Source organism: Psychrobacter sp. S4(2024) (genome assembly GCF_036861305.1).
GTDB lineage: Bacteria > Pseudomonadota > Gammaproteobacteria > Pseudomonadales > Moraxellaceae > Psychrobacter > Psychrobacter cryohalolentis.
In genome coordinates this window covers 1-57671 of the sequence record NZ_JAZAQR010000004.1, presented here as the reverse complement: position 1 = coordinate 57671, position 57671 = coordinate 1, and the positions used below count along the sequence as shown (strand labels likewise).

At 43.1% G+C, this 57671-nt stretch carries 46 protein-coding genes, 2 tRNA genes and 1 rRNA gene (1 of these 49 running past the window's edge); 20 read left to right on the top strand and 29 right to left on the bottom strand.

Annotated features, from left to right (window positions below):
- A protein-coding gene (locus VLA57_RS10960; protein WP_011512952.1) for an NUDIX hydrolase crosses the window boundary here: on the bottom strand, positions 1 to 611 show its 5' portion. 481 nt of this gene lie to the left of the window's left edge; 611 of the gene's 1092 nt are visible here — the first part of the coding sequence; it begins with the start codon at positions 609 to 611; the stop codon falls past the left edge of the window.
- A gap of 272 nt (positions 612 to 883) precedes the next feature.
- Between VLA57_RS10960 and nadA the strand changes: the two genes are divergently transcribed.
- From nadA to VLA57_RS10945, 3 genes are all read left to right on the top strand, one after another.
- Positions 884 to 2023, top strand: a complete 1140-nt coding sequence (gene nadA / locus VLA57_RS10955; protein WP_333954928.1) for a quinolinate synthase NadA — start codon at positions 884 to 886, stop codon at positions 2021 to 2023.
- A 1-nt stretch (position 2024) separates the two neighbouring features.
- Entirely contained in the window at positions 2025 to 3920 is a 1896-nt protein-coding gene (gene nadB, locus VLA57_RS10950) for an L-aspartate oxidase (RefSeq protein WP_333954927.1), read from the top strand.
- Positions 3921 to 4127: 207 nt separating this feature from the next.
- Positions 4128 to 5039: a lysine exporter LysO family protein gene (locus VLA57_RS10945; RefSeq protein ID WP_333954926.1), complete on the top strand. Its 912-nt coding sequence runs from the start codon at positions 4128 to 4130 to the stop codon at positions 5037 to 5039.
- A gap of 123 nt (positions 5040 to 5162) precedes the next feature.
- Here the strand turns inward: VLA57_RS10945 and VLA57_RS10940 are convergent, their stop codons facing one another.
- The 3 genes from VLA57_RS10940 to VLA57_RS10930 form a co-directional block, all read right to left on the bottom strand.
- The gene (locus VLA57_RS10940) at positions 5163 to 6101 is read right to left on the bottom strand and encodes an Abi family protein (RefSeq protein WP_133105287.1); all 939 of its coding nucleotides are present in this window, start codon (positions 6099 to 6101) and stop codon (positions 5163 to 5165) included.
- Positions 6102 to 6147: 46 nt separating this feature from the next.
- A complete protein-coding gene (locus VLA57_RS10935; protein WP_201532134.1) occupies positions 6148 to 7425 on the bottom strand; it encodes an FAD-dependent monooxygenase in 1278 nt (425 codons plus the stop codon).
- 95 nt (positions 7426 to 7520) lie between these two features.
- The gene (locus tag VLA57_RS10930) at positions 7521 to 8822 is read right to left on the bottom strand and encodes an FAD-dependent monooxygenase (protein ID WP_265089563.1); all 1302 of its coding nucleotides are present in this window, start codon (positions 8820 to 8822) and stop codon (positions 7521 to 7523) included.
- Positions 8823 to 9502: 680 nt separating this feature from the next.
- On the opposite strand from VLA57_RS10930, the gene VLA57_RS10925 reads away from it, so the two are divergent.
- Entirely contained in the window at positions 9503 to 10585 is a 1083-nt protein-coding gene (locus VLA57_RS10925; protein WP_333955002.1) for a PhoH family protein, read from the top strand.
- Between the two features lie 96 nt (positions 10586 to 10681).
- Entirely contained in the window at positions 10682 to 11290 is a 609-nt protein-coding gene (gene ybeY / locus VLA57_RS10920) for an rRNA maturation RNase YbeY (protein ID WP_333954924.1), read from the top strand.
- On the opposite strand, the gene VLA57_RS10915 is transcribed toward ybeY, so the two are convergent.
- The gene (locus VLA57_RS10915) at positions 11287 to 12162 is read right to left on the bottom strand and encodes a mechanosensitive ion channel family protein (RefSeq protein ID WP_181210707.1); all 876 of its coding nucleotides are present in this window, start codon (positions 12160 to 12162) and stop codon (positions 11287 to 11289) included. The genes ybeY and VLA57_RS10915 overlap by 4 nt on opposite strands.
- An 84-nt stretch (positions 12163 to 12246) precedes the next feature.
- Positions 12247 to 13191, bottom strand: a complete 945-nt coding sequence (locus VLA57_RS10910) for an energy transducer TonB (protein ID WP_333954923.1) — start codon at positions 13189 to 13191, stop codon at positions 12247 to 12249.
- Positions 13192 to 13445: 254 nt separating this feature from the next.
- Here VLA57_RS10910 and VLA57_RS10905 point away from each other — a divergent pair, with 254 nt between their 5' ends.
- Positions 13446 to 14264, top strand: coding sequence for a hypothetical protein (locus VLA57_RS10905; RefSeq protein WP_333954922.1), 819 nt, complete (start codon positions 13446 to 13448; stop codon positions 14262 to 14264).
- 161 nt (positions 14265 to 14425) lie between these two features.
- Here VLA57_RS10905 and VLA57_RS10900 read toward each other — a convergent pair whose 3' ends face one another.
- The 14 genes from VLA57_RS10900 to ndhC all read right to left on the bottom strand — a co-directional run bounded on the left by VLA57_RS10900 (position 14426) and on the right by ndhC (position 31753).
- Positions 14426 to 15268, bottom strand: a complete 843-nt coding sequence (locus VLA57_RS10900; protein ID WP_333954920.1) for a ferredoxin--NADP reductase — start codon at positions 15266 to 15268, stop codon at positions 14426 to 14428.
- Between the two features lie 167 nt (positions 15269 to 15435).
- Positions 15436 to 16914: an NADH-quinone oxidoreductase subunit N gene (locus tag VLA57_RS10895; protein ID WP_333954919.1), complete on the bottom strand. Its 1479-nt coding sequence runs from the start codon at positions 16912 to 16914 to the stop codon at positions 15436 to 15438.
- 3 nt (positions 16915 to 16917) lie between these two features.
- Positions 16918 to 18543, bottom strand: a complete 1626-nt coding sequence (gene nuoM, locus VLA57_RS10890; protein WP_333954918.1) for an NADH-quinone oxidoreductase subunit M — start codon at positions 18541 to 18543, stop codon at positions 16918 to 16920.
- Between the two features lies 1 nt (position 18544).
- Entirely contained in the window at positions 18545 to 20419 is a 1875-nt protein-coding gene (nuoL, locus tag VLA57_RS10885; protein ID WP_263240624.1) for an NADH-quinone oxidoreductase subunit L, read from the bottom strand.
- Positions 20420 to 20423: 4 nt separating this feature from the next.
- Positions 20424 to 20732 (bottom strand): NADH-quinone oxidoreductase subunit NuoK, encoded by a 309-nt coding sequence (gene nuoK, locus VLA57_RS10880; protein WP_041753378.1) that lies wholly within the window; start codon positions 20730 to 20732, stop codon positions 20424 to 20426.
- 98 nt (positions 20733 to 20830) lie between these two features.
- Positions 20831 to 21574 (bottom strand): NADH-quinone oxidoreductase subunit J, encoded by a 744-nt coding sequence (gene nuoJ, locus VLA57_RS10875; RefSeq protein ID WP_263240627.1) that lies wholly within the window; start codon positions 21572 to 21574, stop codon positions 20831 to 20833.
- Positions 21571 to 22119 carry an NADH-quinone oxidoreductase subunit NuoI gene (nuoI, locus tag VLA57_RS10870; protein WP_011512931.1) on the bottom strand — a complete coding sequence of 183 codons (549 nt, stop codon included), beginning with the start codon at positions 22117 to 22119 and terminating at the stop codon, positions 21571 to 21573. The genes nuoJ and nuoI overlap by 4 nt, the downstream gene beginning before the upstream one ends.
- 55 nt (positions 22120 to 22174) lie before the next feature.
- Positions 22175 to 23170, bottom strand: a complete 996-nt coding sequence (nuoH, locus tag VLA57_RS10865) for an NADH-quinone oxidoreductase subunit NuoH (RefSeq protein WP_041753375.1) — start codon at positions 23168 to 23170, stop codon at positions 22175 to 22177.
- A gap of 58 nt (positions 23171 to 23228) precedes the next feature.
- A complete protein-coding gene (gene nuoG / locus VLA57_RS10860; RefSeq protein ID WP_333954917.1) occupies positions 23229 to 26348 on the bottom strand; it encodes an NADH-quinone oxidoreductase subunit NuoG in 3120 nt (1039 codons plus the stop codon).
- Between the two features lie 10 nt (positions 26349 to 26358).
- Entirely contained in the window at positions 26359 to 27783 is a 1425-nt protein-coding gene (nuoF, locus tag VLA57_RS10855; RefSeq protein WP_263240631.1) for an NADH-quinone oxidoreductase subunit NuoF, read from the bottom strand.
- A complete protein-coding gene (gene nuoE / locus VLA57_RS10850) occupies positions 27780 to 28289 on the bottom strand; it encodes an NADH-quinone oxidoreductase subunit NuoE (protein ID WP_333954916.1) in 510 nt (169 codons plus the stop codon). The genes nuoF and nuoE overlap by 4 nt, the downstream gene beginning before the upstream one ends.
- 153 nt (positions 28290 to 28442) lie before the next feature.
- Positions 28443 to 30218: an NADH-quinone oxidoreductase subunit C/D gene (gene nuoC / locus VLA57_RS10845; RefSeq protein WP_333954915.1), complete on the bottom strand. Its 1776-nt coding sequence runs from the start codon at positions 30216 to 30218 to the stop codon at positions 28443 to 28445.
- Between the two features lie 130 nt (positions 30219 to 30348).
- Positions 30349 to 31017, bottom strand: a complete 669-nt coding sequence (locus tag VLA57_RS10840) for a NuoB/complex I 20 kDa subunit family protein (protein WP_011512925.1) — start codon at positions 31015 to 31017, stop codon at positions 30349 to 30351.
- A gap of 112 nt (positions 31018 to 31129) precedes the next feature.
- Positions 31130 to 31753, bottom strand: a complete 624-nt coding sequence (gene ndhC, locus VLA57_RS10835; RefSeq protein ID WP_020442866.1) for an NADH-quinone oxidoreductase subunit A — start codon at positions 31751 to 31753, stop codon at positions 31130 to 31132.
- A gap of 1015 nt (positions 31754 to 32768) precedes the next feature.
- Between ndhC and VLA57_RS10830 the strand changes: the two genes are divergently transcribed.
- The 6 genes from VLA57_RS10830 to VLA57_RS10805 all read left to right on the top strand — a co-directional run bounded on the left by VLA57_RS10830 (position 32769) and on the right by VLA57_RS10805 (position 40170).
- A complete protein-coding gene (locus VLA57_RS10830) occupies positions 32769 to 34802 on the top strand; it encodes a UvrD-helicase domain-containing protein (RefSeq protein ID WP_011512923.1) in 2034 nt (677 codons plus the stop codon).
- 101 nt (positions 34803 to 34903) lie between these two features.
- On the top strand, positions 34904 to 36307 hold the full coding sequence (gene mgtE / locus VLA57_RS10825; RefSeq protein ID WP_020442864.1) for a magnesium transporter: 1404 nt from the start codon (positions 34904 to 34906) through the stop codon (positions 36305 to 36307).
- A gap of 150 nt (positions 36308 to 36457) precedes the next feature.
- Positions 36458 to 36922 carry a dUTP diphosphatase gene (gene dut / locus VLA57_RS10820; RefSeq protein WP_020442863.1) on the top strand — a complete coding sequence of 155 codons (465 nt, stop codon included), beginning with the start codon at positions 36458 to 36460 and terminating at the stop codon, positions 36920 to 36922.
- A 114-nt stretch (positions 36923 to 37036) separates the two neighbouring features.
- Positions 37037 to 38908, top strand: coding sequence for a phosphomannomutase (locus VLA57_RS10815; protein ID WP_333954913.1), 1872 nt, complete (start codon positions 37037 to 37039; stop codon positions 38906 to 38908).
- A gap of 101 nt (positions 38909 to 39009) precedes the next feature.
- Positions 39010 to 39909: an acetylglutamate kinase gene (gene argB / locus VLA57_RS10810; RefSeq protein WP_333954912.1), complete on the top strand. Its 900-nt coding sequence runs from the start codon at positions 39010 to 39012 to the stop codon at positions 39907 to 39909.
- Between the two features lie 27 nt (positions 39910 to 39936).
- A complete protein-coding gene (locus VLA57_RS10805) occupies positions 39937 to 40170 on the top strand; it encodes a hypothetical protein (RefSeq protein WP_133105509.1) in 234 nt (77 codons plus the stop codon).
- Positions 40171 to 40201: 31 nt separating this feature from the next.
- Here the strand turns inward: VLA57_RS10805 and VLA57_RS10800 are convergent, their stop codons facing one another.
- A complete protein-coding gene (locus VLA57_RS10800; RefSeq protein ID WP_333954910.1) occupies positions 40202 to 40573 on the bottom strand; it encodes a Spx/MgsR family RNA polymerase-binding regulatory protein in 372 nt (123 codons plus the stop codon).
- A 166-nt stretch (positions 40574 to 40739) separates the two neighbouring features.
- On the opposite strand from VLA57_RS10800, the gene leuS reads away from it, so the two are divergent.
- The 7 genes from leuS to VLA57_RS10765 all read left to right on the top strand — a co-directional run bounded on the left by leuS (position 40740) and on the right by VLA57_RS10765 (position 49785).
- Positions 40740 to 43514: a leucine--tRNA ligase gene (gene leuS / locus VLA57_RS10795; protein WP_333955000.1), complete on the top strand. Its 2775-nt coding sequence runs from the start codon at positions 40740 to 40742 to the stop codon at positions 43512 to 43514.
- A gap of 113 nt (positions 43515 to 43627) precedes the next feature.
- On the top strand, positions 43628 to 44287 hold the full coding sequence (locus VLA57_RS10790) for an LPS-assembly lipoprotein LptE (protein ID WP_263240644.1): 660 nt from the start codon (positions 43628 to 43630) through the stop codon (positions 44285 to 44287).
- A 73-nt stretch (positions 44288 to 44360) separates the two neighbouring features.
- Positions 44361 to 45437, top strand: coding sequence for a DNA polymerase III subunit delta (holA, locus tag VLA57_RS10785; RefSeq protein ID WP_333954909.1), 1077 nt, complete (start codon positions 44361 to 44363; stop codon positions 45435 to 45437).
- A 235-nt stretch (positions 45438 to 45672) separates the two neighbouring features.
- Positions 45673 to 47049, top strand: coding sequence for an efflux RND transporter periplasmic adaptor subunit (locus tag VLA57_RS10780; RefSeq protein ID WP_333954908.1), 1377 nt, complete (start codon positions 45673 to 45675; stop codon positions 47047 to 47049).
- Between the two features lie 93 nt (positions 47050 to 47142).
- On the top strand, positions 47143 to 49140 hold the full coding sequence (locus tag VLA57_RS10775; RefSeq protein WP_333954906.1) for a MacB family efflux pump subunit: 1998 nt from the start codon (positions 47143 to 47145) through the stop codon (positions 49138 to 49140).
- A gap of 337 nt (positions 49141 to 49477) precedes the next feature.
- Positions 49478 to 49553, top strand: a tRNA-Lys gene (locus VLA57_RS10770).
- A 156-nt stretch (positions 49554 to 49709) separates the two neighbouring features.
- Positions 49710 to 49785: transfer RNA gene (locus VLA57_RS10765), tRNA-Lys, on the top strand.
- A 56-nt stretch (positions 49786 to 49841) separates the two neighbouring features.
- On the opposite strand, the gene VLA57_RS10760 is transcribed toward VLA57_RS10765, so the two are convergent.
- The gene (locus VLA57_RS10760; RefSeq protein WP_333954905.1) at positions 49842 to 50624 is read right to left on the bottom strand and encodes an MBL fold metallo-hydrolase; all 783 of its coding nucleotides are present in this window, start codon (positions 50622 to 50624) and stop codon (positions 49842 to 49844) included.
- A 280-nt stretch (positions 50625 to 50904) separates the two neighbouring features.
- Positions 50905 to 52992, bottom strand: coding sequence for a catalase (locus VLA57_RS10755; protein ID WP_333954904.1), 2088 nt, complete (start codon positions 52990 to 52992; stop codon positions 50905 to 50907).
- Between the two features lie 445 nt (positions 52993 to 53437).
- Here VLA57_RS10755 and VLA57_RS10750 point away from each other — a divergent pair, with 445 nt between their 5' ends.
- Positions 53438 to 54235 (top strand): dienelactone hydrolase family protein, encoded by a 798-nt coding sequence (locus VLA57_RS10750; protein ID WP_201532458.1) that lies wholly within the window; start codon positions 53438 to 53440, stop codon positions 54233 to 54235.
- A gap of 239 nt (positions 54236 to 54474) precedes the next feature.
- On the opposite strand, the gene VLA57_RS10745 is transcribed toward VLA57_RS10750, so the two are convergent.
- The 6 genes from VLA57_RS10745 to rrf all read right to left on the bottom strand — a co-directional run.
- A complete protein-coding gene (locus VLA57_RS10745; RefSeq protein WP_333954999.1) occupies positions 54475 to 55080 on the bottom strand; it encodes a DUF938 domain-containing protein in 606 nt (201 codons plus the stop codon).
- Between the two features lie 121 nt (positions 55081 to 55201).
- Complete coding sequence (locus VLA57_RS10740) at positions 55202 to 55666, bottom strand: flavodoxin family protein (RefSeq protein ID WP_333954903.1); 465 nt, start codon at positions 55664 to 55666, stop codon at positions 55202 to 55204.
- A gap of 52 nt (positions 55667 to 55718) precedes the next feature.
- Positions 55719 to 56129, bottom strand: coding sequence for an OsmC family protein (locus VLA57_RS10735; protein WP_333954902.1), 411 nt, complete (start codon positions 56127 to 56129; stop codon positions 55719 to 55721).
- Between the two features lie 123 nt (positions 56130 to 56252).
- A complete protein-coding gene (locus tag VLA57_RS10730) occupies positions 56253 to 56789 on the bottom strand; it encodes a hypothetical protein (RefSeq protein WP_333954901.1) in 537 nt (178 codons plus the stop codon).
- 91 nt (positions 56790 to 56880) lie between these two features.
- Entirely contained in the window at positions 56881 to 57420 is a 540-nt protein-coding gene (locus VLA57_RS10725) for a hypothetical protein (RefSeq protein WP_333954899.1), read from the bottom strand.
- Positions 57421 to 57561: 141 nt separating this feature from the next.
- Positions 57562 to 57671, bottom strand: a 5S ribosomal RNA gene (gene rrf, locus VLA57_RS10720); the annotation flags it as partial.

Below are 57671 nucleotides of genomic sequence, written 5' to 3'. Positions count from 1 at the left end.
GCAATCCATTCCCTATTCTCGTATTCTTTATCATTTATCAGCTGATCGTTGCTCTCTGCATTTGAATGCGCGCTTTTATTTTTAGAGCAATTATTTAGAATCGTCTCATTGACGCCCCAACACAGACTAATACGCTGACGCCGGCGCTGCTGAATATCAGGCTCTTTTGCAGCATCTGCCCAACGTAATAATGCCGGTACGATATAGTCCATAATGATAGCTGGCATACCATCTAAGTGATTTTCCCATGGGAAGTAATCGTACCAATCACGCCATAATGCTTGGCTTTGTAGCTGTGTTTGCGCCTCTTGCACTAAACCCAAATAGCTGACGTAAACCAGCGCATGACCATCATCATTGCGTCTATTGGTATCGACAAAGGTATATAGCTGTTCCAAATAACCAAGTGGCTGCTGTGTTTGCTCTTCAACCCATTGGCGCACACCTGCTTGCAACGAGCGGTGTAATGGCATGAGGGGACCATTGGGCAATAGCTTGCCTTGATCAACAGTTAAAACGCGCGCCGTGTGTTCAGTAATCGCGACCAGCACTGCGACAACCTCAGTCGTACCGCTACCTTGTTGATGGGCATGTGAATAAGACAACGTCATGACGTTAATGATTACCTTTTATTTTAATTATGAAATATAGCTCAACTGCTAAGCCATTGACCATATGCTCAGTATAGCTTGAATCGATGCTTATCATAGCTTGTGGTTGTAATTATACAAAATGAGTCCTGCATAAATAATAAACGTATAAAAAATTTCTTGTATTTATGCTCAAAATGAGCATAATTAAAACAGTTTATTTTTTAGCACTATTCAACTGACTCAATCTAACGGCAACTGATGTGTCGTTATTGCATGAAAGGTTTGCACTTATGAAAACGTATCCGTATGACGCACCGATTATGAGTACTGATAATCGCATTGCCACGCAAATGAATATTGAATATGCCAAAGCAAAAATGCCCGCAGACTTGCCGCGTAGTGAGCGACTGCAAGTTGAAGAAAATATTAGGCAGTTGTTAAAAGAGCATAACGCCGTTTTAGTCGCGCATTATTATGTCGATCCCTTTATTCAGGATTTGGCATTAGCAACCGGCGGCTGTGTTGGTGATTCGCTTGAAATGGCGCGCTTTGGTCAGGCGCATAGTGCACAAACACTGGTAGTTGCAGGTGTACGCTTTATGGGTGAGTCGGCAAAGATACTCAGTATGGAAAAAACAGTACTGATGCCAGACTTAGAAGCAGAATGCTCGCTTGATTTGGGCTGCCCTGCCGATGAATTTTCTGCCTTTTGTGATGCATATCCTGAGCGTACCGTAGTGGTCTACGCCAATACCAGTGCGGCAGTAAAAGCACGGGCTGATTGGGTAGTAACTTCGTCAGTTGGTATCGATATCATTCGTCATTTGCATGAACAAGGCGAGCCTATCATTTGGGGTCCGGATAGACACTTAGGTAAATACATTGCCCGTGAGACTGGCGCAGATATGCTGCTCTGGCAAGGTTCATGTATGGTGCATAATGAGTTTAAAGCCACTGAGCTTGAACAATTAAAAGCTGAACATCCGACAGCAAAAGTCTTGGTACATCCTGAATCTCCAGATAGTGTTGTGGCGCTTGCCGACGTGGTTGGCTCGACCAGTAAGCTATTGCAATCGACTTATGAGATGGATGCCGATACCTTTATCGTCGCAACTGACTTGGGTATCTTGCATGAGATGCAAAAGCGCTCGCCAAACAAGCGCTTCTTGGCTGCACCGACTGCGGGCGAAAGTGCAAGCTGTAAGAGCTGTGCTTTTTGTCCATGGATGGCGATGAATGGTCTACAAGGTATCGAGCAATGCTTGACCAATAATTCAGGTGAGATATTGATGACGGCTGAGCTGGCAGCGGCAGCTAGAAAGCCATTACAACGTATGCTCGATTTTGCTGAGTCGCAGAAGCAACGCGTGACAGCAAGCGGCGATATCGTCAAAGACCGTGCATTGTTTGCGAATGTTGGAGCAGCATAATATGAGCGCGAACTGGTTAAATGGCAAAGATAACTGTAATGCGCATCAGATCCCTGATGCTGTCCTGATAACAGATGTACTTATCGTTGGTGCTGGGCTTGCAGGATTAAGCACCGCGCTTGCTTTACCAGAGTCGCTAAGCATTACCATATTAAGTAAAGCTGCACTGGAAGTTTGCTCAAGCCATTATGCTCAAGGCGGTATCGCCGCAAGCTTGGACAAAAATGATTCGGTTGCTGACCATATCGCTGATACACTAATCGCTGGTGCAGGATTATGTGCAGCGGATAATACTGCCAGTATCCTAAACGCTGGACAACAAGCGGTTCAATGGCTATGCGAACAAGGCGTACCTTTTACTCAGATTCCCCAGCCAGAATCAAAAAATTATATAAAGGCGAGTTTTGACCTCTCTCACTTACATCTAACCAAGGAAGGCGGTCATGGCTGCAGACGCGTTGCCCATGCTGATGATGCAACGGGTCGACATATCATGGAGGCCTTGACTATAAAAGTGCAAGCCGCTTCCAACATCACTATATTGCCCTACCATGAAGCACTGTATTTATTAACTGACAACAGTGATAACCGATGCCAAGGTGCACAAGTTTTTGATCATACTATTCAGCGCCAAATCACATTTCATAGTCGCGCCGTTGTCTTAGCCAGTGGTGGTTTAGGGCAATTATTTCAACGAGCCAGCGCGCCCAACGTCTGTGTCGGTGATGGCGTTATGATGGCATGGCAAGCAGGCTGCCGTTTGGCAAATTTAGAATTCATCCAATTTCATCCGACTGGTCTAGCACTAGAAGATAGCAGTTTTTTGATTTCTGAAGCTTTACGCGGTGAAGGTGGGCGCTTATATTGTCCACAAACTGGCGCACGCTTTATGCTAGAGATTGACGCACGTGCAGAGTTAGCACCGCGAGATATCGTCGCCCGTGCCATCGCTGAGCAGATTAATAATAACGGACTTGGCTACGTTCATCTTGACGTCAGTCACTTACCAGCGGAATTTTTGCAAGAGCATTTCCCTCAGATTTATCAGACACTATTAGCACTTGGTATTGATATAACTAAAGAGCCAATTCCGGTTGCCCCAACCGCCCATTATAGCTGTGGCGGCGTGGTCACTGATGCTGATGGCGTAACCGATGTAGCAGGTCTTTATGCCGCTGGTGAAGTTGCTTATACAGGTCTGCATGGAGCAAATCGCTTAGCAAGCAACTCATTATTGGAATGCGTGGTGGTTGGGCGCAATATCGCCGCTGATTTGCCTCGCTATTTGAAAGCACTAGAGAATCTAGATACTGCTGCCATTTATGAAAGCATAAACTTATCAGCACCTACCTTTTGGACAGCGCCAACTCTTAAAGATACTCAAGCCATTACGCTCTCTTCTTTTATTACACGTCCATTGACTTCAGCTGATTACGAGGATACTGATAGCAATATAGATACTAATAATCAGGCTGGCAAAATCATTACAGAATTAAAAATTTTAATGACCTCACATATGGGTATCACTCGCACTGCCGAATTATTAGAGCAAATATTGATACAGATACAGCAATGGCAACAATGGCTTGAAAAATCTGAATTAAGTCAGCCCAATATAAATGCTTCAGACGACGCTATGACCATTGATAAACTTGCACACTTTCAATTAGCAAGACAGTTGCAATTAGCGACTTTAATCGTTCAGTCTGCTTGTCAGCGCCTTGAAAGTCGTGGCGGACACTATCGTAGAGACTATCCCAACCTAGGAGCCACTGCTCGCATTAGTGTGATTGAGCCATTATCAAATCAAGCTATTTGCCCATTAAGTGGTATCAATAATCCCACTTCAGAAATTCAGAGACATCATAAATCTGTCCAATCCGAACAAGCAGTATAGTGGCTTTATATTCAATCAATGCGGCACTGCTGGTCTAGCATATAGAGAAGCTCATAAAAAAAGCTTTGACCAGCAGCAATTCAATGAATTTTGTCTGCTCATGTCAGTATTGTTACTCTGATATGTTACAATCCTTGCCTTATTAAAAAACCCTTCCTAAAAACAATTTGTTAAAACGCCTTTTAAAAATGCCGCGAGCCCTTTACCATGCAAAGCTTAGTTACCCTTGTCTTGGTTTTAATGCCAATGTTTATTGGCTTTGCCATTCCATCCAATCCAACCCTGACCAAAATTGCCGATAAAGGCTTGTCTTATTTGGTCTTTATTATTTTAGGCTTGATTGGTATTGAGCTAGCACAAGTCGAAGGACTTGGCAGTCAGGTAGGTGAAATCGCACTGTACGTCACGATATTATCAATACTGACAATTGGAACTGGATTATTTGGGCTAATGCTGTTTGACCGTTTGCGCCCGTGGCATGCCAAAAAACCCAGTGTTAAATCTAAAGAGCATCGCGTCAGTATTCGTGGCAGCCTCACTCAAGTCATCTGTGTGGTAATAGGTTTTGTGATCGGTTATTTCTTGCCAGCCAACTATATACCGCCTGAAAACACCATGACGGTCATGCTAATGATATTAATCTTGCTGGTTGGTATTGGATTAAAAGGCTCGGGTATTACTCTAAAAGAAGTGCTGCTGAATCAACGCGGCGTTGAGATGAGTATTATTTTTACATTATCGGTATTGGTTGGCGGGCTTATCTTTGCGCTGATGTTTAGCGATGTTTCTTGGACGAAGGGCTTGGCACTAGCGTCAGGATTTGGTTGGTATTCGCTATCTGCGATTGTGATGACTGATGCTTATGGGGCGATTTGGGGCAGTGTTGCGCTATTTAACGACTTGATACGTGAGTTCTTTGCGTTGATATTTATCCCCGTCTTTATGCGTAAATATCCGTCTGCCTCGGTTGGACTTGGCGGTGCGACCAGTTTAGATTTTACTTTGCCAATTATTCAGCAATCAGGTGGTCTAAAAGTGGTGCCATTAGCGATTAGCTTTGGTTTTATTATTAATATTGTCGCACCAGTGCTGATGGTTTTGTTTTCGTCTTTAAGGTAGATACATTTTAGCATTTGCTAAATTCATATTAAGCGATATAATGTATATCAATATGACCGTCACCTCTGCTCTTGCAAGTGGCGGTTTTCTATATCTAGTAACTCAACCTTATAATAACTTATTTTAGAGCCATAATTTCCAGTCATCTATACTTGTTACCAAACCAAAATCTGTAATATTGACAGTATTATTAGGTACAGTAGGAAATTCCTTCAATAAAACTTTAAAGCGTTTATTCCACTGAGAGTTAGGACAGATAATATTTAGCATATGCTGCATAATACAAAAATAAAAAAATGGTTTATGATTTGCAAGTGCCGTCCATTTTTCATCTAAGATAATAGGAGCTGACTGTTCAAGAATGTTAGCATTCCATAATCGACTGTGGTGAGCACTAACATTACGAATAAAATTTAGACTACGTAACCATTGCTCAAGTTGTTTCCCACTAACCTCATATTTTTGTGCAATGGTCGCCTTATCTGAATAGGTCATGCCAGCATACAATCTAGACATGCAACCAAAATCCCAAACCTCAATTGCTACCCAAATGGGTATAACTCCTTGATAAGAATTATTATGATGCGAAATGAAAGGCTCTTTTCTTGCACGATATAACAACTGATTATGCTTTTCCAACCAAAGTTGGTGTTCAGTTTTTCCTTTATTCCTTCCTTTCCTAATTATCTTTTTTGCAAAATTACCATCTAATTTCGCTGGTTGTTCATGAGCTTGTGGATCTTTTTTACCCAATATATGTGCAATATCCACTCTAACTGCCATCTCTATTCTTTCTAACGCATCCAACGCTAAGAGCCTCAAGTTTTTGTCAAAGACATAAAGCTCTACAATGTGCTTAAAATGAGTATCGTCTACGAATAAACTTAGCCGTTTATTTGTAGATTTGTCATCAAACTGGCGGAATGGGTACCAGTAACCACTTAACCGATAATAACCAACCCTTTCAAGATAACTGAGTGCTGCTACTTCATTGTCTATTAGCATATCTTTAGCTTTTAAACTATTAAGTTGCTGTTGGAATGAAAACCAAGATTTACTCATTTCATTTACCCTGTTGCATACTATTAACTACCAAACACTTAATCGCCTAAACCCCACTCGCCTGCTTAGCAAACAGCAGCATCAATGGCTTGATTTTGCTCACGCGGTACATACCTTCATTACGAAGTTGTTGGATAGGACGCAGTTGAGCCAGCGAGCCAGCGAACAGCCAGTTAAGCGCCGAAAAGCTGTGCATCATCAGACTGTTATGCGGACGACGCAAACGCTCATAGCTACGCAAGGTTTGATTGGTACCCCAAAGCGTCCCGCCACTACGGTTATAATCATGCGCCAATTGTTTGCTTAATGCTTTTACATCAAGCATCCCAAGATTGAGCCCTTGCCCAGCAAGTGGATGCACCCCATGCGCCGCATCACCAATCAATACTAAATTATCCGAGACATAAGTCTTTGCTTGCTGCGCCGCTAGCGGAAAACTGGCGATTGATTCAATTTTATGGATAGCACCAAGCTCATAATGACTGGCAGCAGCCAATTTATCAGCGATATAGCGCGGGTGTTCTTCTATCAATGCCAATGCTTGATTACGTGGTAATGTCCATACAATTGACTGCCAATGTTGTGGATTGGCTTTGTCTTCATCGGTGATATCAGCGAGCGGCAATAATGCCAATGTACCAGTCGGCAGCATGGCTTGGCGGGCGGTTTCTTGATGTGGCTTTTCAGTTTGAATCGCACAACAGATCGCGGTTTGATTATAATCAAGAATATCAAGCTCAATACCTGCTTGCTTGCGCACGAATGAGCTACGACCGTCAGCACCGACCAATAAACGCGCGTCAATCACGCTTCCGTTATCCAAAGTCACGCGGTAGCCTTGCGTTGCACCTAGCCAGTCCATATCAACGATCTTCTGCCCATCGATAACCGTTAGATATTGCTTTAAATCGGTAGCAGATAAACGCTGCCATAATGCATATTCGATAACCGCGGGCTCAACCATACTACCAAGCATTTTCGGCTCAGAATTTTGATTACTGTCATCACTATTATTAGTACTATCGCCGAACAGCAGCTCGCCCACACCATTCAATTGCCAAACCTGCATTTGTAAGTAATCAGCTTTACGCTCTGACGCTGCTATTTTTTGCCAAGCGCCAACTTCTTTTAATAATTCAATACTGGCAAGACTTAACGCATAAACACGTGCATCACGTTGACCCAGTATTTGCTGCCAATCTTCCTCGTTACGCTTTGGGCGCGCATCAATGAGTGTCACCGGCTTATTGTCTTGTGCCAGTTTGAGCGCAAGCGTTGCACCGACGATACCGCCGCCGATAATCAGCGTATGGTTATTTTTCATAAAATATCCTTTGTTTCGCTACTTGAATTATCCGCTGATATTTTTAATAATTAGCAGCAGTTAGATTTTTGAATTTTTTTAATGGCTTACCAATACTAAGACTTTAGACCCATCGCGTAGTTGGCAATTAACGGCTTAATATTGGGTAGTTTATCAAAGGCAACTAACGCCACGTTACGCGCCAGCTTCACGGCTGGATTTGGATGCGTAAAGCCATGTACCACGGCATCACAGAAGCGGATAACGCGTTTTTGATCGGTTTGACGGGCTTTTTCATAACGTTTTAGTAGTGTAGGATCACCAATATCTGCGCCTTTAAGCACTTGCGCGCTCATCATTTGTGCCAGTACATGAGCGTCACGCATACATAGGTTAAACCCTTGTCCTGCTACTGGATGCAGGGTGTGCGCTGCATTACCCATGATAACGCAGCGACCATCCACTTGTTTATCTGCCAGCACTCGTGTCAATGGATATGCACCACGGCGACCAGCAGTTTTAAACGTGCCTGCACGCTGACCAAAAGCTTGCTGCAAAGTCGCTAAGAAATGCGCGTCATCCTCTAAGTATTGCGTCTCTTCTCCGGTTCGGCAAACCCAAACGACTGAACGTCTATAGCCAGTCTGATATTCGTTATTACCGTCGCCTTCTGGATCCGTTAATGGCAACACTGCCAGCGGTCCGGCAGGACTAAAACGCTCAATCGCATTATGCTCATGTGGTTTGTCCGTTTCTACCACGCCGACGATAGCCGTTTGCTTATAATCATAAGTAGTCGTACCGATATCTAATAACTGACGCACGGTAGAGTCGCGCCCATCACAGGCGACCAACACACTACCCTGCAATTGCTGCTCATGCTCTTCTTCCCCATAGTAGCTAAAACTTAGGGTTACGCTATCGTTTTTCTGGTCAACGGCTATTACATTTGCATTATCAATGAGCATAATCAGTGGCTCTTGCTTAGCAGCAAGGAGCAACTTACGCCCAAGCCACGCATTTTCCATCACTTGTCCAAACGACTCAACTTGTTCATCCTTTTTATTGAGTTGCGCGCGTCCAAAGCTACCTTGTTCACTAATCTGTACAGCATCAATCCGGCAGGCATGGCTTTGTAGTTCATCCCACAGCCCGATCTCTTGATAAATCTGTACCGTACGCCTTGACAATGCAGTATTACGGCTGTCTAAGTAATGACTACGCTGACTATCATCATTTGGACTGATGGTCGGATAGCTGTTTTTCTCTAGCAACGTACTGGCGATACCATGGTTTGCCAATAACAAAGCAAAAGATAAGCCGACATGACCGCCACCAGCGATAAGTACCTGCTCCTCCGTCATCGCAGCATGTTTAATATTATTAGATTTTGATAAATTTGATTCAGTAGTTTGCATCATTATTATTCCTATCATTGCCGATTTAGCACGCATTTATAAGTGATTATTATTCACTCAAAATTTTATTTTATTGAAAAACCTATTGTTCTTTGAACATATTAAAAAATTTCTAATATAGTAGATGCACCTTTAAAAGAATACAGTGCTACTGGAATTAATTATTCGCAGCCTCTGTCTGCGTAGGCACAGCAAGCAAGAAAAATTAATTCTAGTAGCACGTTATAATGTTTGTATTTCTTTCATATAAAACTGACTATAGCGTTATCGCCTAAACAATAGATTACCACAAATTGCCTATTATTCTGTGGTCTTGACGGTATCCGTAGCAGCTATAAAAAATTCTTTCAGTGTGACTGCTGAATGCTTTTATCTATCGTTGCAATCGCCATACAAAAACAAAGCCATGCATACATCTATATAGCTTGAAATTTAAATTCTATCTACCATAATGAAGGCAGGACATTTATTTATTATTCATCAAACTTACTATTCATTAAACTAACAGCTACTTTGCCGTCATTTTCTATTATCTAAAAGCCATACGCTAAAAGCTATAAACCAAAGAACATAAAGCACTACTAACTATTTTATCTCTGAAGTTCGTCTGACTATGCAGCATAGAAGCAATAATCATAGCAGCGGGCAACCAATACAAGGATAATCGCTTGACTGACTCCATGAGCCGCCGTATAAAATTTGAATCCTTGACCCCAGCACAGCTCAAAACCGTGCTTGGTGAATACAACAATCACATGAAATACATTCAACAACGCCTCGATATCAAAATCAGCCAACGCCAAGGCGACTTCTGTCTAAGTGGCGACATATTGGGTGTTGAGCGCGGCGAACGTATTATTTATAAAATGGTCGATGAAGCGCAAAACACTAAAGACATTAGCGCCGAAGAATTGCATCTCATCATTCAATCAAGCCTCGCGCGCGATGAAGATATTGAAGAAGATGAACAGCAACTGGCGGATGAAGAGCGCTTAGACTTGGCGAGCGAATTTACACCGGTTAGCCTGCGTACCCGTAATGGCAAAATCATTCCACGCGGTGGCAATCAGCAGCGTTATGTCAGAGATATTTTATCCTCTGATGTGTCGTTTGGGATTGGACCTGCCGGTACTGGTAAAACCTATCTCGCGGTTGCTTGTGCAGTTGATATGATTGAGCGCAATGAGATTGAGCGTATTTTGCTCGTACGTCCTGCGGTAGAAGCTGGCGAAAAACTGGGCTTTTTACCAGGTGATTTGACGCAAAAAATCGATCCATACTTGCGTCCTTTATACGATGCGCTATATGAGATGATTGGCTTTGAGAAAGTCGGTAAGATGATTGAAAAGCAAATCATTGAAATTGCCCCGCTTGCCTATATGCGTGGTCGTACTTTAAATAACTCATTTGTGATCTTGGATGAAGCACAAAATACCACGCCTGAGCAGATGAAGATGTTTTTGACGCGCTTAGGTTTTGGTTCGCGCGCGGTCATTACCGGTGACATCACACAGGTAGATTTGCCACGTGGCAGCAAGTCAGGCTTGGCACAAGCGATGGAAATCTTAAGTGGTATTGAAGAGATTCATATCACTAAGTTTGATTCAAAAGACGTCGTACGCCATCAATTGGTACAGAAAATCGTTGAAGCTTATGATGTCTATGATGACGAGCAGTTTGCCTTGCAGGAAAAGCGAAAGTTTGAACGTATCAAAGAGCAAGAGCGTAAACAAACAATGACTGAGGCAGCAGCCAAACTCTAACCTATCTTGATAGCCGTATATTGGAAAGAAACCGGATTTTATATCCGGTTTTTTACTGTTAGATATTTTTTAATTGATATAAAAAAGGATTAGGGCATGAGCCAAGACAGCAATAGTGATGCTAGCAACAATATTGATGATAATTATAATGAGAACAATAGCTTAGACGCACTTGGTATTAGTGCCAGTGAGCTCATCGATGACCAGACACTCGATAATTTTTACAGTCGGGAGCAGCTGCTGTCTGTAATGACGGCGACACTTAACTATATCGATGAGCAGGTAAAAGGTGGTCTGATACTGCCATACTTTGAAGATATCGATGCTGAGCAGTGGCAAGAGAAGATTAAGGTGCTCGATATTTATATTACTGATGAAGTCGAAGGTCGCGAGCTGAATTTAGAAGCCCGTCAAAAGGATTATGCAACCAATATCCTCTCTTATCCAAGCGACCTGCCAGCAGCAATTATTGGACTGATGCCAACGCTACCGCTTGGAGAGCTAATCATTTGCCATGCGGTGATGATACGTGAAGCAGCAGAGCAAAACAAAGAGGCTAGGCAGCATATTAGCCACTTATTAATTCATGGCATACTGCATTTGCTCGGTTTCGATCATGAGCTCGGGCAAGCCGAGCAAGATGAGATGGAGCGTTTTGAGATTGAAATTTTGGCAGGGCTCAATATCCCAAACCCTTATGACTAATCTTTTTTCGTTAGTAGTTTTTGTGCTTGGTCCATCTGATTAATCATCTGGTCAAGCCCTTTAACATGGACATTACGCTGTGGGAACGGAATATCAATTTTATTATCATCCAGCGCGTATTTAAACTGTTCCAATAGATCGCACTGCATTGACCACCAGTCGTCATTAGTCGTCCAAACGTTTAAAGTTAAATCAACGGAGTTATCGCCCAAGTTAGTGACGCGGATAACCGGTGCAGGATCAGTAAACGCCTTCGGATTACTGATTGCCAAATTTAGCATAACATCTTTGGCAGTTTTGATATCAGCATCATAACCAATGCCAACAGTGATATCGACGCGGCGATTGGGCAATGCGGTGTAATTGACAACCGCTGAAGTGGTGATATCGCTATTAGGAATGATGACATCATGATTGTTAATCGTTGTTAGATGCGTATTGACCAAGGTAATCTCTGTCACAGTGCCCGTATAGCTGCTTATTTGCACATAATCACCGCGCACAAAGGGGCGAAAGGTGACAATCATAATGCCCGCTGCAAAATTAGACAGCTGATCTTTCAGTGATAAACCAATCGCAACCGCTGCACCGCCCAAGATAGCCACGACTGAAGTGGTCTGCACACCAACTTTACTCAAGGCAGCCAAAACGACCACAACCAATAGCACACCGTAAATTAAGCGACCTAAAAAGCTAGCGACTGTCTCATCTAAACGACTACGCAACATTATACCGTGAGCAAATGTGACGGCTTTTTTGGCAAGCCAGCGCCCTATCATAAATATTAGCAGCGCTAGTGCCACTTTGGCAGCAATACTCAAAGCGTTATTGGTTAAGGTAGCAACATCAAGGGTAAAACCTAAAAATTCCATATAAACTCTTTACTCTATATCTGGGTGTTATCTATTTACTGTTTTAGTTAATACGTTAAAAATGCAGGACTGCTGTTAACTCTTCTAGTACGTCACTTCTACGATATCACTATAACGGTAGGTACGTATCAGACGCAACTCAACAATGTCTTTCATATCTGCGGTAAATTTACCAAATGGCGCGGCTTGCCTGACTGATTGTTTTGCCGCTTCATCTAAGATAGTTGAATTTGAGCTCTCAAGCAAACGGATGGCTTTGATATTACCGTCGTTAGCAATAATTACCATTAAACGCACTTCGCCCGTAATACTTTGCGCTCGTGCTTGAGCAGGATATTGCAAATTACCAACGCGCTCAACATGCTCACGAAAGGTATTGATATAATCGGCCGCCGCGCCATGGGTCGTTGAGTTACTGTCCATGGTCACTACTTTTGATTTGGTGGCATAAGTCTGCTGACGCTGGGATAGCTGAGCCTCCAAGGTAGCAATCTGCTTACGTAGGCGCTCTTCTTGCACCCTCATATCGTCTTGCGCTTGCTTACTATCATTGTCAGACTCTACGCTTGCATGACGCCAGCTTAGTGTGGTGCGTAAGTAGCTTTCTTGATAATGCTGCTGGCGTACTTGGCGCTGTAAGCGAATTACATCTTGCGTCTCGCTCATTTGATCAGCGGATAACGGGCTGCTTTGGTCGGTTTCTTGACGCAATTGCTCTTTTACTGTACCGCCACCTTGTTGCGAGGCATTGGCAATAAATTGCGCATCTTCATTTGGCTGCTTATTATCCGTTAGGGCTTTGGCAACGTCTTGCATCAATCCGGCAGGGTCTTGCCCCATCGAAAAACTGATACCGAAAATAATCAACGCATGCACGCTAATGGCAATAACAATCGCCATCGGCAAGCTGATATCACGTTTTGGTGCTTGCGATGAAAAATGGTAGCTTTGTGAGTCTTTAATATACACCGCAGTCAGTCTCAGCTTATGAATATAAAGGCGGTCATCAATAAACGTGGTAATATCCATATCTATTGCCCATGCCGGCGCCATCATAACATGACATAGAATTGTCTCGCTAGCACAACCGTATACCGTAAATTCACAGTAACTTCTCAACAATTTATCATTGCTTACAGTGAGAGGTATGCTCTAACTTGTACTCATCGCATAAGCCCAGCGCATTTGATATCGAAAATAAAGGTATGCTGATGAGTAATAGACGTTCATTTTGCCCGCCTCGTTTTTGATATATACTGTTTGGTATCGGTCACGCTTTTATAATGATAAGGATAATAAGTTTGAGTAGCTTTAATAACATGAGTGATAATGTCGATCATTCAGACAACTTTGATGACTTTTTTGAGAATCTCGGCTATCGCTTTGATGAATCATTTAGCGATGGTTGGGCTCACCTGACCCAATCTATTAAAGACTTATACAACCGTACAACCGATAAGCTAGAAGATGAGCTGGCGTTACCGCTGACACAAGCCTACGTCAATGATGCACTAAAAACTTATGTCACGGATAATGTCAAAGCCATCTTAGAGCTGCGTGTTGAGATACATGAAGACTGGTTCCGCTTATACTGCACGGTCGATGCAGGTGGCATTTATGCAGAGGTCGCGAGTAACTTTCGTCTGGTACATGCGCAGCTCGATCGCAATGTACAGCGCTTTGTTTTTGGTCAACTGACCTATACCGATATCCTAAATCTGCGCTGCGAATCATTCCTTAAGCGTCAAGGTATCAAACTGTTTATTTGGTTTTGCCACCGCATTCTAAAAAAAGACCCATTGGGTTTTATCCTATCTTATATCGATATTGCACGTGCCAAAAATGAGATTATTTATATTGATATTAATCGTTGGCTGAAGAGTAATAAGAAAATTATCGGCATGTTACATAAGGCACAAGTTAACTATGGTGAGCTTGAAGAAGAACAATTGATTTTGAAAGCGCAGATTAATTATCGCGATTTATTATCCTCAAATAGCAACGAAGATATTATCAGCGAAAAAGACGAGCCAGTACAAGTACAAGGTCCTGTCCATCCACTAGATACAGAAAATGTAGCAAATGTGGCGAGCCAAGTTTAGAACATCATAAGCTCTCAGCTCTTATTACTTTGCTATCTTATAACTGTCAACTATTATAAAAAAATGCTGTATCTTGCCAGACGAGAGTCGTCAAGATACAGCATTTTTCTTTTGCTAAAAATTTTAAAAGAATACCACTCGATCACACTTTATGACATTCGTTACCAGTAATTTTCTACCGCAATATTGCCTTCTCCACGGCGATTCATCACCAGTCCTAAGCTCTTTAACGTCTCTTTGGTATCTTCTACCATATCTGGGTTGCCACATAGCATAACGTGCGTGCTATCGACATCTAGAGCAATGCCTGCGCGCTCTTGTAGCGTTCCATCTAGTAGCAATTTTGGCAGGCGCTCTGTCAGTGCACCTTCGATAGGCTCACGAGTAACAACTGGTATAAAGATTAATTGTGCAGGATTATCAACCAAGGAGCCAAAGTCTTCTTGCAGACTTTTTATCTTATCAACGTACGCCAACTCTTCTATCGAGCGCGCGCTATATGCGAGGATAATATGCTTGTAATCTTCCCAAGTCTTTAAATCTCGCAGCATCGATAAGAAAGGCGCAAGACCAGTGCCCGTAGCCAGCAGCCATAAATCTTTTGGTAATGGCTTTTGATAACGCGCCAACGTCAAAAAGCCAAAAGGCATGGTATTTAGCAGCAACTTATCGCCTACTTCCAAGTGTTGCAACTGCGAGGTAAATGCACCATCAGGAATGACGATAGAGAAAAATTCTAATACTTCATCAAAGGGTGAGGAAACAATTGAATAAGCGCGAAAAATATCTTCATTTAGCGCTTCACGCAGTTCTTCGTTAGATGCATCGCCATTTTCTACAGCTTTCTGCTTGTAGTAGCTTAACTGACTGGGATTGACGCCCAAACGTACAAACTGCCCAGCCGTGAATTTAAAGCTATCCGGACGGCTAACGGTGAAGCTAAATAAATTTGGTGTCCAAGTAGTTTTGCTTAGCACTGTTACGGTTTGAATATTGTCGCTCATAGTAGTGAATCACTTATATTTTATTAACATTTATTTTTATAAAAATTTAAACAACACAAAAAAGATGCGCCAAGCTTATCACAAAGCTGGCGCATCTTGTTTTTCGAACCGTAACAAGCAATAAGTAGCAGCACAGATATAGCGCTACTTATTTCAGCTCTCTATGCTTACCAAATACGAGCCAAACTTGCCCATTCAATCATACTGTTTGGTAACACACCAAAGAATACAATGATTACCGTGACGGCAATGACCATGATACCGCCGGTACGTAGACCCCACTGCTTCGAGACGTCAAATTCAATAAACTGTTTTGGACGTTTAAACAATGTGAGCAAGACGCGCAAGTAATAGAACAAGCCAATCGCACTACCGAGAATAATCATCGCTGCTAAGAACCAGTTAGTACCTTGTACCGCAGCAAGAATCGCAAATAGCTTAGTAATAAAGCCTGCGGTCAATGGAATACCCGCTAGAGACAACATCATGATGGTCATGACAGCCGTCAATACCGGACGGCGCCAAAACAGACCTTGATAGTGAGTCAACTCGTCTGCTTCACCAGACAGACGATAAGGGCTCGACATCAAGGTTACGACACCAAAGGCACCGATAGAGGTAAGGGCATAAATCGCCATATACATGCTAGAAATACTATCAGCAGCAGAGCCAATGCTCACGATCACGATTAACACATAACCCATATGGGCAATAGATGAATAACCAAGTAAACGTTTGAGACTGGTTTGGCGTACGGCGAGTAAGTTACCCAGCAAAATCGACAAGGTTGCCATGACCATCAGCAGCATCTGTACCGATGGCAATGCCAATAGCGAGGTATCAATTAAAAAGCGTACTGCCAATGCCATCATCGCCACTTTTGATACTGAGGCCAGATAAGTCGCGATAGGCGCAGGTGCGCCTTCATAGACATCGGGTGTCCAAATATGAAAGGGTGCGGCAGAGAGCTTAAAGGCGATACCAAACATCATCATCGCTGCACCTAAGATTAACAGTGGCGATTCAAAAGTCTCTGTCAAAGTTAAACTGATAGGCTTAAATGCCAGTGAGCCAACTTCTGCATAGATAAATGCCATACCCATCAGCAGTGTTGCTGATGCAGTCGCTGACAATACCAAATACTTCAGCCCCGATTCTAGCGAGCGAGTGCGCATGTAGGTATATGACAGCATGCCATATAACGGTATCGATAGCATCTCAAGACTCATAAAGAATGACGCTAAGTGCTGGGCGCAAACCATAAGTAGCGCGCCAACCGTTGATAGCAACATGAGCAAATATAGCTCTTCTTTATGGTCTTTTAAATCGGCTAAGTAGGCATAAGATAACGTACAACATGCCAATGCGCAGATAAAGATAATGACCATATTAAACTGAGCAAAGTTATCAATCACAAATAACTGCTCAGCGGCTGGCACAAGTGTTCCACTATCAACTATACCTGCCATTTGCCCAAGCAAAATAAACAGACCAATATTAAGACCGATAACCGAAATCGTACCTGTCACCATATGTGAGCGCTTCATAGTGAGGGCAATCATCACCATTAATACTGTAATGACTACCGCAATGATTGGTGCATAAGGCAGCAGCCCCATCAAATCATTCATCGTAAAATCGTTCATGACTTAACGTGCCTCCATTGCATCAAGCAGCTGCGAGGCATCTACTTGTGTTACTTGACTATATATATAGGCGTTATTAATCCATTGCATCGCATGACTTGAAGTATCAAGGAACGGCTGTGGATACAATCCGAGCCAGACCAAGCCTGCGGCAAGCATCAATAGTAACGACAGCTCGCGCTTGCCCAAATCTTTTAATGGACGCTCTGGTAGACCATGAGACTTGGTTTCTTTTAACGCCACTTCTTTAATATTATTAGTACCGAATAGCGCCTTGTGAATCAGAATTAGTGAATACAAACCCGCTAATACTAAACTGAATGTCGCAAATACTACAAACACGGGATAGTCGGCAAAGGCGCCAAATAAAATCATGAACTCGCCAATGAAGTTACCTGTACCCGGAATACCAAGTAAGGCCGCACAGAAGAACATCAGTATCGGCGCATAATAACGGAACTGACCCCACATACCACCCATCAAGGTCAAGTCGCGCGTATGTAAGCGCTCATATAACTGCCCTGCCATAATGAATAGCGCTGCTGAGCTTAGACCATGTGCAAGCATTTGAATCATCAAACCTTGCAAGCTGAGTAAGGTTCCAGCATAAATTGCCAATACCACAAAGCCCATATGCGAGATACTGGTATAAGCCAATAAGCGTTTCATATCGGTTTGCATAAAGGCTAGCCATGCGCCATAGAAGATACCAATCGTACCTAACGTCATGGCAATAGGCGCAAAATCTTGTGATACTGCTGGAAATAATGGTAAGACAAAACGAATCAAGCCATAAGCGGCAGTCTTAATCAAAACCCCTGCCAAATCTACCGAACCCGCCGTTGGTGCTTGTGCATGCGCGTCAGGCAACCAGCCGTGGAACGGAATAATCGGCAACTTAACGGCAAAGCCAATAAAGAAGCACAGCATAATCGGATATTCCCAGCCGCCAAGTGACGTACCGAGCAAGTCATTATAATTAAAGCTCACCACCCCTTTTTGGGCGTAGCTGATAATGACCAATATCAAAATACCGACCAGCATGATAAGACCAGATGCTTGGGTATAAATAAAGAACTTAGTTGCAGCGTATTCTTTGGTTTTACCAACGACATCATGACCCCAAATCGCGATCAAGAAGTAGATTGGAACCAGCATCATCTCCCAAAAGAAGAAGAATAAGAACATATCAATGGCTAAGAAAACACCAATAACGCCGCCCAAGCTCCAGAGCAAGTTTAGATGGAAGAAACCAACACGGCGTTGAATCTCATTCCACGAACAGGCAACGGCAGCAATACCAAGCAGACCTGTTAAGCCAACCATCAATAGCGATAAGCCATCTAACGCTAAGTGAAAGCTGATACCAAAACTTGGTATCCACGGCACACTGAATTCAGCGACCCATGGCACATTTGCATCTGGCGCAATCACTTGCTGACTCATGCCAGAAAAATCACCGTATTGCCATAGTACCATTGACAATACAAAGGTCAACGTCATACCGATTAAGGCAATCCAGCGCGGCAAGCGTTTATTAAAGCGTTCAACCAGCCAACATAGCAATCCTGCAATAAAAGGAATGGCGATTAATGCTGGTAGCATCCACGTTTGTTGTAACTCAATCATCTTATACCACCGTCATCATTACCAGCACGAGTAACACAGCCATACCCAAGCCAAAGCTTGCAGCATAACCTCGAAGTGACCCTGTTTGCGTCGCAGACAATACCTTATTACCCGCTGATGCCAGCTTAGGTAATAACAGCCACGTTTTATCGATAGGGTCGGCTTTAAATAAGCGGCCGATGAACAAAAAGGGTTTTACAAAAACTATATCGTATAGCGCGTCAAAGCCCATACCGTGATAGCACCAATGATATAGCGCACCGCCGATACGCGTGCGCTTAAAGCTAGTCAGCAGTCGACCTTTATTAACGACATATAATAGCGCCGCCAATATCAAGCCTGCTGCCATCGCACCCATCGCGATAAACTCAGCCGTATGCTTACCATGTGCTTGACCAGCAACTTCTAATAAATGCCCAACACTTTCTGGCAATACGCCTTGCAATGGCGGGGTAATAAATGCACCCACTGCCGTAGATAATACGAGCAACACACTAAGCGGCAGCCAATATGACACACCAGATAGTTTATGGGCATGCGTTTTCTCTTCACCAAAGAAGATAATCCAAATCATACGGAAGGTATAAAGCGCGGTTAAGAAAGCACCGAATACGCCCATATAGAATAAGACCATATGACCAGTTGCATAACTCTCCCAAAGAATGGCTTCTTTAGAGTAAAAACCAACGGTGACCCAAGGTATCGCGGCAAGTGCACCGCCACCGACGATATAGCACCAAAAAACCAATGGAATCTTTTTACGTAAGCCGCCCATCTTAAAGATATTTTGCTCATGATGTACTGAAAGAATGACCGCACCTGATGATAAGAATAACAACGCTTTAAAGAAAGCATGGGTCATCAAATGGAAGATAGCACCTTGCCATGCGCCAACACCGAGTGCTAAGAACATATAGCCAATTTGGCTCATAGTCGAATAAGCAAGGATACGCTTGATGTCAGTTTGTGCCAACGCACAGAATCCTGCAATAACCAGCGTTAATGCGCCCACTGCCCCAACCCAGTACAATAGTACACCAGGTGTTAATATAAATAACGGATGTAGACGGGCAATCAGATAAACACCAGCGGTAACCATCGTCGCTGCGTGAATCAATGCCGATACTGGCGTTGGACCTGCCATTGCATCAGCCAGCCATGTATGTAATGGTAGCTGCGCTGATTTACCCATCGCCCCACCAACCAACATCATGGTAGTTAGAATCATGGTTGGATTATTGATATCAAATACTTCCGGGGCACGGGTAATAATCTCTTGAATATTAAGCGTGCCAAATTCGCGGAATAATAAAAACAAACCAAATGCTAAGAACACATCACCAACACGGGTCACGGTAAAGGCTTTTATCGCTGCTCGACCATTAGCGCGGTCATGATAGTAAAAACCAATTAGCAAGTAAGAACAGATACCGACGCCTTCCCAGCCAAGATATAGCAAGAACAAGTTATCCGCTAACACCAGTAATAACATACTGGCGACGAATAAGTTCATATAGCTAAAGAAGCGCGCAAAGCCTGTTTCACCTTTCATATACCATGCGGCAAACAGATGAATCAAAAAGCCGATACCGGTAATAACACCCGTCATCGTTAATGCTAAGCCATCAAAGCTTAAGCCAAAATTTGGCGCAAAATCCCCGACTTGGAACCAAGTCCATAGCGGAATCTCGATAACCGTACCGGCAGGGTTGCTTGTTAAAAAGGTATAGCTGACGATCAGCGTACAGAGCGCTGATAGCAGCATACTACCGACACCAACAATCGCTGCCACCTGCTCGCTTAATTTATCGCGCATAAAGGCTAGAATCAAAAAGCCAACGAGCGGGAATATAAAGGTTAATGGTAATAAACTCATGACATCATCCTTTCATCTCATTGGCGCTGTCGACATCGAGATGCCCACGCTGATGATAAAAACGCAATAATATTGCTAAACCAATAGCGGCCTCTGCTGCTGCTAAGGTCAAGATAAAGATAAACATAATCTGTCCATCTGGATCGACCCAACGACTACCTGCTACCACAAATGCTAGTGCCGCCGCATTCATCATGATCTCAAGGCTCATTAGCATAAATAGAAAATTACGCCGTACCATAACACCGCACAGACCAATCGCAAATAAAATACCCGCCAAGATTAATCCATGGCTCATGGGTATCAGACCCAGTACATTTTGCGCCTCAGCAACCGGCTGCACTAAGCCTGCTACTTCATGGGCAAACGGCACATTGGCAATATCTTGTGCCACGCTTGCTGCTAGTACCATCAGTCTGACTCCTTGCGCGTGACTTTCTTCATACCGTTCTGCGTACCTGCTTTCATGCCGACCTTCATGCCCACATAATCATGCGGGTCGACATCTTTATATTCGTATGGTTTTGCCATCTTTACTACATCGTTATTGGTGTGCATGCTGTCGTTTTCGTACAGCTCAATACTACCGACATTTGGACTGGCTACTAGACTATCATTACCGATAATCTCGTCATCGATAGCTTCTTTGCCTAAATGATAAGCCGCAACTAAGGCCGCGAGTAGTAGCAATGCGGCTACTTCTATCAACATAATATATTTGGTAAATAACACCGTACCCACTGCTTTGGCTGAAATCGTAGTACCGCCAATTACAGCAGCTTCGTTATGATTGAGACCAATCATTGCATACAGCACAACCGCAATAATAATTGTCAAGCCCGTCGGTATCGCCCAAGTACCGGCATCAAGCCAACGCTCTTCCCGCTCATCATTACGCATGCCTAAATTCAGCATCATAATCACGAAGACGAACAGTACCATAATGGCACCCGCGTAAACGACAATTTCAAGTGCTCCAGCAAACGGCGCACCTATCACAAAAAATATGCCAGCGATTGCCAGTAATGACACAATCATTGATAAAATAGCATGCACTGGATTGGCTTGGGTTACCACGCGCAAACTGGCAAATATTGCTACCGCTGCTAATGAGTAAAACCCTGCCAATTCAGGATTATTTAAAATATTCATCATGGTAGCAAGCTCCTTAGATCAATCGGTGCCGCTTCATTTTGCGCCGCGCCTTTTGGTTTATCTGCTACCGCCATACCCGTCACGCGATAATAGTTATAATCGGGATATTTGCCCGGTCCTGAAATCAGCAAATGCTCTTTTTCATAGACCAAGTCTTGACGGACGTATTCGCCCATCTCAAAATCAGGAGTCATCTGAATAGCTGTTGTAGGACAAGCTTCTTCACACAAGCCACAAAAAATACAACGTGAAAAGTTAATACGGAAGAACTCTGGATACCAGCGTCCATCTTCACGTTCCGCTTTTTGCAGTGAGATACAACCAACTGGACATGCCACAGCGCACAAGTTACAAGCCACGCAGCGCTCATCGCCGTCAGGGTCACGCGACAATATAATACGTCCACGAAAACGTGGCGGCACTGGTACTGGCACCTCAGGATAAAGAATGGTGTCGCGTGGTCTGAGCGCATGACTATTGACCATCCACATGCTGCGGACAATGGTAAATAGTCCAATGACGGTCTTTTTTATCGTAGTAAACATGGGATTATTATCCTTCTCAGCTTTACCCTAGTTCATCAGTGATGGCTAGTGATGATTACAACGTTGGGGAAAAAATCAAAATGACTGCAGCAGTAACCAATAGATTAATCAAGGTTACGGGCAGGCAGACTTTCCAGCCAAAGTTCATCACCTGATCATAGCGCGGACGCATGAGTGAGCCTCGAGCTAAAACAAACATAGTCATAAAGAAAAGCGTCTTAATCATGAACCAAAAAGCTGGTGGAATAAACGGAATATCTAAATTAAAAGGTGCCAACCAACCACCAAAGAATAAGCAGGTCATCAAAGCAGAAATCAATACAACATTGACGTATTCGCCAATAAAGAACATACCGAACTTCATGCCAGAATATTCAACGTGATACCCTTCTGCCAGCTCTTGCTCAGCTTCTGGTTGGTCAAATGGATGTCTATGCGTGACCGCAACACCAGCAACGACAAAGGTTAAAAAGCCAAAGAACTGTGGAATGATATACCAACCATCAGCCTGCGCTTCAACAATGGCACGTAAGTTAAATGAGCCAGTCAAGGCAACAACGCCCATCAACGACAAGCCTAAGAACACTTCATAACTGATGGTTTGCGCGGCTGAACGTAAGCCGCCCAGTAATGAGAATTTATTGGCTGATGCCCAACCACCGAACAGCACTGCATAGACTGCAATACCAGCCATGGCAAAAAAGAATAAAATACCAATATCCCAATCAGCAACGCCAAGGGTTGGTGAGATAGGAATAATGGCAAATGAAGCCAGAGCGGTAAACATGGCAACCGCAGGCGCCAGAGTAAACATAAACTTATCGGTAAAATTTGGCGTCCAATCTTCTTTAAAGAAGATTTTGAGCATATCGGCGACTAATTGCAACGAACCGAACGGACCGACACGGTTTGGACCATAACGGTCTTGCCAGAGTGCTAGCATCCGGCGCTCATAGATAATCATCATTGCCGCTACAATGACCACTACCAAAAAGATGACCAGCGATTGTACGACCATAAAAAGTATGGACCAAGTATCAAAGGTCATCATACTCGCCAAAAAACTTGGCACATCAGGGATAATACGAGTGACTTGCATATTACACCTCCTATGTGGTGGTCGGCGCTGTGCTTACTGGCGCGGCGCGGTTATTGTTATCTTCAAAGCTGTTTAAACCACTGCCATTTTCAGAATTGCCAATAGCGTCATTAGCCAAGCCGCCCATCATCGTAATAGGTGCATCGACTTTACGTACTGACGCTGGCATCGATGGATGAATAATGCTCACCTGACCGACAGGATAACCGATACAACCTTCGGCTAAATAACCAACAAGCTCTACTGGCAGCGTGATTTGCTGTTTATCAATCTCAATCGCTAGATAATCACCAGCCACGATATTCCAATCTTTTGCGTCATCAATCCCTATACGCCATGCAGCTACTGGTAATTGTTCAGCAACGACTGGGCTACGCGATGCCATCATTGAGCTGGCATAAATGTTATAAATAGGCACCAATTTGGCTTGCCCTTGATGCATATCCGTCGTAGCTACTGAGCTAACTTCTGGCGCAACATATTGGCGCGTAGCTAAACGCTCTAACTGATCGAACAAACGCACACCCGGATCACCATTTCTAAGACTACCACCCACTTTATCTTGGTATTTGTTCCAAGCTTGCGGTGAGTTCCAACCGGCAGATTGCGCAAAAGGAATCATCGCGCTTGGGGTTTGCTTACCGCTATAGCCTTCCATTGAAAAGGTTAAACCGGTATCCAAATCTTTTGGCTGCATTGGCTCATGGACAGAGACAGGCGCGCGCATAGAAGTACGACCTGAGTAACGACGTGGCTGACGGGCAATTTTTAGACCCGTCATACGGTAATCAGCATCGGGTGCAGCTTCTTTGATACTGGCAAGCTTAGGATGGGTCGCTATCAAAGCATTGATAACATCGTCAAGCTGCGTCCAATCAACATCGCGACCTTCTAAGCTGCTATGTACGGCATGCAACCAGCGCCAACCTTCTTTAATACTACTAAGCGGATGATAATAGTCATTATCATAAACTTGGAAGAAGCGCTGCGCACGACCTTCGGCAGAAATAAGTGTGCCGTCTGCTTCAGCAAAAGTGGCTGCTGGCAATACAATATCGACGTCTTTGTGCCAATCCAGCAATTGATGATCTAACGCAATGACGGTTTTATCAGTCAATAGCTGTGTTAATTTATTCGCATCAATAGCATCAGTCAGCTGATTTTCAGCGACTATCACCACATCAAAATCAGTCGCCAGCAATTCTTCAACTGAATGACCGCCGAGTAAACAAACACCGATACTATTAGCATCTGTCACTGCTAAATAGATACCCGCTTGGGCATGATACTTTTTATTGACTTCTTTTAGCTCAAGTTTGGTTGCTGGCTGACGTTCAACATCGTCTTGCGCTTCGGTATTAACACCCGTTTCAGGCTTATTTGGCTTGGCAGACAGATCTTTATCTTCTGTTTGCCAAGCCGTTGTTGTTTGTGCTCGCGCTTCAGCTGCTGCAACTTTGGCATTATGTGTCTCAACTTCATACTGCTCAGTTGCTTTGATCGCTGCACGCTTTTGGCTTAATGCTTGCGTGATTTGCGCAGCTGCTTCTATCAAGGCAATAGACGATAAGCTGCTACCAGAGACAACCAATGGCTTGTCCGCTTGGATCAAGTCATAAGCGATTTGCTGTGCCAGCGCTTGCATAGGATCAGCGCCAATATTGGCATTAGCCTCTTTTCCAGCTTTTTGCGGATCGACTATTTTTGCTATATTGTCGTCAAATTTAGCAATTTCATCCGCAACTTTAAAACCAAGTTTAGTGATGTCTTCAGGTGTCGCTACGACGCTAACCTTACTGATATCTTCAAGTTTGGTTTGAGTCACATCGATGACATATACTGGGCTTTGTGCGCCTTGAGCAATACGTTTGACTGGCTCAGCCAACCACGATTGCGTTTTGGTAGCAGCCGCCATTTTTATGGCTTCATTTTTCGCCGCTTGACGGATAGAGAGTGCCACACGCGATGACGTTTGAGTGATATCTTCACCCAAAATCAGTACCGCATCATGACTTTCAATATCGGTCATACCTGGATTATAAATACCCTCAGTACTCAAGACTTCAATACATTTATTGACCAGTGCTTGCTGCTGATGATTAAGACCCGTTGAAAAATTATCAAAACCAACGAGGTTTTTTAGCGCAAAGTTGGTCTCTAAACTGGCACGTGGTGAACCAATGCCAATGACTTTTTTGTCTTTAATACGCTTAATGGTTTCATCAAGAGCATAATCAATATTAATTTTGACATGTTTATCATTGATACGTTCAAGCGCTTGGGTTGGACGATCTTCACGATTGACATAGCCATAACCAAAACGACCACGGTCACATAAGAAGTAACGATTTACCTCGCCATTATAGCGATTTTCGATACGGCGCAATTCACCGTAGCGCTCACCGGCAGAGATATTACAACCCGCTGAACAACCATGACAGATGCTTGGTGCATACTGCATATCCCACTTACGGTTATAACGATCCGAATGCGTCTTATCGGTAAATACCCCCGTTGGACAAACTTCCGTTAGGTTACCTGAGAACTCACTTTCAAACTGACCATCTTTATCACGACCAAAATAAACACGTTCATTTGAGCCATAAACACCCAAATCTTCGCCGCCTGCATAGTCTTTATAAAAACGGACACAGCGATAGCAAGCGATACAGCGGTTCATCTCATGCGCGATAAACGGACCAAGTTCTTGATTATGGTGAGTGCGCTTAGTAAAGCGGTAGCGACGACGATGATGACCTGACATATAGGTCATATCTTGTAAATGACAGTGTCCACCTTCTTCACAGGTTGGGCAGTCATGGGGATGGTTAATCATCAACAGCTCAACCATCGACTTACGGAACGCCTTCGCTTCATCATCAGTCACTGAGATGTACATATCATCGCCTGGGGCGACCATACAGGACATCACAAGGCGACCGCGACCCGCTTCCATATCTTCTTTGGTCATATATTGCTTAACCGCGCACTGACGGCAAGAGCCTACTGAACCAAGGGCTGGGTGATAACAAAAATACGGCACATCAATGCCGAGTGACAAACATGCTTGTAGCAAGTTATCTGCGCTATCTACTTCGACAGTGGTTCCATCAATATGTATGACTGCCATGCCGCTCTCCTTATTTCACATCTAGCTGTTGATTGGCTGCAGCCTCAATGACATCTTCACCAACCGCCTGCGCAATCTTTTGATCAAACTCAGGACGGAAATATTTAATTGCACTCATCAGTGGTTCCATCGCACCGGGGGCGTGCGCGCAAAAGGTTTTACCGATCCATAAGTCACGGGTTAAACCTTCTAGCTTTTCAATATCGCCAATCTGCCCTTCGCCATCATTGATAGCGGTAAGGATTTTGACGCCCCACGGCAAACCATCGCGGCATGGCGTACACCAACCGCACGATTCGCGTTGAAAGAAAATCTCAAGATTACGTACCAATGGCACCATATCTTGTTCTTCGTCAACAACCATCAACAGACCCGTACCCATACGGCTACCCGCTTTTTGAATGGTGTCAAAATCAACGACAGTATCTAAATGCTCAGCGGTTAAAAAATCCGTTGATGCGCCGCCTGGTAACCAAGCCTTAAGTGTGCGACCTTCCTGCATACCACCGGCGAAATCTTCAATGATTTCGCGCGCCGTATAACCAAAAGGTAATTCCCAAAGACCGGGATCATTGACCAAGCCAGAACAGCCAAATAGCTTCGTACCTGGGGTTTCGACTACACCTTTGGCTTTTGGTAGGTCTTGATACCACTTGCTACCATGTAAGATAATCGCTGAAACGTTATGTAAAGTTTCAACGTTATTAACCACGGTTGGTCGACCCCATGCACCAGCTACTTGTGGAAATGGTGGTTTGGTACGTGGATTGGCACGGCGACCTTCTAAGCAGTTAATCAATGCCGTTTCTTCACCGCAAATATAACGACCAGCACCCGTATGCACATGTAAATCAAAACTAAAATCTGAGCCTAAAATATTATCGCCAATTAAGTTATTGGCACGCAATTCTTCAATCGCTGTACTTAAACGCTCCGCAGCTAAGATGTATTCACCACGGATAAAGATATAACCGGCTGTTGCACCAATCGCATAGGCAGAAATAAGCATGCCTTCAATAAGCTGAAGCGGCAAACGCTCCATGAGCAAACGGTCTTTAAACGTACCCGGCTCCATCTCGTCAGCATTACAGACTAGATAGCGTGGACCGCCATCAGGTGGTGCCATTAGCGACCATTTAATACCTGCTGGAAAACCTGCACCGCCGCGACCTTTTACCACCGCTTCTTTAATAGTATTTAACGTATCATCTGGCGATTGGTTTAACGCTATCTTTAACGCTTCAAAACCACGTAATGATTCATAAGTGGCCAAATCAAGCACAGCATCATGATGCGCTAAGCGCCATGTCAGTGGTTTGGTTTCACTGGTAGCAGTCGCTCTATCGCCATAGATAGGAATACGCTGCTCATTAAGTTGGCTTGGCGCTTTGCCTTGATTACGAAGAGCAATCTGCTCTGAAACAGTTAATCTCATGCGTATAGCTCCAACAATTGGGCGACTTCTTCAGGCTGGACAGGACCATAGGTATCTTCATCAATCAATACCGCAGGACCTTTGTCACAGTTACCTAAACAGCAAATCGGCAATAGCGTAAAACGACCATCAACAGTGGTTTGACCATAGTCGATGCCCAGCGCAGATTTGAGCTCAGCTGCTAGTGCTTCATAGCCTGTTAAATAACAAGCCACCGAATCACAAACAAGGATGACATGACGACCAACTGGCTGACGATAGATACGGTTAAAGAAGGTTGCTACCCCATCCATATCCGTCATCGGTACATTTAGAATATTAGCAATCGCATTCACTTGCGCATCATCAACCCAGCCGTTACGCTTTTGCACGATTTTTAGCGAATCTAAAGACGCTGCTCGTGGATGAGGATAATGATGCATAAACTCATGAATAGCCGCAATTTCTTCTGCAGTTAAGATACTTGCCACATCTACTTTTGGCATTTTATCGGAAACAATTTTCATAATCTTTTTCTTTCCTCACTCAGCCCACTGTTAAGGTTGCGCTCACGGCGCAATGACAGCGTTTTGGTGTGCCAGTTTGGCGATAATATGTTAATGAACGCGTCGTACTTTTAATATATAAACGATAATGATAAACGTATAACCACAGACGCTCTAACGGTCACAATCCGCCATCACAATATCAATTGACGCCAAATACATAATGGCATCGGATACCAATGAACCATTAATGACTGATGGCATCTGCTGCAAATGCGCGAATGTCGGCGTACGAATACGGGTACGATAGCTCATCGTCGCTTTATCCGAGGTGATGTAATAACTGTTTAGACCTTTAGTTGCTTCTACAATCGTTGTGCACTCACCCGCTGGCATCACAGGACCCCAAGAAACAGAGATAAAGTGATTAATCAAGGTTTCGATGTCATTCAACGTACGGTCTTTTGGCGGCGGTACTGCCAATGGATGATCCGCCTTATAAGGACCTTGCGGCATATTATCCATACATTGACGGATAATACGTAGCGACTGGCGCATCTCTTCGACTTTGACCATACAGCGATCATAAGCATCGCCGTTATAGCCGACTGGTACTTCGAAATCGTAATTCTCGTATCCCATGTACGGACGCGCTTTACGCAAATCAAAATCCAAACCTGTTGCACGCAAACCTGCGCCAGTAACGCCCCATGCCAGTGCTTGCTTAGTATTATATTGGGCAACACCTTGGGTACGACCTTTAAGCACACTGTTTTGCAATGCTGCTTTGACATACTCATCCAAGCGTTTTGGCATCCAATCTAAGAACTCGCGAACCAAACGCTGCCAGCCGCGCGGTAAATCATGCGCTGTACCGCCGATACGGAACCACGCAGGATGCATACGGTAACCGGTTACAGCTTCGATGACGTCATAAGCTTTTTGGCGATCAGTAAACATATAGAATACCGGCGTCATACCACCGGCATCTTGGATAAAGGTACCGACGAACAGCAAGTTATTGGTAATACGGAAAAACTCACTCATCATCACGCGGATGGTTTCAGCACGCGGCGGAATAGTAATACCGGCAAGCTTTTCAACCGACATGATATACGGTAGCTCATTCATTACGCCGCCAAGATAATCAATACGGTCGGTATAAGGAATAAATGAGTGCCACGTTTGACGCTCAGCCATTTTCTCGGCGCCGCGATGGTGATAGCCAATATCAGGGATACAATCGACGACCTCTTCGCCATCAAGCTGTAGCACCAAACGGAAAGCACCGTGAGCGGATGGATGGTTAGGACCGATGTTCAAGAACATAAAGTCTTCATCGCGACCCGAGCGTTTCATACCCCACTCTTCTGGGACAAAGCGCAGGTTTTCTTGCTCATATTGTTGTTTGGCGGTATTCAAGAAATACGGAGTAAACTCAGTTGCCCGCGCATGATATTCTTTGCGCAGTGGATGACCTTCCCAGTATTTTGGCAATAAAATACGCGTTAAATGCGGATGACCAGTAAAGACAATACCAAACATGTCCCAGACTTCGCGCTCATACCAGTTGGCATTGGGCCAAATCTGTGTCGCACTTGGGACGTTTAAATCTTCTTCACTGAGCGCCACTTTGATACGCACATCACTATTACGCTCAAGCGACATCAAGTGATAAAACACCGTAAAATCACTGTCAGGTAAACCTTGGCGATGCTGACGTAGACGCTCATCTATCGCTGACAAGTCAAATAACATGACATAAGGTTTTGGCAATTTGCGTAAGAATAAGAGAACGTCTAATAAATCAGCGCGTGCCACCCAAACCGTTGGAATGTCGTCAACCGTGTGCTGCACAACGAACTTACCAGCATATTTTTCTTCCAGCTCTTTGATAACCGCTGGGACAGGCTTGATCTTAGGATCTATGTTTTCGACTACCGTGACCATGAATGATGTCTTCCTTCATTAATCATAACTGAGCCATGACAACCATAATAAAAGATGATAATCATAACCAAACTATGATGAGCGTACGCGCACTTCTAACAATTATTAATAACTACGCCAAACTGCTTAACTAAATGCTATCTGGGCTACGTAAGTTTTTCACAGCGATACGATCTGCTTGCTTACGGTCACGCTCAGGCGTCATCTGCGGCTGATAGACACCCTGATCATTAACATGAATACCTAGCGGACGACGTTCTTTAGTAATAGATTCTTGTAATAACATCAAGCCTTGAATCAATGCTTCTGGACGTGGCGGACAACCAGGCACATAGACGTCGACAGGGATAATTTTATCCACGCCTTGCACGACTGAATAGATGTCATACATACCGCCCGAGTTGGCACAAGCCCCCATCGAGATGACCCATTTTGGCTCAAGCATTTGCTCGTATAGACGTTGAATAACAGGTGCCATTTTAACAAAGCAAGTACCAGCAACAATCATCACATCTGCCTGACGTGGCGAGGCGCGAATAACCTCGGCACCAAAGCGTGACAAATCGTGAACCGCCGTTAAAGTAGTCGCATATTCGACATAACAGCATGAGGTACCAAAGTTAAATGGCCACAGTGAGTGCTTGCGCCCCCAGTTTGCTGTTGAATGGACAAGGTCTTCTAGACGACCCATAAAGACGTTTTTATTGACTTCATCTTCCATTGGATCGTTGACAGTTTGGCTTGTCTGAGCAGGATAGACATCTGCATCAGGGTTGGCTTTTGTTAATGTGTATTTCATAACATACAACCTTTATGTTAAACAAAGTGCGGCAATGATTTGCCCTCACTACTGCCTTAACTTCATTATTAAATAATTTTGTTATTCACTAATTAACACGCACTGTTATTCATTAACGCGTCATTTTATCTGTTTGTGCAGACGTCGCAAAGTCCACAGAAGTGACATTCCCCGTGGTATTAATATGATCAATGTTTTGTAAGTGACGACGATTGGTCTCAATATTGTTTGAGACATTAATCTGACCGGAGGACTGCGCAGGTATCTTGCCTGTAGGATCGACCATAAGTTCATCAACACCATCGAACTTGGTGATATCAGCTAAACTAAAGCCTGCGGGTGCCGCATATAGGCGCGCTTTTTTGCGTAGCTTATCAGCCGGTGCCCAATTCATCGCACCCAGACTCAACTCGTATACCAAGCCAATGATCAAGATGGTGATAAATATGGCGGCCGCAGCAAAACCAAGCCAGCCAGCTTCACGAACTGAGACTGCATAAGCATATAAGTAGAGGGCTTCTAGATCAAAAATAACAAAGAAGATCGCCACCAAATAGAATTTGGCAGACAAACGAATACGGGCGTTGCCAGATCCGACAACACCCGCTTCAAATATCTCTTCTTTTTGTGAGCCATGTGAGCGACCGCCAAGTAGACGCGGGACAACCAACATAAACACAACTAGCGCAATGGCGGCTAAAATAAAAGCAATGGCTGACCAATTAAAAGCAGACATGATAATACGTGCTCCTCACCCAATCGAGTGTTACACGCCGCGCAAGCATCGACCTACATATTAAGGTCGTCAAGCGACAGGCATAACGCAGACGAAAACACAAAGCAACTGTCACTGCACTTAAGTAACTGTCACTGTATTTAAGTAACTGTCATTGAGTCACATGTTAAGTTCTGTACTGGTAACAACCAATTATCAAGCTTATTGACGACGATGTCAGATCTGACCAACTGTAGAGTGTCCGCTCTATATGCGGATAAAGGCTGGTCGCCCAACGCATCTTCTAACAACGTAAGATCAACGTATTAAATCAATATCATATTCGATAGTTTATTTAATTGATTTAATAGCTCATTACACGTGGTCAACAATGACGTGACAACTGGCATAAATTATTTACGTACTATACGCATATCGGCAATCAAAAGCTAGTTTTTAACTGCATTGAGCGGTCACTTTATCGGCAAAAAAAATAGGTTTTTTTATCCGCAAACTATGTTATAGATTATTCATCATTCTTCTCTAAAAACCTTCTGTAAGTCTAAAGAATGTATTATTAATTGACTGCTAACTAAGATGGAAAATCTATATAAAACGCGCAGTTAGTCACAGCTTGTAATTATTTCACTTTCACTTCCATAATGGATAAGACTTAAGTCTACCTCCTTATTTCTATTCACGGGAAATGACCTTGTATTGGCCAAATTTTCGACGGTTTTCATTGAAACAAAATATTTCTCTATGTCATTTTTCAAGACGTACCTTATATATACCTCATAATCTTATATATTCCACGCTACTAACTCCTGCCCAAAAGCCTTAGTTTTGCTTTATAATAACTCACCTAATTTTGCTCGCAGATTGCCTAAAACTTTAAAATTATTCTGTGAGTTACTCTATTTAAAATGCCTATATGCCCTCTATTTTAACGAATGTATTTTTCGCTTGATGGCAGCTAGTGGCATTTTACGATTTACTGCTACCCTCTTTTTGCTTTTGTCTTACAGGTCACGTTATGAGTCAACTTAATCCCAAACAACAAGAAGCCATGCTCTACGTATCTGGTCCGCTACTGGTGTTAGCAGGTGCCGGCTCCGGTAAGACGTCAGTGATTACCCGCAAGATTGCTTATCTGATCGAAGAATGCAACATGCCTGCTGAGCGTATCACGGCGGTGACCTTTACTAATAAGGCGGCGCGTGAAATGAAAGCTCGAGTCAGTAAGCTACTACCGAGTGAAAAGACCCGTGGTCTAACGGTTTCAACCTTTCACCAATTTGGGCTGCAGTTTCTGCGATATGAGCTGCTTCATACGCCATTGAAAGGCAATTTCTCCATTATGGACAGCGACGATAGCAAGCGTTTGCTAATGGAGCTTATGATGCGTGATAACTTAAGCGGCGCTGAGAGTCGTGAGTTGGTTGGCAAAGCGATAAAAATGATTTCTGATTGGAAAAATGATTTGATTGAGCCGGATAAGGCGATGGAAACCTTAGACGATCCAGAAGATATGATTTTTGCGACGCTTTATGCACTGTATGAGCGCAATTTACGGGCTTATAACGCGGTTGATTTTGATGATTTGATTGTCTTACCGACCAAAATACTGCGTGAAAATCGAGAGCTACGTGATAAATGGCAAAACCGTATTCGCTATTTGCTGGTCGATGAATATCAAGATACCAATACCGCTCAGTATGAGATGATTAAATACTTAGTCGGACCGCAAGGACGCTTTACGGTCGTTGGTGATGATGACCAATCTATTTATGCATGGCGCGGTGCTAAACCTGAAAACATGGGATTACTTAAAGAGGATTTCCCAAAATTAAAAATCGTCATGCTTGAGCAAAACTATCGCTCGACCACGCGTATTTTGACCTCTGCTAATGCGGTTATTACTAACAATGAGCATTTATTTGAAAAGAAACTCTGGTCAGATAAAGGTCAAGGCGAAAAAATCCGTATTATCAATTGCCGTAATGATGATGATGAGTCTGAGCGCGTCGCCAAAGAAATCGTCACGCATAAATTGCGCTTTGGTAATGAGTGGGAACAATATGCCGTTCTCTATCGCAGTAACTTTCAGGCACGGATGTTAGAGGCGCAGTTGCGTCAATTGCAAGTGCCTTATAAATTATCCGGTGGTCAGTCGTTCTTTGCCCGTAGCGAAATCAAAGACGTCATGAGCTACTTACGTCTGATTTTAAACCCAGAAGACGACAGTGCTTTTTTGCGCGTGATTAATACGCCCAAGCGTGGCATGGGACCAGCAACGCTTGAAAAGCTTGGCTTATTTTCACAAGAACATAGCATCTCACTACTGGCTTCTTGTACGCATGCCGGTCTGGCCCACGTTTTACCGTCGAAATCTTATAGTACTTTAAAGGAGTTTGGCGATTTCATTGAGCATTATACTCGCGAGCTTGATCAACATCCTGACCCTGTGCCAATTGTCCGTCAAATGATTGATGAGACCGGTTATATTGATTTTGTGCGCAGTGACTCTAAAACGCCGCAACAAGAAAAAAACCGCATCGATAATATCGATATGCTTTACACCAGTATTCAATCGCTGATTAATCGCGCCGAAGAAGACGAAGACCGTACCATTGATACCATCATTCGCAAGCTGGTATTGCTTGATATGCTGGAGCAGCAGCAGGAAGAAGAAAACACCAATAAAGTTAATCTAATGACCTTACATGCGGCAAAAGGCTTGGAGTTTGACTTTGTTTATATCATGGGGCTTGAGGAAGAGATGCTACCACATCGCAACTCTATCCTAAGTGAGACGGTCGAAGAGGAACGGCGCTTGATGTATGTGGGCATTACTCGCGCGCGTCGCGAGCTAACTTTGACACTAGCCACTCAGCGCCGTGCTGGTGGTCAAATGCGCGTCACGTCTGAATCAAGATTTCTAGATGAGTTGCCAGAAGATCATATCGATTGGCCTGCCAAAGCAAAAAAACAAAAAGCCACCAAAGATCCCGCAGCAGTTGCTGATGAATACTTGGCTAATATTCGGGCTTTATTGGGCAATCGATAATGTTTAACCATTAAAAAGCTAACAAATATAACTCACTTATTGAACGTTAAGCTTAGCTCTTAATCATTATTATTTATCCATTTTGAAAACTTGGAACTTTTATGCCCGCTCCTACGCCGAATTCTGCACGACCATCGACACGACAGGGAGATTATAATCCGGCTGAATCTAACGCTGAGTATAAATTACTCTATTTGCAAGAGTTGGTTGCGGACAAGGCGTATGAGGCGATTACTGAGTTTTTAGGGAAGCAGTCAGAATATGAGATTGCCAACTTACTAGAGTCGTTCCCGACTCAGAGCCGACTACTGATTTGGGCACAAGTCCCAGAGAATATCAAAGGTGAAGTATTAGCTGAGCTAGAGTTTGATACACGCCAGCCATTGATGGAAAATATCTCGTCAAAAGAGATATCGCTGTTTACCCAAGATCTTGATGCACAAGACATCTCAGAGATTTTAGACACCGTTACCGAAAGTGTGCGTACTTCAGTGATGGCAACTTTGGATGAAGAAATACGCATTCAAGTCAATAAACTCGATACCTATGCCGACTGGGAAGTTGGCAGCTATATGGATCCTGAGCTTATTCAAGTCCAAGAAGATATGACACTAGCTGATGTTCAAAACTGGCTGCGAGAAGATATTGAGCTGCTCGATGATGAAAGTCAAGAGCTATTGGTTGTCGATCAAAGCCAGCAACTGCTTGGCTTATTAAGTCTGGCTGATTTGATTAAGCATGACCAAAGCACCTTAGTTGCTGATTTAATTGATAGCGCTATTACCATCAATGATCGCTTGGACATTCAAGATGCGGCGGCGATTTTTCGCTCAGAAGACATTCGTTTTGCCCCAGTGATTAACAGTCATGGCGAACTGGTTGGTCAATTAAACGGTGAGGACATCATGGAAATTATCCAAGATGATGTCGACAGTACCATGAAAAACCTTGCTGGTGTCAGTCAAGACGAAGAGCTGTTCGCACCTATTTTGACCAGTGCAAAAAGCCGTAGTATTTGGCTTGGTATCAATTTATGTACGGCACTATTAGCTGCGGCTGTAATTGGGCAGTTTGAGGAAGTATTGGCACAAGTGGTGGCACTGGCGATTCTTATGCCCGTAGTTGCCAGTATGGGCGGTATTGCAGGCTCGCAGACGCTTACTGTCGTCATTCGCGGTATGGCAATGGGACAAATCGGTGGCTCTAACCGCGTATGGCTATTAAATAAAGAGCTGTGGGTTGGGGCGATAAACGGTATCATATGGGCGATAATTATGGCGTTTATTGCGCAATTGTGGTTTCATAACATTAAAATCAGCGCGGTCATCGGTCTAGCGATTGCGATTAATATGACCGCTGCCAATGTCTCGGGCATTAGTATTCCACTGATGCTAAAGCGCATGAATATTGATCCGGCGTTGTCTGCCTCTGTTATCCTCACCACGGTAACGGATATTGTTGGCTTTATGTCGTTTTTGGGCCTAGCAAGTATACTGATTCTTTAATCAATCGCTTATTAAAATTTAGAAACCAAAAGTTAAAAATCATCAGCTATTTATAAAAATAGTTGTTGTTAAGCAATTAAATTTAAAAATTAGGGCACGCCCTAAATTCATTCTATTTATAAAACCATTAAATCGTTAAGTGAGTGCGTTATGCAAGCTGTACAAGTTAAAGTCTTAAACCCTAAAATCACTGAAGATAAAGCGTTTTCTTTGCCTACTCGTGCCACTGACGGCAGCGCAGGTATTGATTTGCGCGCTTGTATTGATGAGCCTTTAACGATTAAAGCGGGTGCCACGCATTTGATTGGTACTGGTTTGGCGGTTTATATACAAGATCCTAACTTTGCAGGTATGATTTTACCGCGTTCAGGTCTTGGACATAAGCATGGTATTGTTTTGGGTAACTTGGTTGGACTTATCGATGCTGATTATCAAGGTGAGCTGATGGTCAGTATTTGGAATCGTAGCCAGGAAGACTTTGTATTAAGTCCTGCAGAACGCATGGCACAATATGTGGTTGTCCCTGTTGCCCGTCCTGAATTTGAAGTCGTGACAGAATTTAGTGATACCAGCGCACGTGGTGCTGGTGGTTTTGGACACTCCGGTCGTCAGTAGTCATTATCATTTGCTCTAAATTATATAGTCTAAATCGCATAACCTAAGCTGTATAAAAAACTATCAGCGATTTATTTATTATTCATATTTATCACGATAATAAGGAAGTAAAAGATGCCGTTTTTTGCTGCGCAGCACTCCTTATTTCGTGCCTATGATATTCGCGGTTCGCGCCAGTATTTTAATGATGACTTTGTTCAAGCTTTAGGGTATGCCTTTGCGCATCTTTATAACGTGCCAAATCAGTCTCCAATAGAATCTAATTTTGATAAAAGCACATTTGCGCCAAATTTGACTCATCGCACGCCTAGCCAAAAAGCTATCGTCGTGATTGGCTGTGATGTACGTCGTGATAGCGATGTCATTGCTTACAGACTTGCTAATACATTGAGCGAATGTGGCTTACAAGTTATCCAGTTGGGACTGATTACCACGCCTATGATGGTATTTTGGGCAGAGCAATATCAGGGACATGGCATTATCGTAACTGCCAGTCATTCTGCGAGAGATGTTTTAGGTGTTAAATGGTTGGTCAACCATCAATCCCCTAGCATTGAAGACATTCAGGCGCTTTACCAGCAAGTTATTCATCAGCAGTTAATTGAACGTTCTTTAGACAACAGTATGCTTGAAAAAAGTAACTTCCATAAAGGCTGCCTGCAAGAAAACGGGTTTAAAACTACTGATTTTCAAAAAGTGATTGATAAAGAAGATAATCAAAAAGGCTATAAAGCGTCAAGCACTCCACAACATGTAGTGGATAACCCTATTAGCAATCAGCAAATGTCTTTATCGCCTGAGCAAGTAGCAGCGCATTATATTGATGCTATTGTGCAAGTGTTCAAAGCACTCTATCCGCATGATAACCAATCATTTCTTACCAAGCTAGATTTGATGGTTGTTATCGATTGCATGCATGGTGCGACCAGTCATATCGCGCCACAATTGTTTGATCGTTTTTGCCACTGTGTCATCATGCTTAATGACACGCCTAATGGAGATTTCCCTACTGGCAATCCCGATCCTACTGAACCACATCGGCTCAAACAGTTGCAGCAAAGCGTAATTAATCATCAGGCAGATATAGGTATCGCCTTTGACGGTGATGGCGACCGACTAATGATCGTCGATAATACAGGCAAGGTAGTCACACCCGATCACTTACTCTACTTATTAGCAAAGGTGATATTGACTGAGCGTCCAGTCGCTTGTACCCAGTTGCAATCTCCGCCGCAAATTCTCTTTGATATTAAATGTTCGCATCATTTGCCGAAGCTACTGACTGAGCTTGGCGCAGAACCTATCATCAGCAAAACTGGCAGTAGTCTAATGCGCCAACAGATGCAGGACTCTGCTGGGCAAATCGTATTTGCTGGAGAGTTATCGGGGCATTTTATCTTTAACGACAGTCGCTTTATTGTCTATGATGATGCCATATATGCAGCTTTAAGACTGTTGCATTGGCTGGCAGCTGATAACTCAAATAGTCTAAATCCTACAACAAATCTTGCTAATATCATCTATCAATTACCAAACATTGTCAGTACTGCCGATCATTATTTACCGCTGCCAGTAAGTGCGTCAACTGATTGCTCAATCATTGAGCAGCTAACTCGACTATGCGTGTACTTACAACAACTCATAAAAGTAACCGCTCCACTGTCTATCCAGGCTGAATATCAAGTACTCAGTACCTGTCAGCGGACGCTTTGTAGTTGCTCTATAAAAAGCCTCCCTATTAGCATAGAGCAAGCCAAAGACTTATTGCCAATAGGTACAACTCTGAGCTGTATTGATGGCGTGCGTCTAGATTTCGCCCATGGTTTTGGGGTCATACGTCAATCTAATACCAGTCACAATTTAACCGCGCGCTTTGCAGGAGACAGCATGGCACATCTACAAGATATTCAAGCAAAATTTGCCGCGCTATGTTTGCCTTTTGATGAAAATCTAGCTGCGCAGATTGTAGCTATTTCCCCTCAGTAGTCAGTTATCAAAACTATTTTTTTATCACAAATGTAACTTTGTTATTTATGACCTTTTATAACAACAACCAATCGCTTAACACCGTATTTTAGGAGTTTATAATGACCTTGAATTTAGATGAAGCCAAAATTACTGCTGAAGTCTTGACCACCGCCCTGCCCTATATTCAACGCTTCGTCGATAAAATCATTGTGGTCAAATACGGCGGCAATGCCATGACCGATCCTGCGCTTGAAAGCTCATTTGCCCGAGATATCGTCCTACTCAAAACCGTTGGTATGCATCCTGTGGTCGTACATGGTGGCGGTCCACAAGTGGATAATTTATTAAAAGAGCTTGGGCGGCACTCAGACCGTATCGATGGGATGCGCGTTACTGACAAGGACACCATGGATATCGTCGAGATGGTACTTGGCGGCAATGTTAATAAATCGATTGTGAGCTTGATCAATAAACATGGCGGCTGCGCCATCGGTTTGACGGGTAAAGATGCCAACTTAATCTTGGCTAAAAAATTGATGATGGAAAAAATCGGCGCAGATGGTGTTGCTGTACCGGTAGATTTAGGCTTTGTCGGGGATGTGGTTAGCGTCAATAAAGACGTGATTAATATGCTGATTGCTTCTGACTTTATCCCTGTTATCGCCCCTCTTGGCGTCGATGAAGAAGGCAATACTTATAATATCAATGCCGATTTGGTCGCTGGTAAAGTCGCCGAATTCTTGCAGGCAGAGAAACTCATGCTATTGACCAATATCAAAGGGGTACTGGGTCGTGATGGCGAAGTCGTGACTGGTTTGACGCCTAAGACTGTGGACAGCCTAATTGAAGATGGTACGATTTCAGGCGGCATGATTCCTAAAATTCAGTGTGCGCTTGATGCGGTTCGTAGTGGCGTAAAAAGTGCCGTTATCGTCGATGGCCGCGTACCGCATGCGACGCTGTTAGAGATTTTTACCAACGAAGGTGTTGGTACACTAATCAGTCGAGATCTAGGCTAATCATTGGCCGAATAGCAGGAGTAAGTCATGGCATTGTGGCTTTGGTGTCTACTTTTTATCTTAGAAAGCTCGTACTGCTGGTGGATTATTGGCTATGGTGGCGCAAAATGGATAGAAGGGTGGAAGTCATTTTTCCTCATTGAGTGGTTTGCACTAGATTGGAATGCCGAACAAATTCGCTTTTACATCTTGCTTATATGGCTCGCAAGTGTGATTTGGTTTATTTTAGGTGTTATAAAGCCCGAGCTAAGAGGTTCTTAGCTCGGGCTTTATTGATGGTAGCAGTAGGCTTTTACGAAAAAACTTTATCAAACTCGGCTTCATCAAAGCCACATAATAATATTGGCTGATTTTTATCTACCCACGCACCTTCAACTATCGGACGCTTAATCATACTGGTATTTTCAATAAGTAAATCAATGGATTTATCCACATCGCTATCCGCCGCTTGCTTTTGAGCATCTTCTAGCTTACGCCATGTCGTTCCGCGCTTGTTTAATACTTTATCAATACCTAGGCTATCCACCCAGCGCTGTATCGTTTCTTTATCAATATCTTGTTTTTTATAATCATGAAAGTTATAGCTAACGCCCAACTCATCAAGCTTGGTAAAGGCTTTTTTCATGGTGCTACAAGATTTGATACCGTAAATAGTGATGGTCATAATGTCTCCTTGTCAATGAACGTTACTGTTTATTATACTCAAATAATGCTTGAAGCTGGCACATGGCAAATGTAGATATCGGCAAGCGCCGAATATAAGCCGAAAAGCCACTAGGTAATCAATGAAAGGCGACATCCTATCGTCGCAATTTTCGCCAAATTACGCTATGCTATGGCATTATAAAATTTCACCCCATTTATCTGTAATAACCGATTCCGAGCCAACTATGACCAACGCCGTAACAGCAGAAACTGCTAATACTAACCATGCTAATAATACTTCTAGCGACAAGACCCAATATCAGCCGCAACTTATCGAAGCGCAGCAGCAAGCCAAATGGGCAACAGATAAGCGTTTTGAAGTCAGCAATGAGCTAAGTGATAAACCAAGCCGTTATATGCTGTCAATGTTCCCGTACCCAAGCGGCAAACTGCATATGGGTCACGTACGTAACTATACCATCTCTGATGTGTTGAGCCGTTATTATCGCCTTAAAGGTTATGAAGTCATGCAGCCAATGGGCTGGGATGGTTTTGGCTTGCCAGCAGAAAACGCGGCGATTGCCAATCAGACGCCGCCTGCTAAATGGACGTTTGAGAACATTGACAGCATGCGCGCGCAGCTAAAATTGCTTGGCTTGTCTATTGACTGGTCACGTGAATTTGCCACTTGTAGCCCTGAATATTATCAGTGGGAGCAGTGGTTGTTTTTGCAGTTATATAAAAAAGGCTTGGTCTATAAAAAGCTTGCAACCGTCAACTGGGATCCAATCGACAATACTGTATTAGCCAATGAGCAAGTCATCGATGGTAAAGGCTGGCGCAGTGGCGCTATGGTCGAAAAGCGTGATATTCCGATGTATTATTTTAATATCACTGATTATGCTGATGAGTTGCTTGATGATTTGGATCAGCTAGAGGGTCATTGGCCTTCTGAAGTTATTACCATGCAGCGCAATTGGATTGGTCGTAGCTCAGGTATGGAAGTGCATTTCCCTTATGAGCTGGCTGGCCAAAGCAATAGCTTAGACGTCTTTACCACTCGCCCTGATACCTTGATGGGTGTCACTTATGTTGCCGTTGCTGCAGAGCACCCGCTAGCCCAATATGCCTCCGAGAATAATAAAGCGATTGCAGATTTTTGCGCCCTTTGTAAAAAAGGTTCGGTTGCAGAAGCTGATCTTGCTAAAGCCGAAAAAATCGGTATGGATACGGGTCTAACCGTGACCCATCCATTGACTGGCGAAGAAGTGCCTGTTTGGGTTGCCAATTATGTACTTATGAGCTATGGCTCAGGTGCGGTAATGGCAGTACCTGCTCACGATGAGCGCGACTATGAGTTTGCAACCAAATACAACTTACCGATTAAACAAGTCATTGACATTCCTGCAGGGTATTTCGATGATATAGAAGAAGGTAATGACAATCGTGCTTATACCGAGCGTAATACCTTAGTCAATTCAGGTGAGTTTGATGGCATGGATTTTGAGCAAGCGTTTGCAGCCATGCTTGCTAAGCTTGAGCCACAATCTCTTGCTAAGAAAAAAATTCAATACCGTCTACGTGATTGGGGTGTCTCGCGCCAGCGTTATTGGGGCTGCCCGATCCCAATGGTTAACTGTGAGCATTGCGGCACCGTGCCAGTTGAAGAACAAGATTTACCGGTTATCCTACCAACTGACGTCGTCCCTGACGGTCGCGGCAATCCGTTAAAAAACATTCCAGAATTTGTAAATACTACTTGTCCTAAATGTGGCAATCCTGCTGAGCGCGAAACCGATACCTTTGATACTTTTGTGGAATCAAGCTGGTACTATGCCCGCTTTGCCAGCCCAAATGATACGACCAATATGGTCAATAAGTCTGCGGCGAATAAATGGTTACCAGTTGACCAATATATCGGTGGTGTAGAGCACGCCGTCATGCATCTTCTTTATGCACGCTTCTTTCATAAGTTGATGCGTGATGAAAACTTGGTATCAGGTGATGAGCCATTTGCCAATTTAATGACCCAAGGTATGGTACTTGCGGGCACCTTCTATCGCGTTAATGCTGATGGCAGTACTACCTATTATTTCACTAAAGACATCGATATTGACTTTAACGAGCGCGGTCAGCCCATTAAAGCCATCTTAAAATCAGATGGACAGCCAGTGACGATTGGCAAAATCGAAAAAATGTCTAAGTCAAAAAACAATGGCGTCGATCCACAGATAACCATCGATAAATATGGCGCTGATACCGTTCGTCTTTATACCTTATTTACTGCCCCTGCTGACCAAACGCTTGAATGGTCAGATGACGCACTCAAAGGCCCTTATAACTTTGTTAAAAAGGTCTGGCGCATTGCTTCTGAGCATATGCAAGCGTTAACCGCTGCCAATTTAAGCCTTGATACTCTGAATAACGGCACGCTCAATAGTGACGCCTTAAATACAGAGGGTTTAAGCAAAGAAGCCAAAGCCTTGCGCCGTAAGACGCATGAAACTATCGGCAAAATTGATAGTGACTTGGGTAAGCGCCTAGCACTAAATACCCCTGTCTCTAGCCTGATGGAACTTGCTAATGAGCTGAGTAACTTTAAAGCTAATAGCGAACAAGAGCTACAAGTACAGCATGAAGCCTTGATTGATTTATTGATTATGCTGTCGGTATATGCGCCGCACATTGGCGAGCACTTACTTGAGCAATTAGGACTTGATACCGTCACCTTAAATTACCCTGCGGTCGATGAAAGCGCACTGGTACAAGACATGATTACCATGGTGATTCAGGTCAATGGTAAAATGCGCGGTAAGATGGATGTAGCACCAAATAGCGACCCTGAGCAGCTAAAAGCACAGGCACGCGCGATTGAAGGTGTGGCAAAGTTCCTGACCGGTGATATCAAAAAAGAGATCGTCGTACCTAATAAACTGGTTAATATCGTGGTTGCTGGCTAGAAATAATTAAACGCGGATGTTTTAGGTTTTCTTATCTTAATAAGAATAGCGATTATGACGGATAAGCACCATGCTATGCCGTCATATCAAACAACATGTAAGGGAAAAAGCACATGCCTAACAAGTCGAATAGACAGAAACTAGCGACCGCATTACTTGCATCTCTGCCAATGCTTGCCATCGTTGGGGCGACTGCCAGTCTTAGTGGCTGCGGCTTTCAACTACGCGGTTATGATGCGCCCATGCTGTTTGATGTGGCGAAGACCGCGGTAATTATCGAAGATAATCGCACCGCATTCCCACTGAAGCTGCCTCTCACAAAACGCCTTGAGGCATTGGGCGTTGATGTCATTACTAACATGACATTGACTGATGTGGCTAGTAACAATCAAAACGTAGGCGCTGAAACCATCGCTGCGATTACCGTCAATAACGTACGTTTTAAGCGTTATGAATTGGTCGGCGTATTAACAGAAATTCGCTTAGTGATATCAGCCGATGTTAGCTATCAAAGCATAGATAATGGTAAGCCTATAACGCTCAGTAATCCGATTCAAGTTGAACGTAGCTATCAGTATAACGAAGCGTCAGTGAGCACCGATGATCAGCAAGGTGATCAAATTCGTGAATGGCTCTATGACAGTTTAGCAAGACGTATCACCGATCAATATGTCGCGATTGCATTGCCAAAGGTGACACCTGCCAGCGCCACTACTTCTGCGCAAATCGGTAAAGGTACAGGCGCTACGGCGATTCTTGTACCCAAACCTTAATATGGCTCAAATGTAGCTTAGCAATTTTTTGGCTTTGCTTTTTTATTCACAACTTTGTGTGCGTCAGCATTTTATGCAAGATACCTTTATACAAGCTTATCCAAAGCTACAGCAATCCTCAGTTGCTGTAGCAGGCTTGTGGCTAGCACATGGTGATGAGCCATTATTAAGTCAATGGCTCATCGATGCGCTGCGTCCACATTGGCGCGCGCAGAATTACGCCATTAAGCGTATTGAGCTTATATCGGTTAAGAGCTGGCAAGAAGTATTGTCAGAGCTTGGCAGCCAGTCTTTATTTGATGATGCTAGTGCCTTGATTGTCACAGGCAACCATAAACCTGATAAGGCAGTCATTACAGAACTTGAACGCTTTGCACAGGATGCTCAAGCAGGCAGCCACAGTCATAGCTTATTATGGTTGACCCCAAAACAAGACAAACGCGCTCAGAGCAGCAAGTGGTTTACGCCATTTGCGCAATATGGTCACGTCATCGACTGTAATTTGTATAATGAGCAGCAGCGTCAGCAGTTATTGCAAATACAAGCGCAGCAGTTTGGCTTAAAGCTATCGCAAGAAGCGTGGCAGCTACTCATGTCACATACTGAACATCATTTGCTCAGTGCCTATCAAACCTTATGGCGCTTATCTTATTTGTTTGCCCCACAACTCATGGCAAATAATGATGCTGCCATTCAAGAAACTACAAACTCTAGCCTGCACCTATCGCAGGTCGCACTAGATATTAATGACTTACAAGCGGCATTGGTCAGCGATGCGCAGTTTAGCGTGTTTGATTTGTCCGATGCGATGCTCGCCGGTAATAGTACGCAAGTCGCCAAAATTATATTTCAGCTAAAAGCAACAGATGAGCCCACTACCTTGGTACTTTGGGCAATCAGTAAAGACATGCGTCAGATTATACAATTGATGGATGGGCAAGACCCACAAGCATTGGGCATTTGGCGTAGCAAACAAGGTTTGTACCAACAAGCTTGCCGTCGTCAGTCAAAAGCCCAAACAGCCGCATGGCCTGCTCTGCTTTATCGCTGTGATCAGGCAATTAAAGGTCTTATTATCCAGCCAGCATGGGAGCTATTACTACAAGCTGCGTTAGAGTTATCAGGAAAACGTTTGTTCCCTACTAAATAACCAAAGTGATGAATTCTTAGTTATTTATCAGTCAGCAACTAATAGCACCTCTAAGAACGATATTATTTCTTAACCTGCTTTTTCAACGATAAACTTCCTGTACAAATCCAAATCTCCTCTGCAAAACCTGCCTCAATATCTCTTCTTAACCTTTCGCAAACTAACTCCCATTCCCTTTTGTCCATCGAGCCTCTATTATAGTTACATTTGATTTTCTTGTTATTGGATTGTCGTCATGCGCAAAATTAGCAAAAACTCTGCTATTAAATGGGGCATTATTGCCCTCGTCATCATCGCTTTAGGGGTTTTAGCCTACAAAACCTTAAAAACAAAAGAAGTAACACCCAACTATCTAACAGCGACTGCTGAGATTGGCGATATCGAAAACAACGTTATGGCATCGGGTAAAGTTAAGGCTTTAAATACCGTCGATGTTGGTGCGCAAGTATCTGGTGAAGTGACGCGACTATTCGTTGAAGTCGGTGATGAAGTGCAAAAAGGCGATTTGATTGCGCAGATTGACCAAGTAACGCAGAAGAACAGTCTGAGCAATGAGCAAGCAAGCCTTGAGCAAAGTGAAGCGGCGCTACAAAGTGCACGAGCTGAGTCATTAAGTCGTCAAGCAGGTTTAAAAAGTGCGCAGGCAGATCTTGCCAGCCGCCAAGCTGAGTTAAGACAAGCGCAAGCAGATTTTTCACGCTTGCAAGGCTTACTCGCTATCGACGCGATATCACAGCAGGATTATGATACTCAAGGGACAAAGGTACAAACTGCGCAGGCAGCAGTCGCCAATGCGCGTGCCTCTATCGATACTGCTAAAGCCGCTATTGCCACTACTGCAGCGAATATCAATAGTCAACAGGCGGCGTTACGTAAATCTCAAACCAACGTCAGCACCGCGCAAGAAGATTTAAGCTACACCACCATTCGTGCGCCGATGTCAGGTACTGTAGTATCGGTAACGACTGAGCAAGGGACGACGGTCAATGCCAATCAAAGTGCACCGACCATTGTGACCTTAGCTGATTTATCTACCGTACGCATCAATGCCCAAATCTCTGAAGCTGATGTCATTAATGTCAAAGCGGGCTTGCCTGTTTATTTTAATATCATCGGTAATCCCGACCAAAAATATGATTCGATCCTTAAAGCGATTGAACCGGCTCCTGAGAAAATCAGTGATACCAGCTCGACCGATGCCGCCATTTATTACGTTGGTTATATCGAAGTGCCCAATACCGAGCGCCGCTTTCGTATCGATATGACCGCGCAAGTTTATATCATCATTAACCAAGCAAAAGACGCGCTGCTTATCCCTTCTGCCGCACTGCAACCTGCCGGTAAAACTGGAAAATCTAAAAATTCAAAAAATGTTAGTACTAAGAATACTGTGACGAATGTTGACAGTGATTCTACGGCGACTATGGCAAATGTACGCGTTCTTAAAGCTGATGGCACAGTGGTTGAACAAGCTGTCAAAGTCGGTATTAATAACCGCGTCAATGCGGAGATATTGAGTGGTCTTAAAAAAGGTGACGAGGTTATCTTAAGCGAAGAGGGACCAGATAGTGGCAGCAAAGGCAGTGGTGGCAGAGGCGGCCGACCATTTTAGCCCTAACTCCAGAATCAGATAGAACAAGATTTAAATGAATTTAAATTAGCGACAAATCAGCTTTGATATTGATTAAGATAAGCAGGATAGTAAATGAGCAGCCAAGATCTTTATGCTAACGCCGTTACTGATAAGCCTTTGATGCAAGTCAAAGGCTTGATTAGAGAGTTTAAAGCCGGCGAGCAGACCATTCGTGTATTGCACGATATCAATCTAACCATCCATCAAGGCGAGATGGTGGCTATTATTGGACAATCAGGCTCAGGCAAATCAACCTTGATGAATATTTTGGGCTGCTTGGATCAAGCGACTGCCGGCGATTATCAAGTATTTGGTCAATCCGTGAATCGTTTAGCCCCTGATGAGCTGGCAAAACTGCGCCGTGAACACTTTGGTTTTATTTTTCAGCGTTACCATCTATTGGGTGACATCAGTGCCCGTGACAATGTCTCTGTGCCTGCCGTCTATGCAGGGATGGATGGTCAAGCGCGCAATGAGCGTGCCGAAAAGCTCTTATCAGACTTGGGACTGGCGGACAAAGTCAATAATCGCCCAAGCCAGTTATCGGGTGGTCAGCAGCAGCGTGTGTCCATCGCAAGGGCATTGATGAACGGCGGTGATATTATCCTAGCGGATGAGCCGACAGGCGCGCTAGATAGCAAGTCAGGCAAAGATGTCGTACAAATTTTAAAAGACTTAAATGCGCAAGGTCATACCATTATTATGGTAACGCATGACCCCAGTCTTGCTGCTCAAGCTGAACGCGTGATTGAAATCAAAGACGGTTATATCATTGCCGATTATAAAAACGAAGACTATCAGCGTCCAGCAGCACAACCTGCGTCGATAATAGACAAACACCGTAAAAGTGCGTTTGGCAGCTTTATCGACCGCTTACTTGAATCATTTAAAATGTCTTTACTTGCTATGCGGGCGCACAAAATGCGTACCCTGCTGACAATGCTAGGTATCATCATTGGTATTGCATCTGTGGTATCGGTCGTTGGACTCGGTAAAGGCTCACAAGCGCAGATACTGTCCAATATCAGCTCACTAGGTACCAATACCATCACCGTCACCGACGGCTACCCTTACGGCGATCCTAGACGTCAGTATAATGATGATAACTTGACCCCACAGGATGCCCAAGCGGTTGCAGATCAGCCTTATGTACTTAGTGTCAGTCCACAGCTGAATAGCAATATGAGCGTCCGCTATCGTAATGTCCAAGAAGCCGCCAGTATCAGCGGAGTAGGTAAAGATTATCTCGATGTCAGTGGTGAAACATTGGCAATGGGTCAAGGCTTTGATGAACAAAGCATCTTACGCCGCACCCAAGATATTATTATCGACAGCAATGCACATAAAACCTTTTTTCCTACTATAGCAAACCCTATCGGTGAGGTACTATTGATAGGTAGTGTTCCTGGACGCGTGATTGGGGTACTGGAGCCAAACGAAGGCGGGTTTAGTAGAAGCGTCGACACCCCTACTTTATATATGCCCTATACCACCATGATGTCACGGCTCATAGGCAGCGCCTATATCGAGAGTTTTATTGCGCTGATTGATAATAACATCTCCTCTTCTGCCGCTGAGTCTGCCATCTCAGATCTGATGACAAGCCGTCACGGTACCGATGATTTTCGCATACGTAACTCCGACTCTATCCGTCAAACCATTGAGTCTACAACGGCAGCATTGACCTTGCTGATATCCTCTATCGCCATTATCTCGCTGATTGTCGGCGGTATTGGCGTCATGAATATCATGCTGGTATCCGTGACTGAGCGCACCAATGAGATTGGCGTACGTATGGCAGTCGGTGCTCGTCAAAGCGATATCATGCAGCAGTTTTTGATTGAAGCCATTTTGGTCTGTATATTAGGTGGTTTATTAGGCATTGGACTGGCATTTGCTATTGGCGAACTGATTAACCGTGTTGGTGGTGATAGTTTTAAAGTCATTTATTCTTCGACCTCCATTATTGCCGCCTTTGTCTGCTCAACGCTTATTGGCGTGGTTTTTGGCTTTTTACCAGCACGCAATGCTGCCAAATTGGATCCAGTAGAAGCGCTCTCTAGAGATTAGTAAGATATTAAGCAAAAATTTTCAAACATCATTTTTAAAATAACAAACTATCCGCGATAATAGGTGACTCGATAGCCAAATAAGAGTCAAAGTTAAAAAACATTCATTATTATCTAAGATTTTTAACTTTTTTGCTGATTCGGGGTTGTATTTGTCTTAATTATATATATAATGTGCTCTCACGTTTAGAGATACAAATTATCTAAATGTGAAACGAGTTTGATGCCTCTTTTGATATTGAGTAGTCAATAAAGAAAGACCTTAAGCTTACCGAAAATTCCCTTAAAAGAATTTTCACTTGTAGAGTTAAAAAGCAGTGCTTTTTTTATACTCTTCAGGGCCGATAGCTCAGTTGGTAGAGCAGTTGACTTTTAATCAATTGGTCCCGCGTTCGAGTCGCGGTCGGCCCACCATCTTTAGTATTACCCTTATTATGTATGCTACCCTATCCGGTAGTAGTGTAATAAGTTTAAAGACATCCTTTTTGATGTCTAGTTTTAATAAATTTCCCTTTAAGGAAATTTATCTTGCGAAGCTAAAATTGTCATGCAATTTTTTAACGCTTCTCAGGGCCGATAGCTCAGTTGGTAGAGCAGTTGACTTTTAATCAATTGGTCCCGCGTTCGAGTCGCGGTCGGCCCACCATATTTGAAAAGCCCAATCATTTAATGATTGGGCTTTTTTTTGTTTGTATTATTTGATTAAGGAGTATCTACTCTTTTACGAGCAAATTTAACTTGTGCAAGCATGAGCTTAAAACCATTTTGTAACGTTGTTTTGCGTGGTTCATTCGGTGCCCGTTCTATCAATTTTTCGAAGTCTTTATCGCTAAGCTTAACTCTTTTATCATGTGCCAGTAATAAAGTATCTGGTTGCAGGGCTTTTACCTTGTCCAATGACGTACGGTAAGCGTCAGGTAAGGTAATTAAATAAGGCGAGACAAATCTATTTTTGATGATTAATATGAGATCTGCGGTATACGCCTGCTTGCTTTGCGGATGCCATAAAGACAAGTCTCGATCGGTATGCCCTGGCGTCTCCAAGACGATCCAATCGTCAAAACTTGGCACACGGTCACCATCTTTAACAGTGATATCCGCTTTTAAAATGGGGTGATACCAGACGTTGGTCATAGACTTATTTTGGCGACTGGCGACATAATAAGTCAATCCCAAATCATTTAGATGGGAAATTCTACCCAAAACACCATGATACCAAGGCTTGTCGGACATTGCGGTAACTATCTGACAGCCAGTTTTTTGCTGCAACAACTTAGCGCCGCCCGCATGATCGGGATGCATGTGAGTGACCATGACTGTCTTAAGTTGCTCAACTGGACGTTTTAGAGTGTCGGTAATATACGCTAAAATCTTATCGACATCACATCGACACCCTGAATCTAATAATAATAACTTGTCAGGATAAACCGCCATATACGTTGTCTGAATATATCCCTCTATCGCAACGATATCTACTAAACTCATAATATCCCTTTATCTAATATAACGCTTATATTAGCCATTTAAATATCCATATATGAAAGCAAAGGCTATATTTAACCAGCTTATTCATTGCCGTATTCTTGATGTTATTAAGCAATATGATTGATTATTATAACGTTCAATAAAGATTTAGAAGTGATATTCAGTGAACGCTTGTGACTAAAAATTATTTAGGCTGAAGAATAAAAAATTCTCATAAAAAAACCCAGCACAGTGGCTGAGTTCATTGTTGGAGATTTAAACACGAATATATTAAGCCAAATTAAGCTAAGTCACGAACCTTTGGCTCACGTTCCCATAAGCGCGATTTGGCATTTTCAATAAAGACGTCTACATCAGATAGTGGCGTGACAAAGGCATCTTTTTCAATCGGTAGTTTACTTAAGATAAACTCATCTGTCGCCCCGCAATAAGAAATCGCTTTACAGTGCACATAAGCGTCGGTGAACCAATCTAACGTGGCACTGTCTTTAGCCAACTTCTTAGCTTGATCAGGCATGATGATACTAACCACAGCATCAAACATCACGGACGGACCTCCTGCTACGCGCTCATCAGCTTGTATGATAGTATCATCGTCCAATTTGACTTCCTTATTCGGTGCAATAATTTTGACACTGGCACCTTGCGCTTGCGCTGCCTTCTCATACTTCTCTATTTCACTATGCTTTGAACCTTCTGCCACCAAAATGCCAATCATGCGACCCTTTAAGCTCTTAGGTGACAGACCAATCGTTCTTACGGCTGGAGAGATTTCCATATCTTGAATAGGTGCGGCCGCTTCAGCAGCTTCCGGCAGCTCCATACCCAACGCTTTTGCCACACGACTTGCCAAATCTTCATCGATATTACGTAAATGGCTAAGCGTACGACTACGGACGTGCGCTGTATCTACTTTACCTAGCTCAAAAGCATAGGCTGAGGCAATATGTGCTTGTTCAACTGTCGTTTGGCTGCGATAGAACATACGTGGCTGACTATAATGATCCGCGAAGCTCTCAGCGCGCACGCGACCTTTAACACCATCATCTAGCGTCTCAGCAAAAGATGCAAAACCTTTTCTCACACTCTCACGTGGTCTGGTAGGATCAAGACTTTGTGGCTCATAAAGCACGCGCGTTTTTGGCACTTGCATCTGCATATGACCATCTTGCTGATTATTAGCAAATGGACATTTTGGTGCATTGATTGGAATTTGTGCAAAATTCGGTGAGCCTAAGCGCGATAACTGAGTGTCCAAGTAGCTGAACAGACGACCTTGTAATAAGGGATCATTACTAAAATCAATACCCGGCGGTACATGCGATGGACAGAAAGCTACTTGCTCTGTTTCAGCAAAGAAATTATCAGGATAACGATTTAGTACCATTTTACCGACGATTTTGACGGGCACCATTTCTTCTGGAATCAGCTTGGTCGCATCTAAATGATCGAACGGAAAGTCATTGGCTTCTTCTTCCGTGAATAATTGCACACCAAACTCCCATTCAGGGAAATCACCGTTATTAATCGATTCAAACAAATCGCGGCGATGATAATCAGGATCGGCACCAGAGATTTTTACCGCTTCATCCCATGTCGTTGATTGCACGCCGAGCACTGGTTTCCAATGGAAACGCATAAAGGTACTTTTGCCTTCTTTATTAATTAGGCGATAACTATGAATACCAAAACCTTCAATCATGCGTAAGCTACGTGGTATCCCGCGATCACTCATCAACCAAATGACGTTGTGCATGGTTTCAGGACTTAATGAGACAAAATCCCAAAACGTATCATGAGCGGACGCCGCTTGCGGAAAACCACGATCCGGTTCAGGTTTGACTGCATGGACAAGGTCTGGAAATTTCATTGCATCTTGGATAAAGAAAATCGGCATGTCATTACCGACCAAATCCCAGTTGCCTTCTTCGGTATAAACTTTGACTGAAAAGCCACGTACATCACGCGGTGTATCTTTTGAGCCTTTACTACCTGCAACAGTTGAAAAACGCGTAAATAGTGGCGTTTGTTTTCCAATCTCAGTCAAAATTTTAGCCGTGGTATATTCTTCTAATGACTCGGTCAGCTCAAAATAACCGTGTGCGGCACTACCACGCGCATGCACAATACGCTCAGGAATACGCTCATGGTCAAAGTGATGTATTTTCTCACGTAAGACAAAATCCTCCAATAGCGTTGGACCGCGCGGTCCGGCTTTGAGTGAGTTTTGATTGTCCGAGATTGGCACACCCTGTTGGGTAGTCAATACTTTGGTGTCATCACCTGCACGTTGATGGGTTTCACCACCATTGCCACGTTCCATATTCATGTCTTTAGCGGGGTCAGTATGATCAATATTCTTATTCATAAAATATCCTAGCTAGCTGATGAGTAAAAATGGACTATAACTAGACCATTTAATAAGCACTAACACAGTTTTTATATCCGTAGCGATAGTGGCTACTTCAAATGTCCGTTTATTTTCTGTGTTGTAGCACGGTTAAAGATAAAAACTGATTCAAGCACTCTTGAGATAGCAATGCTGAGCTCAACAATTATCTTACTCAAAAATTTTGCTCAGGTATGTCAACTATATGGTTAAGCGTGTTGATATTTGGTTAAGAAAATCAGGCATTAGTTAAATTTATAAACGATAGAAACACTTATTATTTTTAACAATATAGCGTTGTTATGTCGTTATTCTTTACGCTATCCTGTAAAAGGTGTCTGCTCATTAGGGTTAAAAGGGTGGATCGGTTTTGAAATAGGCTATTTTTCACTGACATTTTTTAACTAACATAATGAGGCTACCCATGACATTCACATCCACTTCTATTAAATCATCTAAGCGCTACGGCGAAAAACTATTGTACAGCGCCTCTGTAGGCTTAACAGCACTACTACTTAGCCAAACAGCGGCAGCGATTACCACTAAAAATGTCACTTATACGGTAGATAATCAACCCTATGAGGGCTATTACGCCAAAGCCGATAAACCCAATGCGCCATTTATATTACTGATTCATGATTGGGATGGGCTCACCGATTATGAGCGCAAGCGCGCTGATATGTTGGCAAGTGAGGGCTATAACGTACTGGCTGCTGATATGTTTGGTAAAGGTATCCGCCCGACAACTATTGAAGATAATAAACGCCTAACCGGTGCACTATATGACGATCGCAGCAAAATGCGCCGCTTACTTCAAGGCGCATTGAACGCTGGTCAAGCGCAAGGCAATGATGCACGCACAGGTGTAACGATGGGCTATTGTTTTGGCGGTACGGTTGCTTTAGAGTTAGCACGCTCAGGATTCCCACAAAAAGCGTTTGTCCCTTTCCATGGTGCCTTTGACACCCCAATAGGTCAAAGTTATGATAAGACGACTGGCGAGATATTGGTATTTCATGGCTCTGCGGATGAATCCGTTTCCCTTGAAAGCTTTGCCACTTTGGGTAAGACGTTAGAAGCGGCAAAAGTGCCACATGAGATGCTAACCTATAGTGGTGCGCCACATGCCTTTAGTGTGTTTGGCAGCGATAGATATGATGCCCGTGCTGATGAGCGTTCTTGGAAACGTTATTTAGATTTTTTAGCAGAAGCCTATAAATAATTTGACTGTATATAATTTATATATAGTAAATTCAGTATTAAAACGATACAGCGGAATGGGAATAAATTTTTCGCAGCCTCTGTCGGCGTAGGCACAGCACGCCAGAAATATTTATACCTGTTACGCGTTGCAATATAACGAATATTTTTTATTTGGGATCAATTATAGATATAAAAAAAGACCTCTCAATCAAGATCTTATAACGATCGATTAAGAGGTCTTTTTATGCCAAAGATTCGTTATCTAATTTTTTGAAATACCAATAGCTGGTTATTAGCAGGCATCGCATATTTATCAGATAGTTTTAGCATATGTGTATTTGCCAAAGCTATTATGTCTTCTAAATGACGAATGCCGCTCTTTGGATCGCGTTGTCTGAGACTACTATCAAACTGCTGATTACCCGCGCTGGTATAATGTCCGTTTTCATTAAATGGTCCATATACGATTAACTTTCCATTTATAGGTAAAGCCTCACCTACTAACTTAAATAATTGCTCAACCAGCAACCATGAGATGATATGCAGAGTGTTAGCAGTAAATATCGCATCATAGGGCTGACTGCTAGCAAGACTCATCGGTAATGAATCCACTGCCAAATCAAAAGCCAGTGGTGCATATAAATTGGGCACAGGATAAGCAGTATGCCAAGCACTGATAGTGGCATGATGCGCTGACACATCACTAGTCTGCCATGTTAAATGCGCCAATCTCGGTGCAAAATACACACTATGCTGTCCTGTTCCTGAACCCACTTCCAATACATGATTAAAATCTTGCAATTCCTGCTGTAAAATTTCTAAAATTGGCTGCTTATTATTTTCACAGGCTTGAGAAAACGGCATACCAACAGGAGCAATAGATTGGCTATGATCTAAATCATTATTAAACACTGCTAATATCCTTATATGCCTTCGTTATCACAGCTTTGATAGGAATAATGACTACAAGCAAAGCATTAAAAAACTAATAAATACCTGCCTCTACTCCAGCTGCCAGCGTCATAGCAAGCTCTTCGACTTGCTCAGTAAATGCCTCTTGCCAATCGCCTTGTAAAATCAGCGCTTCTTGAATCCATTCCCAACGCAGTCCTGTCGTAATCGTCTTTATAGCAAGCTTGGTGCCCGTACCATCATGCCCTGCTCGAATATATAACGCAAATGGCATGCCCTGCTTCTTCTCTAACACAGAATAGTAACAGCGATCAAAAAAGTCTTTGGTCAGCCCTGCCATATAAGCCAAGTTCTCAGTCGTGCCTAATAATAATGCATCGGCTGCCAATACATCTTCAGGCTGAGTATCTTGCGGCGACTTTAGCACCACATTGATATCTATATCAGGATGATTGGCACCGTCATAAGCCGCTTGGGCTAATTTTTTGGTATTAGGCGACGGCGCATGGGCAACAATAAGCAAGGTTTTGCTAGCCATATTAATCACCATTATTGAGGTTACTAGTTTTTGGAATTAGCAATTCTTGGAATTAATAGCTCTTAGAATTAATAGTCACCTTTTGCATAATATCAGGATGGATACTTTTTGCAACCGGACAAGTGAGCGCGGTGTTATAGAATATCTTTTGCGTCTTGTCATCTAACTCTTGATTAAAAGTAATGGCAATATGCACTTCAATAACGCGTCTTGGATCAGCTGCCATGATTTTAGTCACTTCAGCGGTAGTACCTGCGATATCAATCTCCATATCACGGGCTTTAATACCGATAATCGTCAACATACAACTGGCTAAGCTAGTTGCCAATAAATCAGTCGGTGAAAACGCTTCGCCCTTACCATGATTATCCGTCGGTGCATCGGTAATGATTTGATTATTCGACTGTAGATGGATGGCTTGGGTGCGTAAATCGCCTTGATAAGTTACTTTTGAAGTTGTCATAGGGTTCTCTTTGATAGGCTACCTTTCTTTAGAAGGTTTTGAATAGGATATTGGAAGATCATAAGTACTTTATATTTATTAGTCTACACGTATAACTTTAGGCTTAAATACTTTTATTAATAGTTATAACGTATTTGCACATTTTAATGCCCACACAATCACATCATCTCTTTCATATTGAGGTTGGCGACCTAACTCAAAGTTGGGGCACATGAAAAATACGAATTTTAATCTAGTGTTAGTCTCTAACACTTTGTTTATATCTTTTTTAAGCTTTTGATTACTTGTTGGAGCCACTGCAGCAAACACTTCAGCAGCTAGTTCCCCACATTCAGATTCTATGTCAGAACCTGGAGCAGTTCCAAGATTAAGTCGGAATGGAGCCAGTTCTGGGTATTCAATAAATAGAACTTCCAATGCATAGTATGATGCTAGATAAGTGAATGACTGGTTAATCTGTTCAATTATATTAAGTCCACGTTTAGAATTTAAAGGGTCAAAGCCTATACCGCCAAACTTCATCTTCGAGAAGAGCATTTGTGATGAATTTGATGTAATTTCAGATCTAATCTGAAATAAAGCCTTGTCCATTGATTCATACAATTTTTGCTCAAGCTGTTCAAGCTCTTTGATATCATTTACTGTGAAAGACTTGAGCATATATTTCCTCTTTACTATAATAACGAGCTAAGTGATATATTCATTAGAGAAAGAACATCTGAATTTTTCACGTTTTGAGCATTTTTCACAACTAAGTAGTAATCGTAAATTCTTTTCCAGTTTCAGGACATTTTTTATACTCTATCTTTACGACATAATCGTTACCAACAACTTCAAAGATTTTTATTAGTTGATCTAACGATAGCATATACAGCTTTTTGTTTTTATCAATATCGGAAGTGAAAAGAATACCATCGAATCCACCATCTTGGTTTATGCAAAGATTGAAGATAAAACTATGTATAACTCTACTTGCAATGAACCACAAATGCCGATTTTCTGACTGAGGTTTGTCAAAGTTGTAGATCTCATCAATCTTATGATTATTTAACCATGCAACATTGTTCTCTATATGAGGAAAAAAATCTAAATCATACTTTTGATTTTTGAGGCTATCTGTAATTTTAGTATCTGACTCTAATAATTTCCTAATCGAATAGAAACCAATAAAAACGCCTTGTTCAATTTTCACATATCTTTCTTTGTCAATTCCTTCAAGAGCTCGATACTCTTTAAATTTTATAGCGCTTTCTAAAAGAGGTTGCTTCCAATAGTAACTTTCGTGTATCACAATACTTCCTCATAGCTCTAGTGTCATAATAACTGATACAGCAAAAAGCTTATTAAATCAAGTCAGAACCAAGCTTACTCCAAACTCTAGCCAAAAGAAAACCCCCAACGAATTAACGTTGGGGGTTTATCTAGAATAGAGAGCTGACGATGACCTACTCTCACATGGGCGAACCACACTACCATTGGCGCGACGATGTTTCACTTCTGAGTTCGGGAAGGGATCAGGTGGTTCCATCGTGCTATTGTCGT

Coding starts and splice junctions, on each gene's coding strand:
- nadA (WP_333954928.1), top strand. CDS start 884: ATGAAAACGTATCCGTATGACGCACCGATTATGAGTACTGATAATCGC.
- nadB (WP_333954927.1), top strand. CDS start 2,025: ATGAGCGCGAACTGGTTAAATGGCAAAGATAACTGTAATGCGCATCAG.
- VLA57_RS10945 (WP_333954926.1), top strand. CDS start 4,128: ATGCAAAGCTTAGTTACCCTTGTCTTGGTTTTAATGCCAATGTTTATT.
- VLA57_RS10940 (WP_133105287.1), bottom strand. CDS start 6,101: ATGAGTAAATCTTGGTTTTCATTCCAACAGCAACTTAATAGTTTAAAA.
- VLA57_RS10935 (WP_201532134.1), bottom strand. CDS start 7,425: ATGAAAAATAACCATACGCTGATTATCGGCGGCGGTATCGTCGGTGCA.
- VLA57_RS10930 (WP_265089563.1), bottom strand. CDS start 8,822: ATGCAAACTACTGAATCAAATTTATCAAAATCTAATAATATTAAACAT.
- VLA57_RS10925 (WP_333955002.1), top strand. CDS start 9,503: ATGAGCCGCCGTATAAAATTTGAATCCTTGACCCCAGCACAGCTCAAA.
- ybeY (WP_333954924.1), top strand. CDS start 10,682: ATGAGCCAAGACAGCAATAGTGATGCTAGCAACAATATTGATGATAAT.
- VLA57_RS10915 (WP_181210707.1), bottom strand. CDS start 12,162: ATGGAATTTTTAGGTTTTACCCTTGATGTTGCTACCTTAACCAATAAC.
- VLA57_RS10910 (WP_333954923.1), bottom strand. CDS start 13,191: ATGGATATTACCACGTTTATTGATGACCGCCTTTATATTCATAAGCTG.
- VLA57_RS10905 (WP_333954922.1), top strand. CDS start 13,446: ATGATAAGGATAATAAGTTTGAGTAGCTTTAATAACATGAGTGATAAT.
- VLA57_RS10900 (WP_333954920.1), bottom strand. CDS start 15,268: ATGAGCGACAATATTCAAACCGTAACAGTGCTAAGCAAAACTACTTGG.
- VLA57_RS10895 (WP_333954919.1), bottom strand. CDS start 16,914: ATGAACGATTTTACGATGAATGATTTGATGGGGCTGCTGCCTTATGCA.
- nuoM (WP_333954918.1), bottom strand. CDS start 18,543: ATGATTGAGTTACAACAAACGTGGATGCTACCAGCATTAATCGCCATT.
- nuoL (WP_263240624.1), bottom strand. CDS start 20,419: ATGAGTTTATTACCATTAACCTTTATATTCCCGCTCGTTGGCTTTTTG.
- nuoJ (WP_263240627.1), bottom strand. CDS start 21,574: ATGATGAATATTTTAAATAATCCTGAATTGGCAGGGTTTTACTCATTA.
- nuoI (WP_011512931.1), bottom strand. CDS start 22,119: ATGTTTACTACGATAAAAAAGACCGTCATTGGACTATTTACCATTGTC.
- nuoH (WP_041753375.1), bottom strand. CDS start 23,170: ATGATGACCTTTGATACTTGGTCCATACTTTTTATGGTCGTACAATCG.
- nuoG (WP_333954917.1), bottom strand. CDS start 26,348: ATGGCAGTCATACATATTGATGGAACCACTGTCGAAGTAGATAGCGCA.
- nuoF (WP_263240631.1), bottom strand. CDS start 27,783: ATGAGATTAACTGTTTCAGAGCAGATTGCTCTTCGTAATCAAGGCAAA.
- nuoE (WP_333954916.1), bottom strand. CDS start 28,289: ATGAAAATTGTTTCCGATAAAATGCCAAAAGTAGATGTGGCAAGTATC.
- nuoC (WP_333954915.1), bottom strand. CDS start 30,218: ATGGTCACGGTAGTCGAAAACATAGATCCTAAGATCAAGCCTGTCCCA.
- VLA57_RS10840 (WP_011512925.1), bottom strand. CDS start 31,017: ATGAAATACACATTAACAAAAGCCAACCCTGATGCAGATGTCTATCCT.
- ndhC (WP_020442866.1), bottom strand. CDS start 31,753: ATGTCTGCTTTTAATTGGTCAGCCATTGCTTTTATTTTAGCCGCCATT.
- VLA57_RS10830 (WP_011512923.1), top strand. CDS start 32,769: ATGAGTCAACTTAATCCCAAACAACAAGAAGCCATGCTCTACGTATCT.
- mgtE (WP_020442864.1), top strand. CDS start 34,904: ATGCCCGCTCCTACGCCGAATTCTGCACGACCATCGACACGACAGGGA.
- dut (WP_020442863.1), top strand. CDS start 36,458: ATGCAAGCTGTACAAGTTAAAGTCTTAAACCCTAAAATCACTGAAGAT.
- VLA57_RS10815 (WP_333954913.1), top strand. CDS start 37,037: ATGCCGTTTTTTGCTGCGCAGCACTCCTTATTTCGTGCCTATGATATT.
- argB (WP_333954912.1), top strand. CDS start 39,010: ATGACCTTGAATTTAGATGAAGCCAAAATTACTGCTGAAGTCTTGACC.
- VLA57_RS10805 (WP_133105509.1), top strand. CDS start 39,937: ATGGCATTGTGGCTTTGGTGTCTACTTTTTATCTTAGAAAGCTCGTAC.
- VLA57_RS10800 (WP_333954910.1), bottom strand. CDS start 40,573: ATGACCATCACTATTTACGGTATCAAATCTTGTAGCACCATGAAAAAA.
- leuS (WP_333955000.1), top strand. CDS start 40,740: ATGCTATGGCATTATAAAATTTCACCCCATTTATCTGTAATAACCGAT.
- VLA57_RS10790 (WP_263240644.1), top strand. CDS start 43,628: ATGCCTAACAAGTCGAATAGACAGAAACTAGCGACCGCATTACTTGCA.
- holA (WP_333954909.1), top strand. CDS start 44,361: ATGCAAGATACCTTTATACAAGCTTATCCAAAGCTACAGCAATCCTCA.
- VLA57_RS10780 (WP_333954908.1), top strand. CDS start 45,673: ATGCGCAAAATTAGCAAAAACTCTGCTATTAAATGGGGCATTATTGCC.
- VLA57_RS10775 (WP_333954906.1), top strand. CDS start 47,143: ATGAGCAGCCAAGATCTTTATGCTAACGCCGTTACTGATAAGCCTTTG.
- VLA57_RS10760 (WP_333954905.1), bottom strand. CDS start 50,624: ATGAGTTTAGTAGATATCGTTGCGATAGAGGGATATATTCAGACAACG.
- VLA57_RS10755 (WP_333954904.1), bottom strand. CDS start 52,992: ATGAATAAGAATATTGATCATACTGACCCCGCTAAAGACATGAATATG.
- VLA57_RS10750 (WP_201532458.1), top strand. CDS start 53,438: ATGACATTCACATCCACTTCTATTAAATCATCTAAGCGCTACGGCGAA.
- VLA57_RS10745 (WP_333954999.1), bottom strand. CDS start 55,080: ATGCCGTTTTCTCAAGCCTGTGAAAATAATAAGCAGCCAATTTTAGAA.
- VLA57_RS10740 (WP_333954903.1), bottom strand. CDS start 55,666: ATGGCTAGCAAAACCTTGCTTATTGTTGCCCATGCGCCGTCGCCTAAT.
- VLA57_RS10735 (WP_333954902.1), bottom strand. CDS start 56,129: ATGACAACTTCAAAAGTAACTTATCAAGGCGATTTACGCACCCAAGCC.
- VLA57_RS10730 (WP_333954901.1), bottom strand. CDS start 56,789: ATGCTCAAGTCTTTCACAGTAAATGATATCAAAGAGCTTGAACAGCTT.